Source organism: Luteococcus sediminum, assembly GCF_054783495.1.
Genome location: NZ_BAAGQL010000019.1, coordinates 54,229 through 111,213, shown reverse-complemented (window position 1 = coordinate 111,213; position 56,985 = coordinate 54,229). Strand labels below are relative to the sequence as shown.

46 protein-coding genes and 2 pseudogenes (2 of these 48 cut by a window edge) are annotated in these 56,985 nt (G+C 69.0%); 14 read left to right on the top strand and 34 right to left on the bottom strand.

The window, feature by feature from the left end:
- A protein-coding gene (locus tag ACYVKA_RS11020) for an FUSC family protein (RefSeq protein WP_460705406.1) crosses the window boundary here: on the top strand, positions 1 to 506 show its final stretch. It extends 910 nt beyond the left edge of the window; the window shows 506 of its 1,416 coding nt (coding positions 911-1,416); the start codon falls outside the window, past its left edge; it ends in the stop codon at positions 504 to 506.
- Between the two features lie 79 nt (positions 507 to 585).
- On the opposite strand, the gene ACYVKA_RS11015 is transcribed toward ACYVKA_RS11020, so the two are convergent.
- Together ACYVKA_RS11015 and ACYVKA_RS11010 are read right to left on the bottom strand one after the other, a co-directional pair.
- A complete protein-coding gene (locus tag ACYVKA_RS11015) occupies positions 586 to 1,101 on the bottom strand; it encodes a GNAT family N-acetyltransferase (protein ID WP_460705404.1) in 516 nt (171 codons plus the stop codon).
- Between the two features lie 107 nt (positions 1,102 to 1,208).
- A complete protein-coding gene (locus ACYVKA_RS11010; RefSeq protein WP_460705402.1) occupies positions 1,209 to 2,540 on the bottom strand; it encodes an RNA polymerase sigma factor in 1,332 nt (443 codons plus the stop codon).
- A gap of 206 nt (positions 2,541 to 2,746) precedes the next feature.
- On the opposite strand from ACYVKA_RS11010, the gene ACYVKA_RS11005 reads away from it, so the two are divergent.
- Both ACYVKA_RS11005 and ACYVKA_RS11000 read left to right on the top strand, forming a co-directional pair.
- Entirely contained in the window at positions 2,747 to 4,909 is a 2,163-nt protein-coding gene (locus ACYVKA_RS11005; RefSeq protein WP_460705400.1) for a S9 family peptidase, read from the top strand.
- 169 nt (positions 4,910 to 5,078) lie between these two features.
- Positions 5,079 to 5,999: a sigma-70 family RNA polymerase sigma factor gene (locus ACYVKA_RS11000; protein ID WP_394277375.1), complete on the top strand. Its 921-nt coding sequence runs from the start codon at positions 5,079 to 5,081 to the stop codon at positions 5,997 to 5,999.
- A gap of 70 nt (positions 6,000 to 6,069) precedes the next feature.
- Here ACYVKA_RS11000 and ACYVKA_RS10995 read toward each other — a convergent pair whose 3' ends face one another.
- Positions 6,070 to 6,924, bottom strand: a complete 855-nt coding sequence (locus ACYVKA_RS10995) for an acyl-CoA thioesterase (protein ID WP_460705398.1) — start codon at positions 6,922 to 6,924, stop codon at positions 6,070 to 6,072.
- 27 nt (positions 6,925 to 6,951) lie between these two features.
- Entirely contained in the window at positions 6,952 to 7,935 is a 984-nt protein-coding gene (locus tag ACYVKA_RS10990) for a YeiH family protein (protein WP_460705396.1), read from the bottom strand.
- Between the two features lie 69 nt (positions 7,936 to 8,004).
- Here ACYVKA_RS10990 and ACYVKA_RS10985 point away from each other — a divergent pair, with 69 nt between their 5' ends.
- A complete protein-coding gene (locus ACYVKA_RS10985) occupies positions 8,005 to 8,901 on the top strand; it encodes a LysR family transcriptional regulator (RefSeq protein ID WP_460705394.1) in 897 nt (298 codons plus the stop codon).
- A gap of 18 nt (positions 8,902 to 8,919) precedes the next feature.
- Here the strand turns inward: ACYVKA_RS10985 and hrpA are convergent, their stop codons facing one another.
- The 9 genes and pseudogenes from hrpA to ACYVKA_RS10940 form a co-directional block, all read right to left on the bottom strand.
- The gene (gene hrpA, locus ACYVKA_RS10980; RefSeq protein ID WP_460705393.1) at positions 8,920 to 12,852 is read right to left on the bottom strand and encodes an ATP-dependent RNA helicase HrpA; all 3,933 of its coding nucleotides are present in this window, start codon (positions 12,850 to 12,852) and stop codon (positions 8,920 to 8,922) included.
- A gap of 342 nt (positions 12,853 to 13,194) precedes the next feature.
- Positions 13,195 to 14,181 (bottom strand): annotated as a pseudogene (locus tag ACYVKA_RS10975) (IS481 family transposase).
- A 59-nt stretch (positions 14,182 to 14,240) separates the two neighbouring features.
- Positions 14,241 to 14,882 (bottom strand): annotated as a pseudogene (locus ACYVKA_RS10970) (YbhB/YbcL family Raf kinase inhibitor-like protein).
- 35 nt (positions 14,883 to 14,917) lie between these two features.
- Positions 14,918 to 15,742 (bottom strand): methyltransferase domain-containing protein, encoded by an 825-nt coding sequence (locus tag ACYVKA_RS10965; protein ID WP_460705391.1) that lies wholly within the window; start codon positions 15,740 to 15,742, stop codon positions 14,918 to 14,920.
- A 52-nt stretch (positions 15,743 to 15,794) separates the two neighbouring features.
- The gene (locus ACYVKA_RS10960; protein WP_460705388.1) at positions 15,795 to 16,223 is read right to left on the bottom strand and encodes a MarR family winged helix-turn-helix transcriptional regulator; all 429 of its coding nucleotides are present in this window, start codon (positions 16,221 to 16,223) and stop codon (positions 15,795 to 15,797) included.
- Positions 16,224 to 16,618: 395 nt separating this feature from the next.
- Complete coding sequence (locus ACYVKA_RS10955) at positions 16,619 to 17,668, bottom strand: IS110 family RNA-guided transposase (RefSeq protein WP_460705474.1); 1,050 nt, start codon at positions 17,666 to 17,668, stop codon at positions 16,619 to 16,621.
- A 158-nt stretch (positions 17,669 to 17,826) separates the two neighbouring features.
- Positions 17,827 to 18,711 (bottom strand): universal stress protein, encoded by an 885-nt coding sequence (locus ACYVKA_RS10950; protein WP_460705386.1) that lies wholly within the window; start codon positions 18,709 to 18,711, stop codon positions 17,827 to 17,829.
- A gap of 84 nt (positions 18,712 to 18,795) precedes the next feature.
- Positions 18,796 to 19,194, bottom strand: a complete 399-nt coding sequence (locus ACYVKA_RS10945) for a pyridoxamine 5'-phosphate oxidase family protein (protein ID WP_460705384.1) — start codon at positions 19,192 to 19,194, stop codon at positions 18,796 to 18,798.
- 150 nt (positions 19,195 to 19,344) lie between these two features.
- Entirely contained in the window at positions 19,345 to 20,289 is a 945-nt protein-coding gene (locus ACYVKA_RS10940; RefSeq protein WP_394277393.1) for an AEC family transporter, read from the bottom strand.
- A gap of 117 nt (positions 20,290 to 20,406) precedes the next feature.
- On the opposite strand from ACYVKA_RS10940, the gene ACYVKA_RS10935 reads away from it, so the two are divergent.
- The gene (locus ACYVKA_RS10935; RefSeq protein WP_460705382.1) at positions 20,407 to 20,928 is read left to right on the top strand and encodes a ferritin; all 522 of its coding nucleotides are present in this window, start codon (positions 20,407 to 20,409) and stop codon (positions 20,926 to 20,928) included.
- Positions 20,929 to 21,055: 127 nt separating this feature from the next.
- Here ACYVKA_RS10935 and ACYVKA_RS10930 read toward each other — a convergent pair whose 3' ends face one another.
- From ACYVKA_RS10930 to ACYVKA_RS10920, 3 genes are all read right to left on the bottom strand, one after another.
- Entirely contained in the window at positions 21,056 to 23,956 is a 2,901-nt protein-coding gene (locus ACYVKA_RS10930) for a vitamin B12-dependent ribonucleotide reductase (RefSeq protein ID WP_460705380.1), read from the bottom strand.
- A gap of 78 nt (positions 23,957 to 24,034) precedes the next feature.
- Positions 24,035 to 24,499, bottom strand: a complete 465-nt coding sequence (gene nrdR / locus ACYVKA_RS10925; RefSeq protein ID WP_460705378.1) for a transcriptional regulator NrdR — start codon at positions 24,497 to 24,499, stop codon at positions 24,035 to 24,037.
- Positions 24,500 to 24,746: 247 nt separating this feature from the next.
- The gene (locus tag ACYVKA_RS10920; protein ID WP_460705376.1) at positions 24,747 to 25,169 is read right to left on the bottom strand and encodes a DUF2752 domain-containing protein; all 423 of its coding nucleotides are present in this window, start codon (positions 25,167 to 25,169) and stop codon (positions 24,747 to 24,749) included.
- Between the two features lie 137 nt (positions 25,170 to 25,306).
- Here ACYVKA_RS10920 and ACYVKA_RS10915 point away from each other — a divergent pair, with 137 nt between their 5' ends.
- Entirely contained in the window at positions 25,307 to 25,918 is a 612-nt protein-coding gene (locus ACYVKA_RS10915; protein WP_460705374.1) for an RDD family protein, read from the top strand.
- A gap of 133 nt (positions 25,919 to 26,051) precedes the next feature.
- On the opposite strand, the gene ACYVKA_RS10910 is transcribed toward ACYVKA_RS10915, so the two are convergent.
- On the bottom strand, positions 26,052 to 26,423 hold the full coding sequence (locus tag ACYVKA_RS10910; RefSeq protein ID WP_460705372.1) for a hypothetical protein: 372 nt from the start codon (positions 26,421 to 26,423) through the stop codon (positions 26,052 to 26,054).
- Positions 26,424 to 26,691: 268 nt separating this feature from the next.
- On the opposite strand from ACYVKA_RS10910, the gene lexA reads away from it, so the two are divergent.
- Entirely contained in the window at positions 26,692 to 27,453 is a 762-nt protein-coding gene (lexA, locus tag ACYVKA_RS10905; protein WP_460705370.1) for a transcriptional repressor LexA, read from the top strand.
- 72 nt (positions 27,454 to 27,525) lie between these two features.
- On the opposite strand, the gene ACYVKA_RS10900 is transcribed toward lexA, so the two are convergent.
- From ACYVKA_RS10900 to miaA, 4 genes are all read right to left on the bottom strand, one after another.
- Entirely contained in the window at positions 27,526 to 29,619 is a 2,094-nt protein-coding gene (locus ACYVKA_RS10900; RefSeq protein WP_460705368.1) for an ATP-dependent DNA helicase, read from the bottom strand.
- 38 nt (positions 29,620 to 29,657) lie between these two features.
- Positions 29,658 to 31,151, bottom strand: coding sequence for a GTPase HflX (gene hflX / locus ACYVKA_RS10895; protein ID WP_460705366.1), 1,494 nt, complete (start codon positions 31,149 to 31,151; stop codon positions 29,658 to 29,660).
- Positions 31,152 to 31,217: 66 nt separating this feature from the next.
- Positions 31,218 to 32,045, bottom strand: coding sequence for a diaminopimelate epimerase (dapF, locus tag ACYVKA_RS10890; protein ID WP_460705364.1), 828 nt, complete (start codon positions 32,043 to 32,045; stop codon positions 31,218 to 31,220).
- A gap of 57 nt (positions 32,046 to 32,102) precedes the next feature.
- Positions 32,103 to 33,029, bottom strand: a complete 927-nt coding sequence (gene miaA / locus ACYVKA_RS10885; RefSeq protein ID WP_460705362.1) for a tRNA (adenosine(37)-N6)-dimethylallyltransferase MiaA — start codon at positions 33,027 to 33,029, stop codon at positions 32,103 to 32,105.
- A 192-nt stretch (positions 33,030 to 33,221) separates the two neighbouring features.
- On the opposite strand from miaA, the gene ACYVKA_RS10880 reads away from it, so the two are divergent.
- The gene (locus ACYVKA_RS10880; protein ID WP_460705360.1) at positions 33,222 to 33,437 is read left to right on the top strand and encodes an antitoxin; all 216 of its coding nucleotides are present in this window, start codon (positions 33,222 to 33,224) and stop codon (positions 33,435 to 33,437) included.
- 83 nt (positions 33,438 to 33,520) lie between these two features.
- Here the strand turns inward: ACYVKA_RS10880 and miaB are convergent, their stop codons facing one another.
- The gene (gene miaB / locus ACYVKA_RS10875) at positions 33,521 to 35,017 is read right to left on the bottom strand and encodes a tRNA (N6-isopentenyl adenosine(37)-C2)-methylthiotransferase MiaB (RefSeq protein ID WP_460705358.1); all 1,497 of its coding nucleotides are present in this window, start codon (positions 35,015 to 35,017) and stop codon (positions 33,521 to 33,523) included.
- 84 nt (positions 35,018 to 35,101) lie between these two features.
- On the opposite strand from miaB, the gene ACYVKA_RS10870 reads away from it, so the two are divergent.
- Complete coding sequence (locus ACYVKA_RS10870; protein ID WP_460705356.1) at positions 35,102 to 36,007, top strand: aldose 1-epimerase family protein; 906 nt, start codon at positions 35,102 to 35,104, stop codon at positions 36,005 to 36,007.
- On the top strand, positions 36,000 to 36,794 hold the full coding sequence (locus ACYVKA_RS10865) for an amino acid ABC transporter ATP-binding protein (RefSeq protein WP_460705354.1): 795 nt from the start codon (positions 36,000 to 36,002) through the stop codon (positions 36,792 to 36,794). Before ACYVKA_RS10870 ends, ACYVKA_RS10865 begins: the two co-directional genes overlap by 8 nt.
- 74 nt (positions 36,795 to 36,868) lie before the next feature.
- Here ACYVKA_RS10865 and rny read toward each other — a convergent pair whose 3' ends face one another.
- The 4 genes from rny to ACYVKA_RS10845 form a co-directional block, all read right to left on the bottom strand.
- Positions 36,869 to 38,563, bottom strand: coding sequence for a ribonuclease Y (rny, locus tag ACYVKA_RS10860; RefSeq protein WP_460705352.1), 1,695 nt, complete (start codon positions 38,561 to 38,563; stop codon positions 36,869 to 36,871).
- Positions 38,564 to 38,698: 135 nt separating this feature from the next.
- Complete coding sequence (locus ACYVKA_RS10855) at positions 38,699 to 39,256, bottom strand: regulatory protein RecX (RefSeq protein WP_460705350.1); 558 nt, start codon at positions 39,254 to 39,256, stop codon at positions 38,699 to 38,701.
- A 17-nt stretch (positions 39,257 to 39,273) separates the two neighbouring features.
- Positions 39,274 to 40,335 (bottom strand): recombinase RecA, encoded by a 1,062-nt coding sequence (recA, locus tag ACYVKA_RS10850; RefSeq protein WP_394276715.1) that lies wholly within the window; start codon positions 40,333 to 40,335, stop codon positions 39,274 to 39,276.
- A 285-nt stretch (positions 40,336 to 40,620) separates the two neighbouring features.
- On the bottom strand, positions 40,621 to 40,815 hold the full coding sequence (locus tag ACYVKA_RS10845) for a DUF3046 domain-containing protein (RefSeq protein WP_394276714.1): 195 nt from the start codon (positions 40,813 to 40,815) through the stop codon (positions 40,621 to 40,623).
- Between the two features lie 240 nt (positions 40,816 to 41,055).
- Here ACYVKA_RS10845 and ACYVKA_RS10840 point away from each other — a divergent pair, with 240 nt between their 5' ends.
- The 3 genes from ACYVKA_RS10840 to ACYVKA_RS10830 all read left to right on the top strand — a co-directional run bounded on the left by ACYVKA_RS10840 (position 41,056) and on the right by ACYVKA_RS10830 (position 48,153).
- Complete coding sequence (locus ACYVKA_RS10840; protein WP_460705348.1) at positions 41,056 to 42,603, top strand: amino acid permease; 1,548 nt, start codon at positions 41,056 to 41,058, stop codon at positions 42,601 to 42,603.
- A 64-nt stretch (positions 42,604 to 42,667) separates the two neighbouring features.
- Positions 42,668 to 47,194 (top strand): DEAD/DEAH box helicase, encoded by a 4,527-nt coding sequence (locus ACYVKA_RS10835; RefSeq protein ID WP_460705346.1) that lies wholly within the window; start codon positions 42,668 to 42,670, stop codon positions 47,192 to 47,194.
- Between the two features lie 167 nt (positions 47,195 to 47,361).
- Positions 47,362 to 48,153 (top strand): DeoR/GlpR family DNA-binding transcription regulator, encoded by a 792-nt coding sequence (locus ACYVKA_RS10830; protein ID WP_394276721.1) that lies wholly within the window; start codon positions 47,362 to 47,364, stop codon positions 48,151 to 48,153.
- Between the two features lie 23 nt (positions 48,154 to 48,176).
- On the opposite strand, the gene ACYVKA_RS10825 is transcribed toward ACYVKA_RS10830, so the two are convergent.
- The 6 genes from ACYVKA_RS10825 to ACYVKA_RS10800 all read right to left on the bottom strand — a co-directional run bounded on the left by ACYVKA_RS10825 (position 48,177) and on the right by ACYVKA_RS10800 (position 55,039).
- On the bottom strand, positions 48,177 to 48,443 hold the full coding sequence (locus ACYVKA_RS10825; protein WP_394276711.1) for a helix-turn-helix domain-containing protein: 267 nt from the start codon (positions 48,441 to 48,443) through the stop codon (positions 48,177 to 48,179).
- Between the two features lie 150 nt (positions 48,444 to 48,593).
- Positions 48,594 to 49,115, bottom strand: coding sequence for a CinA family protein (locus ACYVKA_RS10820; RefSeq protein ID WP_460705344.1), 522 nt, complete (start codon positions 49,113 to 49,115; stop codon positions 48,594 to 48,596).
- Positions 49,112 to 49,723, bottom strand: coding sequence for a CDP-diacylglycerol--glycerol-3-phosphate 3-phosphatidyltransferase (gene pgsA, locus ACYVKA_RS10815; RefSeq protein WP_460705342.1), 612 nt, complete (start codon positions 49,721 to 49,723; stop codon positions 49,112 to 49,114). The genes ACYVKA_RS10820 and pgsA overlap by 4 nt, the downstream gene beginning before the upstream one ends.
- 89 nt (positions 49,724 to 49,812) lie before the next feature.
- Positions 49,813 to 51,279 (bottom strand): 30S ribosomal protein S12 methylthiotransferase RimO, encoded by a 1,467-nt coding sequence (gene rimO / locus ACYVKA_RS10810; protein WP_460705340.1) that lies wholly within the window; start codon positions 51,277 to 51,279, stop codon positions 49,813 to 49,815.
- A 59-nt stretch (positions 51,280 to 51,338) separates the two neighbouring features.
- Positions 51,339 to 53,645 carry an FtsK/SpoIIIE family DNA translocase gene (locus ACYVKA_RS10805; protein WP_460705472.1) on the bottom strand — a complete coding sequence of 769 codons (2,307 nt, stop codon included), beginning with the start codon at positions 53,643 to 53,645 and terminating at the stop codon, positions 51,339 to 51,341.
- 380 nt (positions 53,646 to 54,025) lie between these two features.
- Positions 54,026 to 55,039 carry a thiamine-phosphate kinase gene (locus ACYVKA_RS10800; RefSeq protein WP_460705338.1) on the bottom strand — a complete coding sequence of 338 codons (1,014 nt, stop codon included), beginning with the start codon at positions 55,037 to 55,039 and terminating at the stop codon, positions 54,026 to 54,028.
- Between the two features lie 75 nt (positions 55,040 to 55,114).
- Between ACYVKA_RS10800 and ACYVKA_RS10795 the strand changes: the two genes are divergently transcribed.
- Positions 55,115 to 55,348 (top strand): Lrp/AsnC family transcriptional regulator, encoded by a 234-nt coding sequence (locus tag ACYVKA_RS10795; RefSeq protein WP_460705336.1) that lies wholly within the window; start codon positions 55,115 to 55,117, stop codon positions 55,346 to 55,348.
- Between the two features lie 57 nt (positions 55,349 to 55,405).
- Here the strand turns inward: ACYVKA_RS10795 and ACYVKA_RS10790 are convergent, their stop codons facing one another.
- Positions 55,406 to 56,554: a D-alanine--D-alanine ligase family protein gene (locus ACYVKA_RS10790; protein WP_460705334.1), complete on the bottom strand. Its 1,149-nt coding sequence runs from the start codon at positions 56,552 to 56,554 to the stop codon at positions 55,406 to 55,408.
- A 62-nt stretch (positions 56,555 to 56,616) separates the two neighbouring features.
- Positions 56,617 to 56,985, bottom strand: the final stretch of a protein-coding gene (locus tag ACYVKA_RS10785; protein ID WP_460705332.1) for a lysophospholipid acyltransferase family protein. It continues 453 nt past the right edge of the window; the window shows 369 of its 822 coding nt (coding positions 454-822); the start codon falls outside the window, past its right edge; the stop codon is at positions 56,617 to 56,619.

Sequence of the window (56,985 nt, the reverse complement as noted above, 5' to 3'; positions counted from 1 at the left end):
TGGTGCTGCGGCGCTTCGGTGAATGCCTGCAGTCCTTCGCCGCCATGGTGGAGGCGGAGGCCAATGGCAATGAGGAGAAGGCGCACGAGGCCTTCACCAAGAACTACCGGCGTCTTCGCGACGCACGATCCGACCTGTCCCTGCTGATGGACTTCCAGGACCCGGACTCCCCGCAGTGGCTGCTGCGCGGCGGTATCCTGCCGGCGCTGGACCAGGCACTGCAGCAGCTCGACATCGACTCCAGGGTCCGGGTGCGGGAACGCTGGAAGGCCTCGCAACTGGGACGCCGGCTGGAGAAGGGCCAGATCGGTCCTCGGACCAATCCCCTTGACCGGGCCCGCCATGCCCGCATGCTCGCCCGCCAGCTGCGGCGTCCGGCCCCGCCGCCAACCGAGGAGGACTTCCTCGACGACGACCGCGACACCCAGCCGATCCCGGTGGTCACCCCCGAGATACTGGCCGCCGAGCCCAGGCCGAGAAGGCGCCTGCGCAAGCATCGGCGCTGAAAATGCCGCTCTGGCGGCGCATGACACGTTCACATGCCATCCGTGGCCGTATGAGCCGCATTCCCAGCTGATGCCCCGGTTACTCGGCCTCGCGACGCACCAGGCGGAGCTCGTCGATGCCGTACTCGGGGCTCGGACGCACCGCGCCGTCGGCGACGAAGCCATTGCGTTCCAGGAAGCGGACCGCACGGTCGGCACCCTGCGGCACCCACGCATAGCAGGCCATGTCGCCGATGGTCATCTCGAGCAGCCGGCCCGCGGCGCCGCTGCCCTTCACCTCGTCGGCGAGGTGGATGCCGGCCAGCTCCAGGAGTACGGGGCCGTCCAGTTCGCGGCGCGGCACGGCATGGGCGACGCCCACCACGCGGCCGTCGCGCGAGTCCAGCAGCACCCAGAACCAGGTCCCCTCCTGGCTGGCGAGCGCCCACTCGTGCAGGCGAATCTCGACGAAGTCCTCGCTCGTGCGCTCCTGCAGCAGCTCGGCCGGGACCAGCGGGGCCAGTGACTCGCGCCAGGCGGTCTGCTCGGCCGCGACGGCCCCCTGCAGCTCGACGGGGTGCTCGGCGCGCTTGATGCGGTACGGGGTCTTCGGCATGGCCCTGACCCTAGCGAACAGGGCCGCGACCCGGCCCCACCCGGCAAGCCCACAGACGACAGCGGCCCCCTCACGAGGAGGGGGCCCGCCAGTTTGATCAGGATGGATCAGTCGAGGTAGTCGCGCAGCACCTGCGAGCGCGACGGGTGACGCAGCTTGCTCATCGTCTTGCTCTCGATCTGGCGGATGCGCTCACGGGTGACGCCGTAGACCTTGCCGATCTCGTCGAGCGTCTTGGGCTGGCCGTCGGTCAGGCCGAAGCGCATGCTGACCACGCCGGCCTCGCGCTCACTGAGGGTGTCGAGGACGTCGTGCAGCTGCTCCTGCAGCAGCGTGAAGTTCACCGCATCGGCGGGGACGATGGCCTCGGAGTCCTCGATCAGGTCACCGAACTCGCTGTCGCCGTCCTCGCCCAACGGCGTGTGCAGGCTGATCGGTTCGCGGCCGTACTTCTGCACCTCGACGACCTTCTCGGGGGTCATGTCGAGTTCCTTGGCCAGTTCCTCCGGCGTTGGTTCCCGACCGAGGTCCTGCAGCATCTGGCGCTGGACGCGGGCCAGCTTGTTGATGACCTCGACCATGTGCACCGGGATGCGGATGGTGCGGGCCTGGTCGGCCATGGCGCGGGTGATGGCCTGCTTGATCCACCAGGTGGCGTAGGTGGAGAACTTGTAGCCCTTGGAGTAGTCGAACTTCTCCACGGCGCGGATCAGGCCCAGGTTGCCCTCCTGGATCAGGTCCAGGAAGAGCATGCCGCGGCCGGTGTAGCGCTTGGCCAGCGAGACGACCAGTCGCAGGTTGGCCTCGAGCAGGTGGTTCTTGGCGCGCTTGCCATCGGCCGCGATCCACTCGTAGTCCTCGACCTCGGCCGGCTTCAGCTTGGCGCGAGCGTCGTCGTCACCGAGCTGCTCGTCGGCGAACAGCCCAGCCTCGATGCGCTTGGCCAGCTCGACCTCCATCTCGGCATTCAGCAAGGCGACCTTGCCGATCTGCTTCAGGTAGTCCTTGACGGGGTCGGCGGTGGCACCGGCCACCATGACCTGCTGCTCGGGCTCGTCGGTGTCGTCGGCATCGGAGACCACGAAGCCCTTGGACTCCTCGACGAGCTCCTTCTCCTCCTTGGCCGTCTCCTCCGGCTTGAACTCGGTCTCGTCGACGTCATCGAGGGTGCGCTTCTTGCCACCCACGGTCAGCACCACGTCGTCCCCGTCACGCTTGACCTCCACCTCAAGGCTCTCACCGGTCGCGGCGCCCGCAATCGTGACGGTCTCCTCGAGGGCGGCCTTCTTGGTGGCGCGCTTCGCGGTGGTCTTCTTGGCGGCTGTCTTGGCTGTGGTCCGCTTGGCTGTGGTCTTCGCGGCCGTCTTGCGGGCCGGGGCCTTGGCGGCAGGCGTGGCTGCCTCGTCGGCGGGTGCCTTCTTGGAAGAGGTGGGCGTCACAGAGGATCCTCTCGGGAGTCCGGCGTCCGTACCGCATCGGGCGGGTACGGATGTATGGACATGTTCAGGACGGGAGTGCCGACCAGCGCCGACCCCGACCCCATTTCAGGGCGTGCGAGGGCCGGTGAAAGTCAATAGCCTTCCCGCCGCCATTCTGGCACGCCTTCGACCTCCACCCAAACGAGCGTGCCAAGTAGGCTGCGGGCATGCCGACCTCCACTGCAGACTCCACCCACCACACGGAGCCCCAGCCGCCCGTTGCCGCCCGGCACCGCGTGGTGCGCAGCTTCCACGGCGACGAGCTCGTCGATGACTTCGAATGGCTGCGCGAGAAGGACTCCGCCGAGGTCATCGCCCACCTGGAGGCGGAGAACCGCTACACCGAGCAGGTGACTGCCCACCTGGAGGACCTGCGCCAGGAGATCTACGACGACATCTCGGCCCGGACCAAGCAGACCGACCTGGGCGTGCCCGCCCACGTCACGCACACCGTCGACGGCGCATCCCACGGCTGGTGGTACTACATGCGCACCGTCGAGGGTTGCGACTACCCGCTGCACTGCAGGGTCCCCGACGTCGACGGCACCCGCCCCGACCTTTCCGGCGAGGTGCCTGGCGAGCAGGTGCTGCTGGACGGCAATGTCGAGGCCGAGGGGCGTGACTTCTTCTCCGTCGGCGGCTTCTCGGTCTCCCCCGATGGCACCATGCTGGCCTGGAGCGTCGACCACCGCGGCGATGAGCGCTACCAGCTGTACGTGCGCGATCTGTCCACCGGCAGGGACTTCGGCCCCACCCACGAGGACCTGGCCCACGGCGTGTGCTGGGCAGGGAACCGGCACCTGGTCTACTCCCGCGTCGACGATGCCTGGCGTCCCTTCCAGGTGTGGTGCCACGAGCTGCAGACCGATCCCGAGCAGGACCGGCTGCTGTTGCAGGAGGACGACGAACGCTTCTGGCTGGGCGTGGACGAGTCACGGTCACGCGGCCACCTGGTCTTCGGGGCCAGCTCCAAGCTGACCAGTGAGTACTGGTTGCTGGCCGTCGGCGAGCTCGACCAGGCCCCTCGCAGCGTGGCCGGGCGCGCCGAGGGCGTCGACTACCAGGTGGAGGTGGCCGGCGACCGGTTGCTCGTGCTGCACAACCGAGACTTCGTCGACTACGAGCTGGCCACCGCACCGTTGCAGAGCTCCACGGCCGAGGACTGGCGTCCGGTGCTGCCCGGTACTCCCGGCGTGCGGTTGGAGTCGGTTGACGCCCACGCCGCCCATGCCGTGGTCAGTGCCCGGCGCGACGGGCTCAGCGCCGTGGCCGTGCTGCACCGCGAGGGCGAGGACTGGTCGGGGCCGCATTGGGTGGACTTCGATGAGCCCGTCCACGAGGTGGTCGCTCACTCCGAACCCGACTGGAATGCCACGACGGTCCGGTTGCGCTACACCAGCCTGGTGACCCCGCCCAGCGTCCTGGAGCTGGACCTCGCCAACGGCAATCTGGCCGAGCTCAAGCGCACGCAGGTGCTCCCGCACCCGGTGCACGGCCCCCACGATCCCGCCGACTACGTGACCGAGAGGCTGTGGGCCACCGCCGAGGACGGAACCCGGATCCCGATCAGCCTGGTGCGTCGCGCCGACGTGGTGGCCGACGGCACCGCGCCGTGCCTGCTCTACGGCTACGGCTCCTATGAGGTCAGCACCCCCCCGGCCTTCTCGATCAGCCGGCTCAGCCTGCTGCAGCGCGGCATCGTCTACGCCATCGCGCACGTGCGTGGCGGTGGCGAGATGGGGCGTCGCTGGTATGACGAGGGCAGCCAGCTGGCCAAGCCCAACACCTTCACCGATTTCGTCGCCTGCGCCCAGCACCTGGTGGACCAGGGCTGGACCAGCCCCGACCGCCTCGCCGCCCGCGGTGGAAGCGCCGGCGGACTGCTGGTGGGAGCCGTCACCAACCTCGCACCCGAGCTCTTTCGTGCAGTCCATGCCGCTGTGCCCTTCGTCGACCCGCTGACCAGCATCACGATGCCCGAGCTGCCGCTGACCGTGGTGGAGTGGGAGGAGTGGGGCAATCCGATCGACGACGCCAAGGTCTATGCCTGCATGAAGGGCTACAGCCCCTACGAGAACATCGCAAGCGGCCCCTATCCGGCGATCCTGGCCACCACCAGCCTCAACGACACCCGCGTGCTCTACGTCGAACCCGCCAAGTGGGTGGCGAGGCTGCGCGAACGGGTGCAGGCCAGGCCAGGCCACGAGATCTTGTTGCTCACCCAGATGAGCGCCGGCCACGGGGGCGTCAGCGGCAGGTACGGGTCCTGGCGCGAGGAGGCCTTCGAGCTGGCCTGGATCATCGACCAGATCTCCGGCCCGACGCGCTGAACCAGAGCCCCGGTCCCAGGGAGAACCCCGAGACCGGGGCTCTGGCGGGTACGACCACGGTCGCGGCTTGTCCGCTCACAGCATGATTTCCATGCACCGGAGCATTCCGTGGAAACTTTTTGGCCGCTCGTGCGTTGTGCTGGGTGAAGGACGGCGAAAGGTGGTTGGAATGGAATCTCGAGGACGAGTTCGCAGCATCGAGGGAATCGACGGCAAGGACTCCGTCGGTCTCTACCTCGAGTCGATCGCACGCACCCCCCTGCTCACGGCGGAGGACGAGGTGATGCTGGCACGCACCATCGAACTGGGGCTCTATGCCCAGGCCCTGCTCGACGGGACCGAGAAGACGAGGAAGAAGGTCACCACCGAGCAGCTGGAGCTGATGGCCGCCGAGGGCGAGGCCGCGATGCGTCGGTTCGTGCAGGCCAACCTGCGCCTGGTGGTCTCGGTGGCCCGCAAGTTCGGCCGCGCCCAGATGCCCCTGCTCGACCTGGTGCAGGAGGGCAATACCGGCCTGATCCGCGCGGTCGAGAAGTTCGACTACGCCAAGGGTTTCAAGTTCTCCACCTATGCCACCTGGTGGGTGCGCCAGGCGATCAGTCGTGGCATCGCCCAGCAGGGCCGCATCGTGCGCCTTCCGGTCCACGTCGCGGAGCAGGTCAACCAGGTCAATGCGGTGCGCCGCAACCTGGAGCGCCAGCTGGGCCGTGAGCCCGAGGTCCCCGAGATCGCCGAGGAGCTGGGCCTGACCGAGGAGCGCGTGGTGGACCTGATCCGCTACAGCCGTGAGCACGTCAGCCTGGATGCTCCCGTCGAGGAGTCGGGCGACACCTCCCTGGGTGACCTGATCGCCAAGGAAACCGCCCCAGGTCCGGACGAGATGGTACTGGACGCGGAGGACCGCCAGGCGCTCGAGGACATGTTGGAGGGGCTCGACGAGCGCTCCGCCGACGTGGTGCGTCGCCGCTACGGCCTGTCCGACGGCCGACAGGCCAAGCTCGCCGACATCGGCGCCGTCTGGGGCATCACCGCCGAGCGGGTGCGCCAGATCGAGCGCAATGCCCTGGCCCAGCTGCGCGAGGCCGCCTGAGACACCGGCCCAACGGCGACGGCCGCGTTCCCACCACGGGGGCGCGGCCGTCGCCGTCTGTGGGTGCGGCTCACTCGACGACGCGGATCAGGCCTTCCTGGCTGCAGGTGGCCACCAGCTTGCCGCCCTGCAGGATGCGTCCGGTGGAGAAGCCCAGCGCCTTGCTGGCCGACGGGGAGACCTGGTCGTAGAGCATCCACTCATCGGCACGCACGGGACGGTGGAACCACATCGAGTGGTCGATGGAGGCGATCTGCATCTTCGGGCCGCCGAAGACCACCTTGTGTGGCACCACGGAGACGCTCAGCAGCGTCATGTCCGACAGGTAGGCCAGCACGGCCTGGTGCAGCAGCGGGTCCGCGGGCAGGGCGCTGGTGGTGCGGACCCAGACCCGCAGGTGGGCACTGTGCGACTTCGCCTCGATGGCATTCGACATCCCCGAGTCCCCGGCGAAGCGGACCTCCAGGGCCTCCCACTCGTTGAGCATCGGCACGTCGCCGACCATGCGCGACATCACGTCACGCATGGTCGGGCAGTCCTCGGGAGCCGGCACATTGGCCGGCATCGGGTCGGAGTGGTCCAGGCCGGGCTCGTCGATGTGGAAACTGGCATTGAGCGCGAAGATGTTCTCGCCGTTCTGCCGGGCGACGACGCGTCGCACGCTGAGCGATCCGCCGTCGCGGATCTTCTCCACGTCGTAGATGATCGGCTTGTCGGGCCGGCCGCCCTTGAGGAAGTAGGCGTGCAGCGAGTGGCACATCCGCGACGGGTCCACCGTGCGGCCGGCTGCCACCAGCGCCTGGGCGAGCACCTGCCCACCGAAGGTGCGCTGCCAGTCGGTGACGGGTTGCTGGCCGCGGTAGAGGTCGTGCTCGATCTCCTCGAGCTGCAGCAACTGTACGAGTTCTTCGGTGTTCTGTGGCACCAGGCCAGTGTTCCACCGTTGACCGGGTCAGGCCACCAGCTCCACGCCGGCCAAGGCGATGCCGGCCACCCACGCGGTGGTGAGCAGACCCAACAGGAAGGGACGCGGGCCGACCTTGACCAGGCTGGAGACCTTCACCCCCAACCCCAGCGCGAACATCGCCGCCGCGAGCAGTGCCGTCTGCCCGGTCTTGATCGTCGGCAGCCATCCGGCGGGCACGACATGTGTGGAGGCCAGCAGGACCATGGCGACGAAGCCCACGACGAACAGCGGCACGACGGGCGGACGGCTGGCACCCTCCCCTGCGGGACGGGAACGTCGCATCCAGGCGCCGAGCGCCACGGCCACCGGTGCCAGCATCAGCACGCGAGCCAGCTTCACCACGACGGCCACCGTGAGCGCCTCCGGACCCAGCGCGGCACCCGCGGCGACCACCTGAGCCACCTCGTGGATCGAGGCCCCCGCCCACAGACCCGACGGCTGCACGCCCAGCCCGAACAGGCGGGCCAGCAACGGCACGATGGGAATCATGAGCGTGCCGTAGAGCACCACGAGGGCGATCGCCGTGGCCACCTCGTCATCGTCTGCGTCGACGACGCTGTTCACACCGGCGACTGCGGCAGCCCCGCAGATGGAGACGCCCGAGGCGATCAGCAGGCACTGGCTCCGCGCCATGCCCAGGGCCCTGCCCAGCGCGAGACTGCCAGTGATGCCGCCGACCACGACGGTGATGATGACGGCCACCATGCCGAGTCCGAGCTGGGCGATGTCCCCCAGCACCAGTTGCAGGCCCAGCAGCACGATGCCGATGCGCAGCAGGCGCCCGGCACTGCACTCGATGCCGGGCTGGAAGCGCGGCGGTGGCGTCACCAAATTGGTCACGGCCGCGCCCAACAGGATGGCCACCAGCAAGGCACTGAGCGTGGGGACGGCACGGTTGACCAGGACGGCGAGCGCGGCGCCCCCAGCACACAGCAACAGACCGGGCGCGAGTCGGGAAAGTTGGTTCATGCATCAATCCTCGCTAGCCGGACCACCTCACAGAAGACCTCGCTTGCCATGGGGTCATATCATCGACGCATGACCAGATGGCCGGAGCTGGCAGTGCTGGACCTTTTGGCGGCGACGGCCCGCACAGGGAGCCTGACCTCGGCCGCCCGCGAACTGGGCATCGCCCAGCCCAATGCCAGCCGCTCCGTCGCCCGCCTTGAGCGGCGCCTCGGCCTCACCCTGCTGGTGCGTACCCACAGCGGGTCGACACTCAGCGAGGCCGGTCAGCAGCTGGTGGAACTCGGCGCACCCCTGCTGGAGCAGGCCCACACCTTCCTCGATGGTGCGCAGGCGCTGGCGAGCCAGGCCTCCCGCCAGATGGAGTTCGCCGCCAGCCAGACCATCGCCGAGTACCTGGCGCCCGGTTGGCTCGCTCACCTGCACCAGTTGGACCCCCACGCGGGCTGGCACATGCGGGTCACCAATTCCCGCACCGTGATCGCCCAGGTGCTCACCCACCAGGTGCCCGTGGGCTTCATCGAGACCCCAGACCTGCCACACGGCATCACCTCCCGCACCGTGCGCACGGACCGGCTGTGTGTCGTCGTGGCCCCGAACCACCCATGGGCGCGCCGTCGCCGTCCACTGACCCTCCCGGAACTGGCCAGCACCTCGCTGGTCGTGCGGGAGATGGGATCGGGCACCCGGGAGACCTTGGATGCGGCGCTGGCCAGCCCGGACGCCGCCAGTCCGAGGCTGGTGCTGAGCAGCAACCAGGCCGTTCTGGGCGCCTGCGCCGCCGGGGCCGGGCCGGCAGTCCTCAGCGAGCTGGCGGTGCGCGGTGCCGTCGACCAGGGGCGGGTGCGACGGGTGGACCTCGACGAGCCCGACGTGCTGGCCCGTCAGCTGAGGGCGATCTGGATCGGCCGCTTCCCCGAGCCCCTGGCCCGCGAACTCGTGCGGATCGCGGCCGAGAACTCGCGCTGACCGGGCCGGGCCGGCAGCTCAGCCGGCATCGGCCATCGCCTTGCGGATCCGCTTGGGTGAGACGCTGACGGCGGTGCGCAGCTGCTGTGCGAACTGCTGGATGCGGTACTCCTCGATCAGGAAGCCGACCTGCTCCACCGCGGCCGGCAGGCGGCCCGGCGGCTGCTTGGCGCACAGGGCCGCATACTCGGCCTCCAGCTGGTCCACCAGGTCGGCTGACTGCTGGTCGCGACGGGGACTCGCGGCGGCTGCCGCGAGTCGCACGGTAATGCCCTGGACGTACCGGGGCAGGCGCGGATACCAAGGGTCGGGCGTGGCGCTGATGAAATTGGTGAAGACCAGGTTCTCCAGCTGCGCCGTGACGTCCTCACGCACCTGGCCGGCCGGGAAGGAGTCGATCGCCAGCCTGGCGGAGGTCTGCTGGCGAAGCGTCTCGGCGGCGGTGGCCACCACCGTGCGCATCGCATCGGCCTGCTCCTGGCGCACGAACAGCGCCATCTGCTCGTAGCGGGCCTGGTCGCGCACCTGCTCCAACCCGATCCCCTGCTGCGCCGCCCACTGGCGGGCGAGCTCCCCGGCGGCCTTGAGCCGGGCATCTGCCAGCAGCGCCGGGACGCTGGCATAGGGCGAGTTGCCCAGGGCCAGCTTGTCGGCATTGCCCAGGTGGCTCACCACCCACTTGGTCGGGTCGGGCAGGGTGAGCACCAGCAGGCGCCGAAGACCCAGCTCGTGGCTCTGGCGCGCGGCCTCGACGGTGTCGAGCACCACCACCCCGACGCTCGAGCCCTCGTCGCGCAAGGCCGGGTAGCCGACGGCCCTCGTGCCGTTGCGCTCCACGCTGAGCGTCTGGTCGATGCTGCCCATCGTCCAGCTGGTGGCACCGGTGACCGCCTTCTTGGCCGAGGCCCGGGTCAGGGTCTGGCTCACCTTGCGGGCCAGGTCCTGGCGCAGGTCGGCGAAGTTCTTGCTGCGCCTCGTCTCGCGTCCCTTCTCGGTGATCCGGAAGGCCACCTGCAGGTGGTCGGGCACGGCGTCGGGATTCCAGGTGTCCGCATCCACCGTGACGCTGGTGATCTGGCGCAGCGCCCGGCCCAGCTCGTCACAGAAGCGCCTGGTGTGGTCGGGGCCCTCGCCGAACTTCCGGGCCTGCTCCAGCCAGTCCAGCGCTGCCCGGGCATGGTTGGGGGCCGGGACGAAACTGGTGCGCACGCTCTTGGGCAGGGCGCGGATCAGCTCGGTGGCCAGCTCGGCGCGAAGGCCCGGCACCTGCCAGCTGAAGGGCTCGGCCGAGAGCTGGTTGAGCTGCTCCAGCGGGATCTGCACCGAGACGCCGTCATGGCCGGATCCCGGGTCGAAGACGTAGTCGACGGGTAGGGTGATCGTGGCGCCGGTGTTGGTGGGCACGCTCCAGTGGTCGGGAAAGTCGCCCGCGTCCACCTCCTCGGCCTGGGGCGCCAGCAGGTCGTCGAGCTGCATCTCCAGCAGGTGCTTGTTCTCGCTGCGGCGCAGCCACTGGTCCAGGGCGTGCACGCCGGTGACCTCGGCGGGCAGGCGGGCGGCGTAGAAGTCGAAGAGCTGCTGGTCGTCGACGGTGATGTCGCGACGGCGGCTGCGCTGCTCCAGGTCCTCGGCCTGCTCGCGCACCTTCTGGTTGTGGTGGAAGAAGTGGTGGCGCGTGCGCAGCTCGCCCTCCACCAGGGCCTTGCGGATGAAGATCTCGCGCGCCTCGTCGGGGTTGATCCGCTCGTAGCTGACCAGCTTGTCGGCCACGATCGGCACGCCGTACAGCATCACCTTCTCGTAGGCCACCACCGCGCCCGCGCTGGTGGACCAGTGCGGTTCGGAGTGGGTGCGCTTGAGGACGTGGCCGGCCACCTGCTCCACCTGGTCGGCGGTGATCGCCGCGACAGTGCGGGCCCACAGCCGGCTGGTCTCCACCAGCTCGACGGCCATCACCAGGGGCGGCGGGTTCTTGGCCAGGGCGGATCCGGGCTGGATCGCGAAACGGGCACCCCGTGCGCCCAGGTACTCGCGCGGGCCGGGACGGCGCCGCTTGCCATTGCGGTCCTTCTTCGGCTGGTCGGCCTCACGGACATCGGCCAGTCCGACGTGGCCGAGCAGGCCCGAGAGCACCGCGGTGAGCACCGCCTCGTCGGAGGCCTCGGCCTGGTTGCGCTGCAGCCCGATCTCCTTGCTGATCTCGCGCAGCTGGGTGTGCAGGTCCTCCCATTCGCGCACCCGCAGGAAGTTGATGAACTCGTCGCGGCACATCCGACGAAAGGCATTGCCGCTCAGGGCCCGGCGCTGCTGGCGCAGATAGGCCCACAGCCGCAGCATCGCGATGATGTCGCCGCCCGAATCGGGAGCGCCCGCTCCCCCAGCCGACGGGTCGGTGTTGGTGTGGGCCGTGTGGCGCAGCGGTTGCCCGTCGGCATCCCGGCGCGGCTCGGAGGCGGCCTTGGTGGGAACCCCGCTCCAGAAGCGCCGGTGCAGCTGGTCGGCCTGTTCGCGCTTCTCGGCGGGGCGCTCCCGCACGTCGGGGATGGCCAGTCCGGCGACGACCACCTGCACCTCGCGCACGCAGCCCAGTCGTTCGGCCTCCACCAGCATCCGGCCCAGGCGCGGATCGAGGGGGATGCGGGCCAGACGGTGCCCGATACGGGTCAGGCGCGGGTGGGAGTGCTTGCCGGGCTTGAGCGCGCCCAGTTCGTCGAGCAGGCGCAGACCGTCGGTGATCTGGCTGCGGTCGGGGGCCTCGACGAAGGGGAAGGAGCCGATGTCGCCCAGGCCCGCCTCGGCCATCTGCAGGATGACGCTGGCCAGGTTGGTGCGCAGGATCTCCGGCTCGGTGAACTCCGGCCGGGCCAGGTAGTCCTCCTCGCTGTAGAGCCGGATGCAGATGCCTGGCGCCACGCGGCCGCAGCGGCCGGCGCGCTGGTTGGCGCTGGCCTGGCTGACCGGCTCGATGGGCAGCCGCTGCACCTTGGTGCGCGCCGAGTAGCGCGAGATGCGGGCCGTGCCCGGGTCGATGACATAGCGGATGCCGGGAACGGTGATGGAGGTCTCGGCCACATTGGTGGCCAGCACGACGCGCCGCCCGGTGTGTGCGGTGAAGACGCGGTGCTGCTCGGCCGAGGACAGGCGGGCGTAGAGCGGCAGCACCTCGGTCTGGGGCAGCTTGAGTGCGTTGACGGCCTCGGCGGCGTCGCGGATCTCGCGCTCCCCCGACAGGAAGACCAGGATGTCGCCGGTGCCCTCCTTGGCCAGCTCGGTGACCGCCTGCGCGATACCGTCCACCTGGTCCTGGCTGTCGCCGTCGGCGCCGTCGCCCTCCAGCGGACGGTAGCGCATCTCCACCGGATAGGTGCGTCCACTCACCTCGATGACGGGGGCGGGATTGCCTGCACGGTCGCTGAAGTGCTCGGCGAAGCGAGCCGTGTCGATGGTGGCCGAGGTGATGACCACCTTCAGCTCGGGGCGCCGGGGCAGCAGCTGCTTGAGGTAGCCCAGCAGGAAGTCGATGTTGAGGCTGCGCTCGTGGGCCTCGTCGATGATGATCGTGTCGTACTTGTTCAGGTCACGGTCGTGGGTGATCTCGGCCAGCAGCACCCCGTCAGTCATCACCTTGACGCGGGTGTCCTTGGAGGCCTTGCGGGTGAAACGCACCTGGTATCCGACCAGGTCGCCCAGGGCAACGTCGCACTCCTCGGCGATGCGTTCGGCCACGGTCCGGGCGGCGATGCGGCGCGGCTGGGTGTGGGCGATGCGCTCGCGTCCCAGTCGTAGGCAGATCTTGGGAAGCTGGGTGGTCTTGCCCGAGCCGGTCTCGCCGGCGACGACCACCACCTGGTGGCGCTCGATCAGGTCGGCGATCTCGTCGGCGTGCTCCGCGATCGGCAGGGCAGGATCGAAGTCGAGGCGAGCGACGGGTGTGGTGGTGGACTCAGTCATGGCCGTCCCAGCCTAGGCCCCCACACAAGTGGGGGGCCGACTCGACGAGCCGCGGGTCCCGCCTCCAACAGCGGTCACGGCAGGTGGTGCCGCAATGGCGATGGGTCCGGCGGCAGCTGCCGCCGGACCCATCGGGCGTCCCCGGCGCTCAATCGTGGCTCTCCGGGGCTTGCCGGCGGCTCGGGAACTCCCCCGAATCCCCTGCTCGCCATGTCGCCTGGGCCGTCTCCCCACGGCCCAACTGACGACTCAATCCTTGCCCTTCAGAGGGGTCCAAAGCAAGCCAATTCTGAACGGTTGCTGAATTCTTCCCACGTCACGAAGGGTTCGCGGACACCATGCCTAGCTGTACTGCCCGGGGACGTTGGTCAATCGTGAGAACGGCGGCTGGTTGCCGCAGGCGGTGTGGGGTCTGTGGTGGTTGTAGTAGTGGAGCCAGCCGTCGAGCTCCCCGCGGCGTTCGGTCTCGCTCGTGTAGTAGCGGGCGTAGGCCCAGCCGTCGGCGAGGGTGCGGTGGAATCTCTCGATCTTGCCGTTGGTCTACGGCCGGTACGGTCGGGTCCGCTTGTGCCTGATGCCCAAGTCTGCGCAGGTGTCGCGCCACAGGTGGGACCGGTAGGCGCCGCCGTTGTCGGACAGGACCCGCTCGACGGTGACACCGCGGGCGTTGAACCACTCCACGGCCCGGACGAGGACTGCGGTGGCGGTGAGGGCGGTTTCGTCGTCATGGATCTCGGCGTAGGCCACGCGGGAGTGATCGTCGATGACGGTGTGGACGTAGGCCTTGCCCATCAGGGGGTCTCGCCACTTGTTGCGAGGCTTGCCAAGTGTGCCGGCCCGGTTCTTCTCGCCTTGTTGTCGGCCGACGTAGCGCCAGCCCCCGCCGTCGGGGATGTTGCCGAGCTTCTTGACGTCGACGTGCAGCATCGCACCAGGATGGTCGTGCTCGTAGCGTCGGACGGGCTCCCCGGTGGCGCGGTCGACGTGCGACAGCCGGTTCAGGTGCGCGTCGGCCAGGATCCGGTGGACCGTGAATGGCGCGATCCCCGGCCGACACGCGAGTTGCACCGGCCCCTCGCGCAGGCGCAGCCGGAGCTGGATGCAGCGCTTGGTCGTGGCCTGGTTGGTCTTGGTGGGCGAGCGGTGCGGGCGGGAGGAGCGGTCTTGCATGGATTGGCCAACCCGGTAGCGGTCGGCCCAGCGTTTCACGGTGGGCCAGGAGACTTGAAAGCGGGCGGCGACCTCGCTGATCGGCCAGCCCTGGTCGACCACGAGCTGGCCGACGATCACGCGGTGGCGTGGTGTGAGGGCGGCATTGGGGTGTGACATGGGATTGCTCCTGTGGCATGGCAACGGCGCTGGATCCCAGGGATCCAGCGCCGTGCGGTTTAAGGTCGGTCAGCCTCGAGCGGTGGCGATGATGTCGCCCCGGCGAGGGTGTGGGAGCTGATGGTGAATCCGATCATTGCCGGGCTGGCGTTCGCGGCGACGGAGAGCTTGTCAGTGTCCAGTGCCGTGACGGTCAGGTAGTAGTGGTGCGGCTGGTCGCCCTTGTGTGGTGCGGCGCCGAGGTAGCGGGCCATGCCGGCGTCATTTGTTGCCTGGACGCTGCTCTTGGGCAGGGTCGTGGACTTGAGTGCCCCGGCGCCTGCGGGGAGGGTATGCGTGGTGGCTGGGATGTCGTAGACGACCCAGTGCTAGAAGCCCGACCCAGTGGGTGCGTCGGCGTCGTTCATGGTCACGACGTAGCTCTTGGTCTTCGCGGGCCCTGCGGTCCAGCTCAATTGGGGCGACTGGTCCTGGCCGTTCGGGACCCCGAACAGACCCGACAACTGCGGCGTCGCGAACTGCTGCCCGTCATGGACTGAGGTGCTGGTGACCGCCAGGCGTGGAACTGCGGGCAGCTTCGCGTAGGGATTGGTCGTCGCAGCATCCGCAGCGCTCGCCGTGCTGGGGTTCGTGGACTGCGAGGGCGGAGCGCTTGGCGTGGTGCTTGTGCTGCAGGCACTGAGTGTGACCGCGGCGGCCATGACGCACGCCACGGTGATGCTGGTCGTCGCTCTGCTCATCGGTGTGCCTTCTGAGCCACGAGTTCGCCGTGGGGCAGGAAGAACCAGGCGTCCGGATCGGAACCCCACCTGCGCCAGTCGTCGGCGATCTGCTGCAGCGCGGACTGGTCGACTCCGTCGGCGGTCGCGCGCTGGGCGAAGTTTGAGGTCAGCACGCGGTCGGCTAGGGAGTTGCCCCACCAAGTGGCCGCCTCGGGCGTCGCGTAGGTCCAGGTGGACGAGCCGGACATCACCACCTCCAGGTCGGCCGCGTTGGCCCAAGCACGCAGGCGCCGCCCAGCGTCGGGTTCTCCGCCGCCCTGGCGGGCGGTGCGGCAGTAGGTGTCACGCCACTGGCCCAGGCCGGGTAGTTCGGGGAACCATGCCATGGCGCCATAGTCGGCATCCCGGACAGCGATGAAACCGTCCGGTGCGCAGTAGCTCTGCATCGCCTGCAGGGCAGCGACCGGGTCGCTGAGGTGCTGCAGGACCTGGTGGGCGTGAACGACGTCGAACGACCCCGGCTCCACGTGCAGGTCGAAGAGGTCTCCGACGACGAAGGTCGTGGTCTGGTCCCCCCGAGCCTGGGCGGCCTGCTGTGCCGCGGCAATCGCCTCGGTGGAGAAGTCTACTCCCAGCACCGGGGCGCCAACGCGCTCTGCGAGGTCGAGAGTGATCGAGCCAGGCCCGCAGCCCAGATCGAGGATCCGCATGCCAGGGCGGAGGCGGTCCAGGAAGTACGCGCAGCTGTTCTCCGCGGTCCTGGCTGCGTGCGAGGCCAAGACGCTGGGCTGATACCCGTGGCTGTACTGCGCCGGGCCCATGTCTGAGATGGAAGTCATGCCCACAGGCTAGATTTGGGAATCTCGCATAATGAAATACATGTCTCATATATCAAGAAAGCGACTCGGCTGTTCGCTGGATCGCTGCGAGGGCATCGAGCACGCCATCCAGCCTTTCGGGAGGCACCGCACCACGCAGCGCGGCCTCCAAGGCAACCACTCGCTCATCAGCAAGACCAAGGCTGGCGCGGCCACGGTTCGTCAGGGTCAGTACGCGCGACCGTCCTCCATAGGGCGAGCGCTCGATTGCGACGAAACCCCCATCCACAAGTCGTATCACGGTCTGACTCATAGCCTGCTGGCTCACCTCACACGCGACCGCGAGCTGCGTGGCAGTCGCCCTGTCAACTCGGTCCAGCGTGAGCAGGGCGCTGTACTGGGCCTTCGTGAGGCCACTGTCCTGAATGACACGATCCTTCGCCGCCTGACTCGCCTCCGAGGCATGACGAAGACGAGTCAGAAGTCGATCCATCGGGTCCATGATCTGAGACTAAAACAAGGAGTTGTGATAACACAATCGGCGGTTTCAACGGATCAACGTCCCCGGTCAGTACACCTGATATGGGTGCAGGTTTTGTCAATAGGGCAGGACGAGGCGCCACCGGGCTGGATGCCGGGTGGCGCCTCATCTTTTGTTGACCCGAAGTGGTGTTGACGAGGGGTTTCGCGTGTCTGTCGACGGCGATGTCAGTCTGATATTCGCGGGTTAGTTACCGCAGGACGGTGCTTTCGGCTCGGAACGTCACGCGTGTCTAGCGTCGAGCGTCGCCGGCATCGTTGATGACGGCTGCTCATAGGTGTATCGCGGGTCGTCCCGGTCGCTGCGTCGCTCCTGGTCTTCCGGTCTCCGGGCCAAGTTTGTGAGTCCTCGAAGGGCTATTCCTCGAGGACGGCCAGGGACCAGCACCAGCCCGCGAGTTCGCGGGCGATCGCCGCGTTGGCGACGTTGTTGGCCTTCTTGCGCTTCTTGAACTGGATCCAGCGATGGTTCAGCCGTCGGTTGCCCAGGTCACCGCGGGCCCTCGCGGCTGGGGAGGCGAGGTCCCAGCGGTCGCGGATCGTCTTGCCGGGGACGTAGCGGTGTTGGTGGTGCCAGGCGGCCTCGACCAGCAGCCGGCGCGCGTGCCCGTTGCCGGTCTTCGTGATCGGGCCCAGCGAGCGTGACTGACCGGAGGAGTTCTCCGACGGAACCAAACCCAGGTAGGAGCCGATCGAGTTGCCGTTGAACCTGCTCCAGTCACCGATCTCGACCGCCAACCCGAACCCGGTCAACGTCGAGATCCCCCGCAGGCAGCCAAGCCGTCGAATCGTGTCGGTCCAGGGACTGTCGGCGGCCATGGTCTCGATGCGTTCATCGAGACGATCACGGCGCGCCGTGATCGTGACAACACTGTCGTAGGCCTCATCGAACGCGGCCTGGACCAACGGCAAGTCGAACCGTTGCCGTCGCAACCAGGCATCATGGGCGCCGACCCACGCCTGCCCGCCGGAGTAGACGATCCCATGGCGCAGCAGCAGTTTCGACAAGCGGTGTCTGGCGCGCATCAGATCCGAACGGCAGTCCTCGCGGGCCCTGACGAGGTCGCGGGCCGCTTCGGTGAGCTCGTCCGGGACCGTCACCGCAGTGAACGCGTCCAGCCGCAGCAGGGTCGAGAGGTGTTCCGCGTCGATCGCGTCGGTCTTCACCCTCGATCCCGAAGGTCGTTGCAGTTTTGATGGGGCCGCGACGACCGTTCGGATATCGTTGCCCTGCAGGGTTCGAGCCAGGCCGTAACCCGTCGGGCCGGCTTCGTAGATCGCCGCCGAGGGTCCGGGCAGGGTCTTGATCCAGGCCGTCACTTCTGCGGGGTCGGGGCAGAGTCGGGCTTTGAAGATTTCTCCGGTCTGGGTGTCCATCGCATGCGCCACCACGCTGCGGGCATGCACGTCCAGGCCAACACTCGTACGCTCGGTAAACAACCGGGGCCTCCCACGTATGTCGGAAAGGCCAGACAGGCCGCCCCTGTCCGGCAACCCACGAATCGTTGCGCGGCGAGGCCCCGGCCTACCAGAGCCTCACCCCGAAACGGGGTCACCCATACCGTCTAGCGGACCAGGGCGACGGGAGCCTGGGCGTGCGCGAGCACGGCCCGCATCACACCCCCCAGGTGGATGCCCAACAGCTTCGGCTTCTGCACCCCCAGCACGAGCAGGTCCACCTGCGAGGAGACGTCGACCAGGACGTCGACCGGCGATCCGTGGACGACCGTCAGCTCCACCTCGACCGAGGGATGTGCCTCGCGCAGAGGCGCGAGGATCCGTTCGATCTCCCGGCGGGCGACCTCGCGCACCTGCTGGTCCTCGCTCCCGGCCGCGCCGGGGAGGACGTGCACCACCTCGAGCAGGGCGCCGCGCTGGCCCGCCTCGCGAAAGGCCCACTCGAGGGTGGCTGGCGAGTGGCTCTGGGCGTCGACGGCCACCGCGACGCGCTGGAGTCCTCCGGTGGGCTGCGGGGTCGCGGCCTGCGAGACCACCACCAGGGGGCAGTGGGAGGCATCGGCCAGTGCGACGCTCGTGGAGCCGATGAACATCCGCTCCAGGCCGCTGACCGAACGCCGGCCCACCACCATCAGGGCGGCCTGCTCGCTCATCCGGCTCAGGACTGCGGCAGCATTGCCGAGCACCACCTCGCTGTCGATCCGCTCCCGCGGCAGTCCCAGCTCGACGGCCGCCTCCATGGCGGTCCCATTGGCCTGGGCGCCTGCCTCCTCGAGGGCACGCGGGTCGTAGACGACGCCCCAGGCGCCGGCCAGCACGGCATCGTCGACGGCGTGCACCAGGTGCAGCGCGCCGTCCATCACCAGCGCGGCGCGCGCGCCGTAGCGCACGGCCCGCAACCCGTCCTCGGAGCCGTCGACCCCGACCAGGATGCGTGGCACGCCCGTCCGGGCGGAGTCCTTGTCACTGGATGGGTAGCCTGCGGTGCTCATCGCTCATCCTTTCTCAACGCCCCATCCGGGCTGAGGGGGCACTTCCATCCTCGCACCGGACGCCCACCGGCGGCCGGTGCGGGCTCAGGGCCGCGAGACGGCCCGGCCCTGTACCTGGTCGATGCTGATCGCCCGCACCACGTCGCGGTCGCCCGGCACATAGGGCAGGGGGGCCAGGAACTCGGGCGAGAGCAGTTCCTCCGAGACGTCGACCAGGCGCCCACGCACCAGTACGCTCCAGCCATTGGCTGCCTCCTGGTCCACGTGGTCCACCTCGAAGGCCACGTCGATGCCTTCCGGCAGCTCGGCCAGCTGGGTGTGTGCAGCGGTGCGGACGACCACCAGGTTGCCGTCCTGGGTGTAGGCCAGCGGCAGCACCGTGATGCCGTCGGGCCCGATGAAGCCCAACCGCCCCACGTGTGCCTCGCCCAGCAGCGTGCGGCACTCGTCCTGGTCGAGAACCTCGAAATGTCCCTCGAACATCGAAACTCCTTCGTCGGCGGCCCGGGCAGGGCCGTTCGCTCCCGAGCCTAGCGAAGCCGATCCTTGTACAGGTGGGACACCCGCCGTGTGGTCGGGCCATTGATTCCAAGCATCACGATCACCAGGCATCAGGATCACCAGGCACCAGGATCAGCCGAGCACCAGGGCCATCACCATGATGCTGGGAATCGAGCCGATGGAGGTGATGAAGACCACGTCACGGGCCAGCACCACCGACTGCTGGTAGCGCACCGCGTGGTTGAAGATGTTCTGCGCGGTGGGCAGTCCCGCCAGCACCACCACGGCCAGGGTCGTCGTCCGGTCCAGCCCGGCCAGCTGCGCCAGGAGCAGGGCCAGCGCCGGCTGCAGCAACAGCTTCATGACGCTCAACACGACGGTCTCGGTGAACAGCGGTCCCCTGCCGGGCAGCGGCCCCAGGCGTAGCGAGACCCCGAAGGCCACCAGCATGGTGGGCACGGCCAGCCCGCCCAGCATCTCGAGCGGCTGTCGTGCCAGGGCGGGAATTGTCCAGCCCAGCAGGTTGATCGCCAGGCCGGCAAGGACGCCCACGGTCATCGGGTTGCGCAACGGCAGGGTGAGGTTGCGGCGGCGCGAGGAGGCCTTGCCGTCGCGGCGCGCGGCGTCCACGTCGAGCAAGGCCAGGCCGAGCGGTTGCAGCACCGCCACCTGCACCAGCAACAGCGGCGCGATCCAGGTGATGTCGTGCAGGACGTAGGCGGCGATCGGCAGGCCCATGTTGCCGGCATTGACGTAGCAGGAGCAGAAGACCGCGATCACCCGGTGGCCCAGGCCGTGGCGCTGGCCGTCGGCTCCCCGCAACCAGGACAGCTCCAGCAGCAGGCACAGCAGGCCGGTCAGGACGGTGGCCACGATGCTGACGGCCAGGTTGCGGGCGAAGATGCGGCCCAGGTCGGCGGTGGACATCATCGTCACCATCAGCGCCGGGGAACCCGCGTAGAAGCTGAGCTTGCTCAGCACCAGCTGCGAGGAGTTGTCCAGGATGCGCCAGTGGGCCATCACCCAGCCGACCGCCACCACCGCCCAGATGGTGATGAAGCCGACCAGGACGCCCATGGACCACAGCCTAGGGCTTGCCCTCTGTGACGGGGGTGGCGTCCCGGATGGCCGTGGCGCTTCGCTGTTGGGCGAAAGACTCTTCCTGGAGGGGGAAAGGGTGCTTCTCTGGGTTCCATGAAGATGTCCAAGGAGCTCGAAGCCCAGTTCAACGCCCAGATCACCCACGAGTTCGAGGCCTCGACCGTCTACCGCCAGCTGGCGATCGAGGTCGACGCCCAGGACCTGCCCGGCATGGCCACTTGGCTGCGCCACCAGGCCGACGAGGAGATCGTCCACGCCAACAAGTTCATCGACCACCTGCTCGACCGGGACAACCACCCCGAGATCGGCACCGTGCCCGCGCCCAACGTCGAGAAGGGCCTCAGCGCCCTGGACGCCTTCAAGGCGGCTCTGGAGCATGAGCAGAAGGTCTCGGAGTCGATCCGCGCGCTCTATCGGGCCGCCGAGGAGGCCGGCGACCTGGACTCGCGTCCCCTGCTCAACTGGTTCCTCAGCGAGCAGATCGAGGAGGAGTCGACCGTCAGTGAGATCATGGGCCGCATCGAGCTCACCGGTCACGACGGCCCCGGCCTGCTGCGCCTCGACGAGGACCTCGCGCAGCGCCCGGTGGCCACCACCGAGCCCAGCGAGGGCTGATCAAGCCGGCCCCATAGGGACATGGGGCCCAGACGAAACCGAGGGCGACCCCCAGCAGGTGCTGGGGGTCGCCCTCGTCATGTCTGCCGCCGGGTGGGTCCGCTGCCGGACCCACCCGCGGGCAGGATCAGCTGCAGCCGCTGGTGGAACCGCAGCCCTCGCACACATAGCAGGAGCCGCTCGGGCGCATCTTGGTGCCGCAGGTCATGCACAGCGGCGCGTCGATGGCGTGCCCGGTCAGGCCCTCCATCATCTCCGTGGTGGTGTGGGCGCTGCCCACGGTCTCCTGCTCCACCTTCGGGCTGGCCTGGATCAGCGAGGGCTGGTTGGCGCCCCGCTCGTCGAAGCGCAGGTCGTCGGCGGCATCATTCTTCAGCGACTCGGACTCGGGCATCTCGGCCTCCTCCTCCTCGCTCAGGTAGGAGCCGGTCTCCACATAGCGGGCGCGCTCTGCGGAGGTGTAGATGCCCAGCTCGCTGCGCTCGTCGAAGCTCAGGTAGTCCAGCGCCAGGCGACGGAAGATGTAGTCCATGATCGACTGGGCGATGCGGATGTCCGGGTCGTCGGTCATGCCGGCCGGCTCGAACTTCTGGTTGGTGAACTTCTGCACATAGGTCTCCAGCGGCACCCCGTACTGCAGGGCGATGGAGATCGCGATCGAGAAGGCATCCATCACGCCGGCCAGGGTGGAGCCCTGCTTGCCGAGCTTGAGGAAGACCTCGCCCAGCTCGCCGTTCTCGTACTGGCTGGAGGTCATGTAGCCCTCGGCGCCGGCCACGGTGAAGCTGGTGGTGCGGCCCATGCGGCTCTTGGGCAGGCGGCGGCGACGCGGACGGTACTCGATGCGCACCTCGGGCTCGGCAGCGGCGGGCGCGGCGGCCTGCTTGGCCTCGGCATCCTTGCTGCCGGCGTCCTTCTTGCCGTCGCTGAGCGGCTGGCCCACCTTGCAGTTGTCGCGGTAGACGGCCAGCGCCTTCAGCCCGAGCTTCCAGCCCTGCATGTAGACGTCGGCGATCTCCTCGACCGTGGCACTCTCGGGCAGGTTGACCGTCTTGGAGATGGCACCCGACAGGAAGGGCTGCACGGCAGCCATCATGCGCACGTGACCCATGGGCGCGATGGCGCGGGCACCCATGGCGCAGTCGAAGACTTCGTAGTGCTCCTGCTTCAGGCCGGGGGCGTCGATGACGTGGCCGTGGTCTGCGATGAAGGAGACGATGGCCTCCGCCTCGTCGGCTGCGTAGCCCAGGTTCTTCAGGGCACGCGGCACGGTCTGGTTGACGATCTGCATGGAGCCGCCGCCGACCAGCTTCTTGAACTTGACCAGGCTGAAGTCAGGCTCCACGCCGGTGGTGTCGCAGTCCATCATGAAGCCGATGGTGCCGGTGGGGGCCAGCACCGAGGCCTGGGCATTGCGGTAGCCGTTGGTGGCGCCCAGGGCGACGACCTGCTCCCACTCCTTGCCCGCGGCCTCGGCCACGACGCTGTCATTGGTGTGCATCGGGCTCAGCGCCTCGGAGGCGGCCTGGTGCTGGCGCATCACGTTCTGGTGCGCCTCGGCGTTTTCGGCGTAGCCGGCATAGGGGCCGACGACGGCGGCGAGCTCGGCGCTGCGACGGTAGGAGGTGCCGGTCATCAGCGAGGTGATGGCGGCGGCCAGCTTGCGGCCACCCTCGGAGTCGTAGCCCAGGCCCAGCGCCATCAGCAGGGCGCCCAGGTTGGCGTAACCGATGCCGAGCTGGCGGAAGTTGCGGGTGGTCTCGCCGATCGACTCGGTCGGGAAGTCGGCGAAGCAGATGCTGATGTCCATCGCGGTGATGATCAACTCGACGGCCTTGGTGAAGCGCTCGGCGTCGAAGACGTCGTCGGCGCCCAGGAACTTGAGCAGGTTGAGGCTGGCCAGGTTGCAGGAGGAGTTGTCCAGGCTCATGTACTCGCTGCACGGGTTCGACGCGGTGATCGGGCCGGTGACCGGGTTGGTGTGCCAGGCATTGATCGTGTCGTTGTACTGGATGCCGGGGTCGGCGCACTCCCAGGCGGCCTTGGCCATCTTCTGGAAGAGCTCGCGGGCGTTGACCTCCTCGATGACGCGACCGTCGCTGCGGGCGGTCAGGGCGAAGAGGCCGTCGTTCTCGACGGCGGTCATGAAGTCGTCGCTGACGCGCACCGAGTTGTTGGCGTTCTGGTACTGGACGCTGGTGATGTCCTTGCCGCCCAGGTCCATGTCGAAGCCGGCATCGCGCAGGGCGCGGATCTTGTCCTCCTCGCGCGCCTTGGTCTCGATGAACTCCTCGATGTCGGGGTGGTCGACGTCGAGCACGACCATCTTGGCGGCGCGACGGGTGGCGCCACCGGACTTGATGGTGCCGGCCGAGGCGTCGGCGCCGCGCATGAAGGAGACCGGGCCCGAGGCGGTGCCGCCGGAGCTCAGCAGCTCCTTGCTGGAACGGATGCGGGACAGGTTGAGGCCGGCGCCGGAGCCGCCCTTGAAGATGAAGCCCTCCTCCTTGTACCAGTTCAGAATGGAGTCCATCGAGTCGTCGACGCTCAGGATGAAGCAGGCGCTGACCTGCTGCGGGCTCGAGGTGCCGACGTTGAACCAGACGGGCGAGTTGAAGCTGAAGTACTGGTGCAGCAGCATCCAGCACAGCTCCTCCTCGAAGACCTGCGCGTCCTTCTCGGTGGCGAAGTAGCCGTGCTCCAGGCCTGCCTTGGAGTAGGTCTTCACGACGCGGTCGATGAGCTGCTTCAGGCCGGTCTCGCGCTGCTCGGTGCCCAGGGCGCCACGGAAGTACTTGGTGGTGACGATGGTGGAGGCGTTGAGGCTCCAGAAGTCGGGGAACTCGACGCCGTTCTGCTCGAAGACGGTCTCGCCGGTCTTCCAGTTGGTCTGCACGACGTCGCGCTTCTCCCAGCTCACCTCGTCATAGGGGTGGGTGCCCTCGGTGGAGAAGACGCGCTCGATGGTCAGGCCGGTGGCCTTCTTGTTGGCCGGCTGGCGACGCGCCGTCCTGCTGGTGTCGGTCATGCTCTTCCTTCTCCTTGGGGGTTTTGTTCCATGTGGCGGCTGGCCGATGCGACGGCCAGCGGGGTTCTTGGGTGGTGTTCAGGCCGGGTCGGGCGCTGGAGCGGAGCTGCGCAGGCGCGCGATCTCGGCCTCGAAGTCCTCGACTCCCTGGTAGTGCTGGTAGACGCTGGCGAAGCGCAGGTAGGCCACCTGGTCGAGTTCGCGCAGCGGCTCGAGGATGGCCACGCCCACCTCGTCGGTGGGGATCTCGCCCTGCCCGCTGGCGCGCAGGGTCTCCTCGACGCGCTGGCCCAGGCGGGCGAGGTCGGCCTCGCTGACCGGGCGACCCTTGCAGGCCTTGCGGACGCCGTTGACCACCTTCTCGCGGTTGAACGGCTCGCTGACCCCGGACTTCTTCAGCACCGAGAGCTGGACCTGTTCGATCGTGGTGAAGCGTCGCTCGCAGGCGGGGCACTGGCGGCGCCTGCGGATGCTGCAGCCGTCGTCGGCGGCCCGGGAGTCGAGCACGCGTGAATCGCCGTTGCGGCAGAAGGGGCAGTGCATGGCCGGGCCTCCGTTCGGGTCAGGGCACGCCGCACCGAGGGCAGCCAGGAGCCCTGCCCATGGGCATGCGTGAGGGGTCGATTGTGGAAGGACATGTGGACACGGTGTGGACAAGTTGTCCCTTGAACCACAATCTGTGGGTCTGACCACCATCCGCAACCACTAGATATGGACAACCGTAGGTCTCCGGCTGCCGAGAATCAAACTGGACACGCCGCCATCCTCATGCCTGTCCGGGGTGGGCGAATCAGCCCAGATTGCGGACCACGGTGAAGACCAGCAGGGGCGCCGCGGACCACAGCAGTACCCGGTCGAGGGTGATCGGGGCCCACCGGCGCAATGGCCTGGGGGCGGGGCCGCCGAGGGCCTCGATCGTCCAGGCGGCCACGCAGACGGCCAGCAGCAGCCCCGCCAGGATGGCGACCGGATTGGACGCCCAGGCGTGGCCGAATTCGCCGTGCAGCAGGTGGATCCCCGCGGTGGTGGCGCCACAGACCGGGCACAGCAGACCAGTGGCGGCACGCAGGGGACACGGCAACCCGCGACCCCAGACCGCGACCAGGAGGCCTTGGGCCAGGCAGAAGCCACCCAGTGCGGCGGTACGCCGCAGGGCATCGCGGGCATCGAAGACACGATCAGTCTCCACCGGCGACACCCAGTCATGACTCATGCCCACCATCCTCCCCTACTGAAGATTGACCAGACTCGCGCCACTGGCCACCGTTGGACCGGTCGAGCACCTAGCATCGTCTGCGACAGAGTCCTGGAACTTCCCCGGACCCCCGGACCCGACGAGTGGAGAAGACCGTGACCAACCCACCCACCAACCCCTGGCAGCAAGGCCAGCCGGAGATGAATCCCCCGGCCGATTCCCTGGGCCAGCCTGCCGCCGACCCCTACGGCCAGCCCGCGGCCAATGCCTACGGCCAGCCCGCAGCCGATCCCTACGGCCAGGCCTACCCGGCCTACGGCCAGCCGGCAGGCCGTACGGCCAACCTCGCCGGATGGTTCAAGCGCGTCGGCAGCCACGTCATCGACTGGCTTCCCTACACAATCCTGAACCGGATCGCTGACCCCATGGTTGGTGGGTACGACCCGATGACCCAGACGGATCGGGTTGGCACCAACCCGACCCTCGGATGGCTCCTGATGGTGCTGGGCTTGGTCTGGTTCCTCTACAACATGGTCTACCGCGACGGCAAGACCGGCCACTCCATCGGTCGTCAACTGCTGGGCACCAAGCTAGTCAGCGAGGCCGACGGCCAGCCAATCGGCATGGGCAAGGCGCTGCTGCGACAGATCTGCCACATCCTCGACACGATCGTCTGCCTCCTGGGTTACCTGTGGCCGCTGTGGGACGCCAAGAAGCAGACCTTCGCCGACAAGATCATGAAGACGGTCGTCATCGACGAGCGCTGACCCGGCTCGGCGACGTCGTCGCTGCACCACCACACGAGGGCCCCGGCAGTTGTTGGGCCCTCGTCGCGTCCTGTCGCCACTCGAGCCCACGGGCCGCCGTCGGCGACGCCCACGGGGGAGCCCATGACTGGACTCAGCGGGACAGTTCGACCAGCACCGGCGAGGGCTGGGCGGAGGGTTCGAGCGGGGCATTGCTGACCGACAGGAAGCTACTGAACCCCACGGCCACGGTCGCCACGGCCAGGACCGCCAGTACTGCCACGATGCAGAAGATGCCGCGGTCGGTCAGCTGCACGGCACTGGCGGCGCCACGCTCCCCAGAACCCACCAGCTCGAGCTGCACCGGTCCGGCCAGGAGTTCGGGCCCCGAGGGCTGCACCGGCCGCCCCACCGGCATGGCCGGCTGCAGGGGCCTGGCCACCGGCCCACGCAGGCGCCCCTGTGCGCGACGACGAATCGTTGCCGGGGTGACGGCGGGGATCCTCGCGACGAAGGTTGCACTCATGACTACTCCTCAGGTCTGGACAAACCCTGCCGCGAGCCATCCGCCCGTCGAACAGGTGTTCGATGCTTGAACACTAGCCCGGTCACCCGGCCTCAATCAAACGATTGTTCGAATGGGGCCGAAAGCTTCAGGTTTCGCGCTCGTGACCGAGTCAAACAGTCCCCCCTGACAGTTTTCGCCGGACACCTCCCACCCCCGCCGTACGAGGCCGCGTGGACCCCTCGAACAGATGTTTGATTGGGACTGTCGCGAGCACTAGTCTTGTGCCATGGCACGTGGAACGAAGGGCAAGTCAGAGGCACGGCGACCCGTCGGACGCCCCAGCGACGAGGAGGTTCGCAGGGAGCTCTCGCGCGGTCGCACGATGGTGGAGCCCAGCGTCGACGGCATGAGTCCACGCCAGCGCCGCGTGCTCGAGGTGATCCGCGAGAGTCTGGAGACCCGCGGCTACCCGCCCAGCATGCGCGAGATCGGCGAGCACGCGGGCCTGGCCAGCTCGTCCAGCGTCTCGCACCAGCTCAAGCAGTTGGAGTCGCTGGGCTACATCCGCCGGATCCCGGGCCAGCCGCGCGCCATGGAGGTGCACCTGCCCCCGTCCATGCTCCCCACCGAGGCCGAGGCCAACGACCCCACCGACGTGGGCGACAGCTTCCCCACCGCCGTCAACGTCCCAATGGTGGGACGCATCGCCGCCGGTGGGCCGATCCTGGCCGAGGAGCGCGTCGAGGAGGTTTTCCCCCTGCCCCGCCAGCTGGTGGGCGAGGGCACGACCTTTCTGCTCGAGGTGCACGGCGACTCGATGATCGACGCCGCCATCTGCGACGGCGACTGGGTTGCGGTCCGGCAGCAGGACGATGCCGACAATGGCGACATCGTCGCGGCGCTGCTCGACGACGAGGCGACCGTCAAGACCCTCAAGAAGACGCCTGGCCAGGTCTGGCTGATGCCACACAACGAGCAGTACTCCCCCATCGACGGCAACCACGCGAGGATCCTCGGCAAGGTCGTCGCGGTGCTGCGTCGCGTCTGAGGCGCGCCCTCCGCGCCCATGAAGAAGGGGCCACCCACGGCGCGTGGGCGGCCCCCTCGACATGCTCGAGGACTATCCCTCCTGCAGACGCCGCAGCGCTCCGACGGCCACCTCGCGCTCGGCTGTCATCCAGAAGTCGGGCATCGAGGCCCGCAGGAAGCCGCCATAGCGTGCCGTCACCAGCCGGGGGTCCAGCACCGCCACCACGCCCCGGTCGGTGACGCGACGCACCAGGCGCCCGGCACCCTGGGCCATCAGCAGACCGGCATGGGTGGCCGCCACCGACATGAAGCCATTGCCGCCGGCCTGCGTCACCGCCTCCTGACGGGCCAGCACCAGCGGGTCGTCGGGGCGCGGGAAGGGGATCTTGTCGATGATCACCAGCTGGCAGGTCTCTCCCGGCACGTCGATCCCCTGCCACAACGAGACCGTGCCGAACAGGCTCACCTCCGGGTCGACGGCGAACTGGCGGGTGAGCTCCGACAACTGGGCATCGCCCTGGCACAGGACGGTCATCTTCGGCAGCTGCTGGCGCACGTGCTTGGCGGCGGCCTCCGCGGCGCGCTGGGAGCTGAACAGCCCCAGGGTCCTGCCACCCGCCGCCCAGACCAGCTCGGCGACCTCCTCGAGCACCTCCGGAGCCGTCCCGTCACGCCGGGGCCGCGGCAGGTTCCGGGGCACGTAGAGGATGCCCTGCTTGCGGTAGTCGAAGGGGGTGCCGACGTCGAACCCGCGCCAGGCCAGCGCATTGTCCGGGTCATGCTGGTCACCCACCAACCGGTCGGCCTTGCGCAGCCCGATCTGGCCCGCCACCTGGGTGAAGTCGCCGCCGATCTTGAGCGTCGCCGAAGTGAGGATGGTCGTCCTCTCCCCCAGGACCTTCTCGCGCATCAGCCCGGCCACGCTCAGCGGCGCCACCTGTGCCTGACGGCCGAAGCGTTCCCGCTCGCTGACCCAGACCACGTCATTGCTGGACAGGTCCGCCATCCGCTCTGCAATGTCGAAGACCTCCTTGGCGGCCGCGGCCGCCTGCTGTTGCTCCGGGTCGACGTCCTTGCGGTTCTTGTCGGCAGCCTTGCCTCCCAGGCCGCTGACCACCCGGCGGGCCACGTCGCGGATGGACTCGAAGGCGGTCACCGCCGCACCCACGGGCTGGGAGATGCGGGCCAGGTCGGTCTCGTCCAGAGCCACCCGCAGGATGTCGGCCGACTCCAGGAACTCCAGGCCCAGGTCGTCGCTGAGCCAGGGCAGCACCCGCTTGGCGACCCGCTCAACCAGCTGGGGGCTGAGCTCAGCCGAGGCGGCTCCGGTGACCCTGCCCACCAGTTCGTGCGCCTCGTCGATGATCACGACCTCGTGCTCCGGCAGCGCGGTGCCTCCATGCATGGCATCGATCGCCAACAGCGCATGGTTGGTGACCACCAGCTGCGATGCCCGGGCCTTCTCGCGGGAGGACTCGACGAAGCACTCCGAGCCGTAGGGGCACCGGTTGACGCCCAGGCACTCGCGCACCGGCATCGAGACCAGGCCCCAGGAGCGGGGGCTGTGGGCGGGGGCGTCGTCGCGGTCGGCGAGCTGGCGGTCCTTGAGCTGCTGTTCGGCCCACTCGCGCAGCATGATCACCTCGGCGCCCAGCACCGAGTCGGCATCGGCGCTGGACTTGCGAAGCCCGTCGGCGAGCTCGGCGCCGCCCAGCAGCGTGTCCTGCTCGTCGGCGATGCCATCGCGCGTCTTGAGCAGGCAGGCATAGTTCGTGCGGCCCTTGAGGATGGCATGGCTGGGTTCGCGCCCGGTCACCTCGCGGACCGCTTTGAGGGCATTGGGGATGTCGGAAGTGGCCAGCTGCGCCTGCAGGGCCAGGGTGGCGGTCGCGATCACGATCCGCTGGCGGGTGGACTGCACGTGCAGCAAGGCCGGGGCGAGGTAGCCCAGCGACTTGCCGGTGCCAGTGCCTGCCTGCACCAGCAGGTGTTCGCCGGTGTCGATCGCCGCCTCGATGGCCTCGGCCATCTGCTGCTGGCCGGGCCGCGGGGTCCCGCCGATCGCGGACACCGCAGCCTGCAGCACCTCGGCCGAGCTCACCTGGCTGGTGCTCGTCTTGGACGCGGCAACTTCCTGCTCCGGCTGGGCCGAGGCGGACTCGTTCTTCTTCTCGGCAGACGGCATCGGGCCAGCCTACCTGCGGACCGGGCCCGCCGTGCGGGTCACGACGGGTCCTGCACCTCGAAGGCCTTGAGCTCTCCGGCCAGGTCCGGATGCACCCGGGCCACGACGCGGGTGCCCTCGCCGGTGTGCTCGACGGTGACCAGCTGGCCGTGCTTGTGGATGCGGTCCACCAGGTCGCCACGACCATAGGGGATCAGCGCGTCGACGGAGACCTCCGGGCTGGGCAGTCGGCTCTCGGCCACGGCCCGCAGCTCCTCGATGCCCTCCCCCGTCCGGGCGGAGACGAAGACGGCATCGGGATACTGGGTGCGCAGCACCTGCAGGCTGTCGTCATCGGCCGCATCGACCTTGTTGATCACCAGCTGTTCGGGGACATTGCCGGCGCCGATCTCGTTGAGCACCGTGCGCACTGCGTGCACCTGGCCCACCGGGTCGGGGTCGGACCCGTCCACGACGTGCAGCAAAAGGTCCGCCTGCGCCGACTCCTCCAGCGTGGATTTGAAGGCCTCCACCAGGTCGTGGGGCAGGTGGCGCACGAAACCGACAGTGTCGGTGAGGGTGTAGACGCGCCCGTCGGGCGTGGTGTGACGACGGGTCGTCGGGTCCAGCGTGGCGAACAGGGCATTCTCCACCAGCACACCGGCGTCGGTGATCCGGTTGAGGATCGACGACTTGCCAGCATTGGTGTAGCCCACGATCGCGATCGAGGGAATGCGGTTGCGACGACGATCGGCACGCTTGTTCTCACGGGTCGCGTTGAGGTCCCGCATCCGCTTGCGCAGGATCGCCACCCGGGTGTTGATGCGGCGACGGTCGGTCTCGATCTTCGTCTCACCGGGGCCACGGCCACCGATACCGGCACCGCCGGCGGCCTGGCCACCGGCCTGGCGCGACAGGTTGCCACCCCAGCCACGAAGCCGCTGGCGCAGGTACTGCAGCTGGGCCAGCTCCACCTGGGTCTTGCCCTCGACGCTCTTGGCGTGCTGGGCGAAGATGTCGAGGATCAGGGCCGTGCGGTCGATCACCTTGACCTTGACCCGGTCCTCGAGGTTGCGCAGCTGCGCCGGTTGCAGCTCGCCGTCGCAGATGACGGTGTCGGCGCCGGTGGCCACCACCACCTCGCGCAGCTCGTCCACCTTGCCGCGGCCGATGTAGGTGGCCGGGTCCGGCGACTTGCGCCGCTGCACCAGGCCCTCCAGAACCTGGGAGCCCGCGGTCTCGGCCAGCAGCTTCAGCTCGGTCATGGCATTCTCGGCGTCCGCCTCGCTGCCGGTGGTCCACACGCTGATGAGCACCACGCGTTCCAGCTGGAGGTCGCGGTACTCGACCTCGCTGATGTCGGCCACCTGCGTGGACATGCCGGCAACTCGCTTGAGGGACAGTCGTTCGGCCAAATCGAGCTGGAGGCCGTCATGGTCCCCTGCGTCGTACTCTTCTGGGTCGCGGCCGTCGGCGTCGAGGTCGCCGGCGCCCAGGTCGTCGTACAGGTCATCGAAGTCGTCGTCATTGCGACGGGAGTCAGGTCGAGTCATCGTTGTCCCAGCTTGTCACCTGCAAGCAAGCCCGGCCAGCCATTTTCGCCCACGGCGGGGCGGTCCTCAGTCGGGCATCACGACCTCACCGCGGCCGACCACCACCGCTGGCCCGGTCAGGTAGGCCTGGCTGCCGTCCAGCTCGACCACGAGGCGACCGCCCGAGACGTCCACGACCACCTCGCCGCCACCGAGCCCGGCGCGACGGGCATGGGCCGCCGCCGCGGCAACCGTGCCGGTGCCACAGCTCATGGTCTCCCCCGCCCCGCGCTCGTGGACGCGCATGGCGATGTGGTGCTCGTCGATGACGTGCACGAACTCGATGTTGGTGCCCTCGGGGAAGGCCTGCGCGGGTTCCCAGACGGGTTCATGGGTCAGGTCCAGTGCCGACAGCTCGTCCGCACCGTCGACGAAGCAGACCGCATGGGGGTTGCCGACATCCACGGTGGTGGCCTCCCAGCGACCCTCCCCCCTGCTGACCTGCACCGGCTCGTCGCCCAGCCGTACCTCGCCCAGCAGGGTGCGGATCGTCCCGTCGTGCTGCGGCCAGGCACGGCGCAGACCGGCGCGGGTCATCACCTCGATCTCGCGACCGGAGACCAGGCCCTCCTCCAGCAGGTAACGCACGAAGACGCGCAGACCGTTGCCGCACATCTCGGCGATGGACCCGTCGGCATTGCGGTAGTCCATGAACCAGCGCTCCGGCTCGTCCTCGTGGTCCTCGATGGACGAGGCCATGGTCACGCGCAGCAGGCCATCGCCGCCGATGCCGGCACGCCGGTCGCACAGGAATCGGACGTCATCGTCGTCCAGGCGCACCATGCCGTGACGATCGGTGACGATCACGAAGTCGTTCTGCGTGCCGTGCCCCTTGGCGAACTTCCAGGTCCTCATGGGCGTAGGTTACGCGCCCGCCCGAGGACCAGACCAGATCCGGACCCCCTGCGAGGCTCAGCCCAGCGCCTGGCAGACATCGTCCACGATCCGTTCAGGACTGGACGGATCGCCCGCCGGCAACCAGACCACCCGCGGGTCACGCCGGAACCACCCCAGCTGCTTGCGGGCGAAGCGACGGGTTCCCACCTTGGTCATCTCGCGGGCGGTGTGCTCGTCCACCTCGCCGTCCAGGTGGGCCAGCACCTGCCGGTAGCCCAGTGCCCGGCTGGCCGTCAGGCCCTCGCGCAGGCCCTGTTCCTCCAGCCGTCGCACCTCCTCGACCAGCCCGTCGGACCACATCTGGTCGACGCGCTCGTTGATCCGCCGGTCCATCACTTCCCGGTCGATCTCCAGGCCGTACTGGAGCACGCGCTCGAGGGCATAGGTCCACTGCGGCAGCCTCGGGCGCAGCTCGCCGGTGAGTTCGAGCACCTCCAGGGCCCGCACGATGCGTCGTCCGTTGCCGGGGTCCATCGACGCGGCAGCCTCGGGGGCGCGCTGGGCGAGCTCGGCGTGCAGGGCGTACGGCCCGACCTCGGCCAGGCGCGCCTCGTGGCGGGCCCTCACCTGCGGGTCGGAGCCGGGGAAGTCGAAGTCGTCGACGATCGCGTGCACGTACAGGGCCGAACCGCCGACGAGCACCGGGACGATCCCTTCGGCACGCAGGCGCGCGATCACCTCACGGGCCAGGGCCTGGATGTCGGCGACGGTGGAGGTCTGCGTCACGTCGAGGATGTCGACCAGGTGGTGCGGGACAGCGGCCAGCTCCGCGACGGTTGGCTTGGCCGTCCCGATGTCCATGCCGCGGTAGACCAGCATCGAGTCCGCGTTGACGATCTCGCTGGGGTGACCCCGCCGCGTGAGCTGCTGGGCCACCCGGATCGCCAGGCTGGACTTGCCGGAGGCGGTGGGACCGTTGAGGACGACCAGGGGTGGGAGCACGCAGCCATTGTGCCAGCGCGGTGTCGGCCCGTTCGCGCGCCAGCTGCGACGCCGGCGGCGAAGTGGTTGCGCCCTCAGCGCAGCACCCGAGCCGATCCTTGACCCGGCCCAGCGCGGGAAGGAAGTGCGGGGCCCTACCGAAAGACCACGGCTCGCTGGTCTTCCCGTTGAGACAGATCGGAAGGAATGACCATGGGCCTCTTCGACAAGGCCAAGGACGCGCTGCAGGGCAACGGCGAGGGCACCACCGCCGACAAGGCCCGCGACCTCGCGAACCAGCACGAGGCCAAGATCGACCAGGGCATCGAGCAGGCCGGCGACCAGCTGGACTCGCGCACCGGCGACAAGCACGCCGCTCACGTGGACAAGGGCCAGCAGTTCCTCCAGGACAAGACCGGCAATCTCTGAGCCTGACCACCTCCCCGCACGGGACGACCGGGGGCGGACACCATCGGTGTCCGCCCCCGGTCGTGTCCGGGCGTCTGGGCCCGTCAGCTCGCGGGCGCGCCAATCGTCGGCATGCCCAGGCTGACCCCGGCTGGTGCCGGCGGTGCCTCGTGGCGGGCCTGCCAAGCGTCCCCACCGCGCGTGCGGCGCAGCTGGGTGATCCCGGCATCGGCATTGAGGTGGTGCGGCGCTGCATGGGTGATGACCGTGGTCGCCACATCGCCCGGGCGGGGCCGCAGCGCCGGGTCGGCGGGGACGGTGACGTGCACCAGGCGGTTGTCGCGGGCCCGCCCGGACATCCGGTTGGTCTCGGCATCCTTCTTGCCCTCCCCCACGGCGAACATGACCTCCACCTCGGCGCCCTCCAGCTTCTGGTTCTCCTCCCAGGCCAGCCGGTTGACCAGTTCCAGCAGGCGCTCGTAACGATCCTGCACGACGGCCTTGGGCACCTGGTTGTCCATCACGCCGGCGGGCGTGCCGGGACGGATCGAGTACTGGAAGGTGAAGGCGGCGCTGAAGCGCGACTGCTCCACCACGCGCAGCGTCTCCTGGAAGTCCTCCTCCGTCTCACCGGGGAAGCCGACGATGATGTCGGTGGTGATCGCCGCGCGCGGGATCTTGGTGCGCACCTCGTCGAGGATCCGCAGGAAGCGCTCGCTGCGGTAGCTACGCCGCATCTCGCGCAGCACCTTGTCCGAGCCCGACTGCAGGGGCATGTGCAGGCTCGGCATCACATTGGGGGTCTCGGCCATCGCGTCGATGACGTCGCTGGTGAAGCTGGCCGGGTGCGGGCTGGTGAAGCGCACCCGTTCCAGGCCCTCGACCTGGCCGCAGGCCCGCAGCAGCTTCGCGAAGGCGCCCCGATCGCCGAACTCCACGCCGTAGGTGTTGACGTTCTGGCCCAGCAGGGTCACCTCCTGCACGCCCTCGTCGACCAGCGCCTGGACCTCGGCGAGGATGTCGCCCGGGCGACGGTCCGTCTCCTTGCCGCGCAGCTGGGGCACGATGCAGAAGGTGCAGGTGTTGTTGCAGCCCACGCTGATGCTCACCCAGGCCGAGTAGGGCGACTCGCGGCGCGTGGGCAGGTTCGACGGGAAGTTCTCCAGCGCCTCGGCGATCTCCACCTGGCTGGCCTGCTCCACCCGGGACCGCTCCAGCAGCACCGGCAGCTTGCCGACATTGTGGGTGCCGAAGACCACGTCGACCCAGGGCGCCTTCCCGACAACCACGTCGCGGTCCTTCTGCGCCATGCAGCCACCCACGGCGATCTGCATGCCGGGCCGGGTGCGCTTGACCGCGGCCATGTGGCCCAGGGTGCCGTAGAGCCGGTTGTCGGCATTCTCGCGCACCGCGCAGGTGTTGAAGACCACCACGTCCGCGCCGCCCTCCTCGGAGACGTCGCGGTCACTGCGCACCAGCCCAGCACCCTCCAGCAGGCCGGAGATGCGCTCCGAGTCGTGGACATTCATCTGGCAGCCGTAGGTGATCACCTGGTAGGTGCGGGGTGCTGCGGGCGCGCTGGTGGCAATGGATGCAAACATGGTGGGACAACTCTAGATTGCGTGGGTGGCCCGCGGTGAATCGTGCCTCGCAGGCGAGCGGCCGCAGGTCCTAGGGTGGGGCCCATGATCTCGCCCACCGGCACCCAGCACACCCTCGTCCACGGCACCCAGCAAGCGGTGGTCACCGAGCTCGGTGCGGCCCTTCGCAGCTACACCGTCGACGGCCGCGACGTCGTGCTGCCCTTCGAAGTAGAGAACTCCCCGATCGGCTGCCAGGGCCAGCACCTGATGCCCTGGCCCAACCGCATCCGCGACGGCCGCTGGGTCCACGACGGCATCCAGCTGCAGCTCCCACTCAGCGAGCCCGAGCGCAACAATGCGATCCACGGCCTGGTCTGCTGGGTGCCCTGGACGACCGTCGAGCAGTCCGACGAACACCTCGTGCAGCGCTACCTGCTGCATCCGCAGCCCGGCTGGCCCGGCGTGGTGGAACTCCAGCTGGAACACCGGCTCTCGGACGACGGGCTCACCGTCACCGTGCGCGCCAGCAATGTGGGCCCCCAGGCCGTGCCCTTCGGCTACGGGGCCCACCCCTACCTGCTGGCCCCCGACGGGACGCTGGCCGACTGCACCATCCAGGTGCCCTTCTCGACAGTGCTGGGCGTCGACGAACGCCTGCTGCCCACCGAGACCCGCCCCGTCGACCAGACCGTCGTCGACCTGCGAAAGCCCAAGCTGCTGGCCGGGGTGGGACTGGACACCGCCTTCACCGGAGCCGAGCGCGTCGAGGGACGTTGGGACATCTGCCTGCAGGGAAGCGAACACCGCACGCTGCTGTGGGGTGACGAGTCGATGCGCTGGGCCCAGCTCTACACCCCCGGCGACGGCCGCAGCCTGGCCGTCGAGCCGATGACCTGTGGGCCCGACGCCTTCAACCCGGGCCCCACCCACGAGGACCTGGTGGTGCTGGAACCTGGCGAGGACTTCGTCGGACAGTGGGGCCTGCTGCAGGAGGACGCCGATGCCTGAGGTGAGGAGGACGGAAGCCGATGTGCCGGCCGGCGTCACGCCCGGTGATGACGTGGTGGTCAGCCTGCGCGGCGTGACCAAGAGCTTCGACGGGCACGAGGTGTTGCGCGGCATCGACCTGGACGTGCGCCGAGGCGAGGTCCTGGTGGTCCTGGGACGGTCGGGCTCCGGCAAGTCCACCTTGGTGCGCACCATCAATGCTCTCGAGCGGATCGACGGCGGCACCATCACCGTCGACGGCTCACCGATCCCCGCAGGCGGAGCGGAGCTCGCCGAGCTGCGCTCCCGGGTCGCCATGGTCTTCCAGTCCTACAACCTGTTCCCGACGATGACGGCCTTGGAGAACGTGGTTCTCGGGCCGGTGGAAGTGCTGGGCCTGGATGCGCAGTCCGCCCGTGAGCGGGGCCTGCGCCTGCTGGCCAAGGTGGGCCTGTCCGAACATGCGGACCGCGTGCCGGGCCAAATGTCGGGTGGCCAGCAGCAGCGTGTGGCGATCGCGCGGGCGCTGGCGATGGAGCCTCGTCTGGTGCTCTTCGACGAGCCGACCAGCGCGCTCGACCCGGAGATGGTCACCGAGGTGCTGGAGGCGATGCTGCAGCTGGCTTCCGAGGGCCTGACCATGGTGGTGGTGACCCATGAGATGTCCTTCGCGCGGCGTGCCGCCGACCGGGTGGTGATGCTGGCCGACGGGACCATCGTGGAGCAGGGACCGCCCGAAGACTTCTTCGACCATCCCCGCACCCAGCGCGCACGCGACTTCCTGGCCGGTCTGGGCGCGGACCGCTGACTGCGGGGAGCCCCGGCCCCATTCCCTCGGCACGAGCTCCTGGCGGCGAAGCCGGTCTGGAGGAATGACAGCGCTCAGTGGGCTATCTCGGTGGCGCGGGATTCGCGCACCACGGTGACCCGGATCTGGCCCGGGTAGGTGAGCTCCTCCTGCACCTCGTGGGCGATCTGGCGCGCCAGCTGGTGCGCCGAGGCGTCGTCGACCACCTCGGGCAGCACCATCACGCGGACCTCGCGTCCGGCCTGCATGGCGAAGACGCGCTCGACTCCGTCGTGCGAGGCCGCGATCTGCTCCAACCGGTCGAGACGCTTGACGTAGGCCTCCAGGGACTCACGGCGGGCGCCGGGACGCGAGCCGGAGATGGCATCACAGGCCTGGGTGAGCACGGCCTCGACGGTGGTGGGCTCCACCTCGTTGTGGTGGGCGGCAATGGCGTGCACGATCTCGGGTGACTCGCCATGGCGGCGCGCCAGCTCGGCTCCGACCATGGCATGGGTTCCCTCCACCTCGTGGCTCAGCGCCTTGCCGATGTCGTGCAGGAAGGCGGCGCGGGTGCAGGTGGCGACGTCCAGGCCCAGCTCGGCTGCCATCATGCCGGCCAGGTGACCGCACTCGACCAGGTGGCGCAGCACGTTCTGGCCGTAGCTGGTGCGATAGCGCAGGGCTCCGATGGTGGGCAGCAGGGCGGGGTCGATGTCGGAGATCCCCACTTCGGCCAGTGCATCCTCGGCGGCGCGCAGGATGCGCTCGTGGATGCGTTCGGTGCTGCGCTCGTGCACCTCTTCGATGCGTGCCGGGTGGATCCGGCCGTCGGCGACCAGTTCCGCTAGCGTGAGGCGTGCCGTCTCCCGGCGCACCGGATCGAAGCAGCTGAGCAGCACCGAACCGGGCGTGTCGTCGATCATCACGTTGACGCCGGTGACCTGCTCGAAGTGACGGATGTTGCGGCCCTCACGGCCGATGATGCGCCCCTTCATCTCGTCGCTGGGAAGGTCGAGGGTGCTCACCACCGATTCGGAGGTCTGCTCGGAGGCCAGGCGCTGGATGGCGGTGACGATGATGCCGCGGGCGCGGGAGTCGGCCTGCTGGCGGGCCTCCCGTTCGATGTCTCGCGCCAATGTGGTCGCCTCCAGCCGGGCCTCGTGCTCGGCCTGGGCAATGACCTCCGCGCGGGCCTGGACCTGGTCGAGACCGGCGACGCGCTGCAGCTCCTCGGCGGCTCGTTCCCGGTCGGCCTGTACTTGCTCCTGCGACTCGGCGATCTCGTCCAGTCGGGCCTGGATGTCGTGCGACTCGGCCAGCGCGCGGTCCTCGCGCTCCCCCAGTCGCTGCTCGCGGGTCTCCAAGGTGGAGCGGAGCTGGCGCAGGTCGGCTTGCTCGAGACGGATTCGCTCCCCCTCCAGCTCGGTGCGCTGCTGCACCTCGGCCAGGCGCCGCTCGAGCTCGGAGCGTCGTGACTCGGCCGAGGCAGCACTGCTGGCGGCCTGGTCCGTGCGATCGCGCAGCTCGCTCCTGTCCCGGTCCGCCTGCTGGCGCGCCTTGGCAAGTTCCTGGCGTTCCTGCTCGTCGCGCTGGCGCTGGTCGGCCACTTCCTGCTCACGGCTTGCCAGTTCGGCCTCGCGACGATCCAGCGCGGCTTCGCGCCGATGGGCCACGTCCTCCTCGAGGCGTGCCTGTTCCCGGCCGACGCGCCGGGTCTGGACGAGTGCTGCTGCCAATCCACTCGCCAGCAGCCCCATCACACCCAGAGCAACCCAGAGCCAGACCATCGTTCCTCCTCCTCGTGGGAGGCGGTCGCGAGGGGGTGGGGTCCGACAGCTCGACGAAGTGGCCTCCACTTCTCCTTCGAGGCTAGTTGTCGGCCCGACCACGGGCAAGACGATCGACCGTCGGCGGCCAGCCCGTCACCACTGGCCGGTCTCGTAGGGGCCCCGGTCGGAATCCATCACCTCTCGGAGCACCTGACTGACCACGCTGGAGGAATAGCCCTTGCGTGCCAGTGCACCCGCCATCCTGCGGTAGGCCACCTCGCGTGGCAGCGAGTGGACCGAGCGCCACTTCTTGCGCGCCAGCTCGGTGGCCAGGGCCACCTCGCTGTCGTGGTCGATCTCGTCCAAGGTCGGGTCGATGAGGTTTCGGTCGACACCCTTGGTCTGGAGCTCACGCCGCACGGCCATCTTCGACAGTTTGCGGCTGGAACGACGGGCTCGGGTCCACTGCCGGGCGAAGCTCTCGTCGTTGACCAGGCCCACTTCCTCGAAGCGATCCAGCAGCTCGTCCCGCACGTCCTCGGGCACGCCCTTGGCATCGAGTTTGCCCGCCAGCTCCTGACGGGAGTGGTCGCGCATGGTGAGGATGCGCAGCGCGATCTCGCGCGCCACCTCCATCGGGTCGGCGTCAGGACCAGCGGCCTGCGCGGGAGCTTCCCGCGCAGGCCGTCGTCCGAACCCTTGGTGACTCATCCGGGGCTACGTCCGCCTCAGAAGGCGACTTCGCCGGTCACCGGATCGATACCCTCGGGCACCTCGTCGGTCTTCTCCTCGGGCTGCTCCCCCATGCCCAGGGCAGCGAGGATCTTGGCCTCGATCTCGTCCGCCACCTCCGGGTTCTTCTTGAGGAAGTTGCGGGCATTCTCCTTGCCCTGGCCCAACTGGTCGGTGCCATAGGTGAACCACGCACCGGCCTTGCGGATCACACCCTTGTCGACACCCATGTCGATCAGACTTCCCTCCCGGCTGATCCCCTGGCCGTAGAGGATGTCGAACTCGGCCTGCTTGAAGGGAGGGGCCACCTTGTTCTTGACGATCTTGACGCGGGTGCGGTTGCCGACGGGCTCCGTGCCGTCCTTCAGGGTCTCGATGCGGCGGACGTCCAGACGCACCGAGGAGTAGAACTTCAGCGCCTTGCCGCCGGTGGTGGTCTCGGGCGAACCGAACATCACGCCGATCTTCTCGCGCAACTGGTTGATGAAGATTGCGGTGGTTCCGGCCTGGCTGAGGGCACCGGTCATCTTGCGCAGCGCCTGGCTCATCAGTCGGGCCTGGAGACCGACGTGACTGTCACCCATCTCGCCCTCAATCTCGGCGCGGGGGGTCAGGGCGGCCACGGAGTCGATGACGATCAGGTCGAGGGCTCCCGAACGGACCAGCATGTCGGCGATCTCGAGGGCCTGCTCACCATTGTCGGGCTGGCTGACCAGCAGGGCATCGGTGTCGACACCGAGCTTCTCGGCGTAGTCGGGATCGAGCGCGTGCTCGGCGTCGATGAAGGCGCAGATGCCACCCGCCTTCTGGGCATTGGCCACGGCGTGCAGAGCGACGGTCGTCTTGCCGCTGGACTCAGGACCGTAGATCTCGACGATGCGGCCGCGGGGCAGCCCGCCAATGCCGAGTGCGATGTCCAGCGAGACCGAACCGGTGGGGATGAAGGCGATCGGGACGCGGGTCTCGTCACCCAGACGCATCACACTCCCCTTGCCGTGCTGCTTCTCGATCTGGGCCAATGCGGCCTCGAGAGCCTTCGTGCGGTCTGCAACAGCCATGACGGCCTTCCTTCCTGGTCCGGGCACCTGCCCGGTCGAAATGGGGTGTCCTGCATTCACCGAGGACTCTAGGAATCGGCTCTGACAATTTTTCACGTCGGTGCCGCCGCTGTGGACAACCTGCCATGTGGACAAGCCCTCAGCGCTCTTGCCTGCGTCTGATCGGTAGGACGCGCCCAGCCTAGAACAATTGTTCGATTGCAACAATGTGGCGCGCTGCCGCCCCCTCAGGCCAGCCACCCCCTGCTGGGGCGCCGCTCCCCGGGACGGGGCCGCGGCCCTGGCTCAGCGAGCGCTGGGCGGAAGCTCCAGCATTGCCCACACGGCTCGCCAGATGGCCTGAGCCGGCACTCCCTGAGCTAGAGCCTCACGGACGGTGCACCCGTCCAACTCTGCCAGCACCACCATCTCCGCCCAGTACTCGACGGTGCCCTCAGGAAGCCACTGCGCCATGCGCCGCCACAGTTCGGTCTCACTCATTGCAGGATCCCGTCATGACGATCAGGCTACCCGGCGCCCCCGGTGGGCCCACCGGCGTGAGATCTGCAACATTTGCCTCGTCATCCCGTGAATCGACCGCTTGGATGGCTAGCCTGAAAGAAGACCTACCGGTGGTCCTTCGTGCCAGCATGCGTCAGAGCCGACGAGTGGACGGGTGCGGAGGATCCCCCTACCCATGACGGAAGGTACTCACAGATGCAACCCAATGACGGGGATGCCATGGCAACCCAGAAGACCAGGACCGAGTCTCCGGACACGTCCGGGGCCACCGTCCTTGACGGGGACGAGCACGAGCTCAAGCGTGAACTCAAGAACCGCCACCTGCAGCTGATCGCGATCGGCGGAGCCATCGGCACCGGCCTGTTCCTCGGCGCCGGACGCACGATCCACCTCGCTGGCCCCTCGATCCTGCTGGTCTACCTGGTGATCGGCTTCTTCCTCTACTTCGTGATGCGAGCCATGGGCGAGCTGCTGCTGTCCAACCTCGCCTACAAGTCCTTCGCGGACTTCGCCACCGACCTCGTGGGCCCCTGGGCCGGTTTCTACGTCGGCTGGACCTATTGGATGTGCTGGGTGGTGATCGGCATCGCCGACACCGTGGCCATCTGCGGCTACCTGGCCGTCTGGTTCCCGGACCTGCCCAAGTGGATCCCGGCCCTCATCGTCGTGATCACCCTGACTGCGCTCAACATGGTGGCCGTCAAGCTCTTCGGCGAGCTGGAGTTCTGGTTCGCGATGATCAAGATCATCACCATCGTGGCCCTGGTGCTGGTGGGTGGCTACCTGGCCATCACGCACTTCCAGCCCCCGATGGCCGGCACCCCGGCTGCCTCCTTCACCCACCTGTGGGATCGCGGCGGCTTCTTCCCGCGCGGCCTGATGGGCTTCTTGGCAGGCTTCCAGATCGCCATCTTCTCCTTCCAGGGCATCGAGATGGCGGGCACCGCCGCGGCCGAGACCGCCGACCCGATGCACAACCTGCCCAAGGCCATCAACTCCATTCCGGCCCGAATCCTGATCTTCTACATCGGCGCGCTGTCGGTGATCATGGCCGTCATGCCGTGGGACCTGATCGACCCCGACAAGAGCCCCTTCGTGGAGATGTTCGGCTTCATCGGCGTGGGCCTCGCCTTCCACATCATCAACTTCGTGGTGCTCACCTCGGCAGCCTCGTCCGCCAACTCCGGTGTCTTCTCGACCTCGCGCATCATGTATGGCCTGGCGCGCGAGCGCAATGCCCCAGGACGCTTCGCACACCTGAACCACCGCCACATCCCCTTCCGGGCACTCCTGCTGACCGCGGCCTGCATCTCGCCGGCCATCGTCCTGGTCATGCTGTCCGACACCGTGATGGATGCCTTCGCCCTGGTCGCCGGCGTCTCCTCGGTGCTCTACATCTCCGTCTGGGGCTTCATCCTGGTGTGCTACCTCGCCTACCTGAAGAGGCACCCCGAGCGCCACGCCGAGTCCATCTACCCGATGCCCGCCGGGCGCGTGATGTGCTGGGCCGGCCTGGCCTTCTTCGCCGCCATGCTCGTCGTGCTGGCACTGGATCCCGGTTCCCGCTTGGCACTGGCCGCAGCACCGGTCTGGATCATCCTGATGGCCGTGCTCTACCGGGCCATGGCGCAGGCGCGCACCGAGGTGCAGCCGATGGACTTCGACGCGGAGCGTGAAGCCGCGATGGAGCGTGTCCGCCTGCACGTGATCGACCACCATGCCGAGGAGGCCGCGCTCAAGAACGCCAAGCAGGCGCGCAAGCGCTGACCCACCAAGGCCGACCATCCCTGTGGGTGGCGGAGGCAGGAAACTGTCAGGACCACCGGTCACAATGGCTCACATGAACCAGCGTGCCGATGACTCCCTGGCGGGCTTCGCCCCCGCCACCCGCTCGTGGTTCTCGCAGGTCTTCGCGGATCCCACACCGGCACAGGTCGCCGCCTGGCAGGCGATCGGGAGCCGCCAGCACGCCCTCGTAGTGGCTCCCACCGGTTCTGGCAAGACTCTGGCGGCCTTCCTCCACTGCCTGGACCGACTGGCCACACAAGCCCGCCCCGGCAAGGTCCGGGTGCTCTACGTCTCGCCACTCAAGGCACTGGCCGTGGACATCGAGCGCAACCTGAGGGCGCCATTGCGGGGCATCCAGCTGGCCGCCGAACAGCTCGGGGAAGCGGCACCGCAGGTGCGGGTGGCCGTGCGCTCCGGCGACACGCCCGCCAAGGACCGGCGCCGCCTGCAGACCGATCCCCCCGACATCTTGATCACAACGCCCGAGTCACTCTTCCTGATGCTGTCCAGCCAGGTGGCCGAAACCCTCGACGAGGTCGAGACCATCATCGTCGACGAGGTCCACGCCCTGGCGGGCACCAAGCGCGGCGTGCACCTGGCGCTCAGCATGGAGCGGCTGGATGCCATGAGCGCCAGGGGCGGCGCCCAGCGCATCGGGCTCTCGGCCACCGTGACGCCACCAGAAAGGGTGGCGGCCTTCCTCGGCGGTGACCGGCCGGTCACCGTCGTGGCACCGCCATCGGCCAAACAGTGGAAGCTCGACGTCGAGGTCCCCCTGGAGGACATGACCGACCTGTCCAGCCCGCCGGGACGCGACGTCCATCCTGGGGAGGACGCGCCGGCCAATGCGTCGATCTGGCCCTTTCTGGAACATCGCATTCTCGAACTGGTGGACGCCCACCGCTCGACCATCTGTTTCGTCAACTCACGACGGGTGGCCGAACGGCTCACCTCCCACCTCAACGACCTGCACACCGAACGCCTCGAGGCCGGCAACCCGGAACCTTCTGCCGCCCCCGCCCAGGTGATGGCCCAATCGGGCGCCACCCGCGGCAATGACGGCACCCGGGCACCCGTGGTGGCCCGCGCCCACCACGGGTCGGTGAGCAAGGAACGCCGTGCCGAGATCGAGGCCCAGCTCAAGTCCGGCACCCTGCCGTGCGTGGTCGCCACCAGCTCGTTGGAACTGGGCATCGACATGGGCGCGGTCGACCTCGTGATCCAGGTCTCCTCTCCCCCATCCGTCGCCAGCGGCCTGCAACGCATCGGCCGCGCCGGACACCAGGTGGGGGCCACGAGTCACGGCGTTGTGCTCCCGACGCATCGCAACGACCTGCTCGAGGCCGCGGTCGTGGCCAGGCGGATGATGGACAACCAGATCGAGTCCGTCCCTCGGCTGCGCAATCCGCTGGACGTGCTGGCCCAGCACCTGGTGAGCATGTGCGTGGACCAGACCTGGCCGGTCGCCGACGCCCTTGCCCTGGTACGTCGTTGCGATGCCTACCGTGAGCTGCCCGAGGCGGTCTGGGAATCGGTGCTCGACATGCTCAGTGGTCGCTATCCCAGTGAGGACTTCGCCGAGTTCAAGCCCCGACTGGTCTGGGACAGGGTGGCACAGACCCTGACCGGACGCCCTGGTGCCCGTCGGCTGGTGGTGACCTCCGGCGGCACGATCCCCGACCGGGGCCTCTTCGGTGTCTTCCTGGTCGGTACCGGGAGCGCCTCGGGCAAGCGTGAACCGGGCCGGCGGGTCGGGGAGCTGGACGAGGAGATGGTCTACGAGTCCCGGGTGGGGGACGTGTTCACCCTGGGGACCACCTCGTGGCGGATCGAGGAGATCACCCCCAACCAGGTACTGGTCACCTCCGCCGCCGGCCTGGCGGGACGGCTGCCCTTCTGGACCAGTGACCAGCCGAGCCGTCCGGTCGAGGTGGGCCGCGCGATCGGTGAGGCGATGGCCGAGATCACCGCCAGCGGCGACCACACGCTCCGGCTCCCGGCCGGGCTGGACCTGCAGGACTCGGCCAGGGCCAACCTGGCCGGCCTGGTGGCCGAGCAGGTCGCCGCCACCAGCGTGGTGCCCTCCAGCGAGGTGCTGATGGTGGAGCGCTTCCGCGACGAGCTGGGCGACTGGCGGGTGTGCATCCACAGCAGTCTGGGGCGGCGCGTGCTGCAGCCGCTGTCGCTGGTGGTGGAGGCGCGTGCCCGCGAGGTCTTCGGCGAAGAGGTGCACGCCGTGGCCGGCAACGACGGGATCGTGCTGCACGTCCCTGATGTCGGCGACCAGTCCCCCGGCGCGGAGCTGCTGATGGCCGACCCGGACGAGGTCCGCGACCTGGTGACCCAGGAGCTCTACGGTTCAGCCCTGTTCGCCTCCCGCTTCCGGGAGTGCGCAGCGCGCGCCCTGCTGCTGCCCCGCCGTACGCCGGGGCGTCGAACGCCCCTGTGGCAGCAGCGGATGCGTTCGGCCCAGCTGCTGCAGGTAGCAGGCCAGTACCGCGACTTCCCGATCGTGCTGGAGGCGATGCGGGAGTGCCTGGAGGACGTCTTCGACCTGCCCCAGCTGGAGGAGCTGCTGCGCCAGGTCACAGCACGGAGGGTGCGCGTGGTGGAGGTGGAGACCCAGGAGGCCTCCCCGATGGCGCGCAGCATGATGTTCGGCTACACCGGCGAGTTCATCTACGACGGCGACCAGCCCCTGGCTGAGCGACGACTCGCTGCGCTCAGCCTCGACCCGGCCCTGCTCGCCCAGCTGCTCGGCCAGGAGTCGGGGCAGATGGTGCTCGACCCGCAGGTGGTGGCCGAGCTGGAGGCGGAGCTCCAGCACCTGGTCGAGGACCGACGGGCGGGCTCGGCGGAGCAGTTCTGGGACATGCTGCGCCACATCGGCCCGCTGGGGTTCGACGAGTGCCGCGAGCGCAGTGACCAGGACCCGACGACGTGGCTGACGGAGCTGGAGGCGGCGGGACGCGTGGGGCGGGCACGGGTTGCCGGTGTGGAGCGGGTCGCCGTCACCGACGACTTCGCCCTCTTGCGCGACGGGCTCGGGATTCCCGTCCCGGCCGGGCTGGCCGTCCCCTCCTCGGTGGCCGACCCGACCTCGGCGATCGACCGCCTGGTGCAACGCTGGTGCCGCACTCACGTGGTGGTGCGCGCTGAGGACATCGCCACGCGCCTGGGCATTGGGACTGCGCAGGTGGCAGCCCGGCTGGATGCGGCCGTGGCCCGACAGGAGGTGCTCACGGGAGATTTCGACGGCGGCGCGGGTGCCCAGTACATGGCTTCCCAGGTGATGCGCACGGTGCGTCGCCGCACGCTGGCGGCCTTGCGGCATGCCGTGGAGGCCGTCGAGCCGGAGGGATTCGCACACTTCTTGGCGCAATGGCACGAGGTCACCGCCCCACCCACCGGGATGGATGGCCTGGTGCAGGCGGTCGAGCTGTTGGCGGGCTATCCGATCCCGTCCTCGATGCTGGAGACCCTCGTGCTGCCCTCACGGGTCGCCGGCTACCAGCCTGCGATGCTCGAGGAGCTGCTCTCGACCGGTGAGGTGGTCTGGACGGGCCACGGCGCGCTCGGGGCCAAGGACGGATGGGTCCAGCTCTGGCCGGGCGATGCCGTCCTGCCCGCCCTGCGCGAGGACGGCGCCGAGCTTTGCGACTTGTCCCAGCGCATCCTCGCGCATCTTCGAGGGGGCGGCGCGTGGCGGGTGGAGGACCTCGACTTCGGCGAATCGGCCTCGGCAGTGACCGAGGCACTGTGGGACCTGGTCTGGGCGGGACTGGTCACCTGTGACAGCTTCCTGCCGCTGCGCGCTGCCAGTGCCCGCGGGGTCCTCAAGCACAAGGTCGCAGCACGCCCCACCCGGCGCTCGGCACTGCGGCAACTCCGTCCGGTCAGCTCGCCGTCACTGCCCGGGCGCTGGAGCGCGGTGCGTGCCAGCCAGGACGGTGTCGAGGCGGACCTGGGACGGATGGCGCTGCAGCTGGGTCGCTATGGCGTGCTCACGCGCGGCAGTGTGCTCAGCGAGGAGATGGGCATGAACTTCAGCCAGGCCTATCGGTTGATGGCCCAGCTGGAGGAGACCGGAGCGGTGCGCCGCGGCTACTTCGTGGAAGGCCTGGGTGCCGCGCAGTTCGCACTGCCAGGGGTCGTCGACCGGCTGCGCGAGGTGGGGGCCTCGGAAGCGACCGAGACGCGCGCCGCCACCGCACCCGTCGTGCTGGCGGCGTGTGACCCGGCCAATCCCTATGGGGCATCACTGCCCTGGCCCGACAGCGAGGGTCATCGGCCGACCAGGCGGGCGGGCGCCCTGGTGGTCCTGCACGCGGGTCGTCCGGTTCTCTTCCTGGAACGGGGAGTGCGCACCCTGGTGACCTTCGGCGCGCCCGAACAGGACCTGTCGTGTGCCCTGGAGGCCCTGGTCGCCACGGCACGTTCCCGTTCACTGCCCACCATGACCATCGAGAAGGTCAACGGCACCCCGGCCCTGACCGACGCCCGCATGGGAGCACTGCTGCAGGCAGCGGGCATGGCGATGACCCCCCAAGGCTATCGCCTGCGGCTCTGACCCGGGGTGGCCGGGGGCACAAGCCTGGCTGCAACCGTCCAGGAACCGGCCCGGACTAGGATCTGGAATGAGCACTTGCGCAGTCACTGCGCTCAGCCGCTCACCAGTGACCTCCAGGAGGCGACATGAACGCCGACATCGCCCATTCGGCCAAGCGCTCCGAGCGCATGGCCGCGATCCTCGCGGCGCTCGCAGAGCGTGGCCAGCTGCAGTTGCGCGAACTGGCGGAGATGTTCGACGCGTCGGCCGCCACCATCCGCAGGGACGTGAGCCAGTTGGCGGACCAGGGCTTGCTGATTCGCAGCCACGGTGCGGTGCGTAGCCTCGGACACACCACCGAACTTCCGGTGAGCCTGCGCGACGGCCGCAATCGTGACTCGAAGCAGGCGATCGCGCGCTGCGTGGCCTCCATGCTGCCCGCCGGGCGGCATGCGATCGCCCTCACCGGGGGCACGACGACCACGGAGGTGCTGCGCGCACTGCACCCTCGCGAGGACCTCACGATCATCACCAACTCGGTGGGGCTGGCACTGGAGGCCGCAGGCCAAGGACGTTCCCGGGTCCTGGTGGCGGGGGGCGTGCTGCGCCCCAATTCGCTGGAGCTGGTCGGCGGGCTCGCCGAGGCCACCTTCCGCCAGGTCAACGTCGGCACCGCCATCGTCGGCTCGGACGGGGTGAGCGTCACCGGCGGACTGACCACCCACGACGAGGTGGAGGCACACACGAACCACACCATGATCGCTCGCGCCCAGCGAGTGATCGCGGTGGCCGACGGCTCCAAGGTGGGACGGATCCTGCTCGCCAGGCTGGCAGGCCTGGACGAGATCGACGTTCTGGTCACCGATTCCCACGCTGATGCCGCCGAGATCGGTCTCATCCGCGCCCAGGGCATCGAGGTACACCAAGTGGAGGCCGCCAGCAGCGGGGCCCTGGGTGGGTGGGCGGCCGCCGGGAGCTGAATCGACCCGGCGAGGCCGCTGCCTCAGGCGGCGACGGTCACGCGCTGCCCCTCGGCCAGGGCGAGCTTGTTGCTGACGGTGGCCAGCACCGAGGACATCGGGACCTCGAGCGCCTTGCAGATCGAGGCCAGCAGTTCGCTGGAGGCCTCCTTCTGGCCGCGCTCGACCTCAGACAGGTAGCCAAGGCTCACCCGCGCCGCCATGGACACCTCGCGCAGCGTCCTGCCTTGGGCGAATCGCTGTTCACGCAACGTTTCACCGATAACTTCGCGCAGGAGTACAGGCTTCACGGGACCCCAACTTTCTGTCTTCTCCGACGCGGTTGTCGAAGAGGTCTGCACCATCTCAACGAACTTGTTGCCCCAATCGCTCCCCTGACGGGGCGGGGTTCAGCTGATGTTCAGCCCAACGAGGTCTTTCTCACCTCGAAGGGGGAATCATCATGCGGGATCCTGCGTGCTCCTGGCATCTCCCAGGTGGGCAGCCAGCAGTTCCAGCGCCGCTCTTCCAGTATTCCATCTGATCGCCGATCGGCCACCATCGAAATGGTGAAATCTGGTGGTCATTGCGTCGCCCACTCCCGCCAGCGCGATCCAGACGGCACCGACCGCCTGGCCATCCTGCGGGGACGGACCGGCCACCCCGGTGCAGGAGACGGCGAGGTCAACACCGAGGGCCCGCCGGGCGCCGCGCGCCATCTGCACCGCAGTCTCCTCGTTGACCACCCCGTGGGCTGCGACGCCCTCGGCATCCACGCCGGCCAGGGCCACCTTGAGCCCACTCGCGTAGGTGACCAGTCCCCCACGAACGACTCGGCTGGCTCCGGGCACCTCGGTGAGCGTCGCCGCCAGGGCGCCGCCGGTCAGGGATTCGCAGGTGCCCAGGGTCAGTCCCCGAGCGGCCAACTGTTCCACGACTGCGCCTGCGACGGGGACCAGGTCGGGCCAGACGACGTGGCTCACGGACGTCCCGGATGTCCCTCGGCGGCCCAGCGGGCCAGGGCCTCGCGGCGCAGCTTGGCGGCCTCGCGCAGGTAGTCCAGGCCGGTGAGCACGGTGAGCACGAAGGCGGCAGCCATCAGGAACCAGGCGATCCACTGCACCCACAGGGGCAGCATGGGCAGCCACATCAGGTAGAGCACGAGGGCAAGCGCCTGCACGAAGGTCTTGGCCTTTCCACCCCGGTTGGCCGCCATCACGCCGTACTTCATGATGGCCCAGCGCAGGATGGTGATACCCCACTCGCGGACCAGGATGATGATGGTCACCCACCACTGCAGTTCCCCCAGGATGCTCAGACCGATGAATGCCATGCCGGTCAGCGCCTTGTCGGCGATGGGATCCCACAGCTTGCCGAAGTTGGTCACCAGGTCGTACTTGCGGGCGATCTTGCCGTCGACGAAGTCGGTGGCGATGGCGAAGCAGAAGACCGCGGTGGTCCACAACCGCCAGTCCCACTCGTGGGGATGGCTCAACAGCATCCACGCGAAGACCGGGACCAGCGCCATGCGCACCCCGGTGAGGACATTGGGGACATTCCACTGGCTCGGGGTCGCGGTCTTCTCGCTCATGATCCTCCTGTGCGCACGGGGTGGGGCCAGCACGGCGACAGCGGCCGGCGTGGGTGCTACAGATGCAGCCTAGTGCTGCGAGGCAAGATTCAGCCCTCGACGGCGGCGATCAGGTCCACGCCTTCGCTGTCGACCACCACCGCCTGCACCAGGTCGCCCGCACGGGCGGTGCTGTCGACCAGCAGGGTGGTGCCGTCGACCTCCGGGCCCTGGTGGCGGGCACGCCCGAGGACCTCGGGCTCGCCGTCGGTCTCCACCGACTCCACGAGCACCTCCACCCGCTCCCCCATCCGGTCCTCGGCGCGCTGGTCGCACAGCTCGGCGGCAAGGTCTGCCAGCTCACTGCGTCGGGCCTCCACCTCGTCGGGGTCGACGTGGGCGTCGAGCCCGGCGGCCTCGGTCCCTTCCTCGTCGGAATAGCCGAAGACCCCGACGACATCGAGGCGCGCCTCGGACAGGAAGTCCTTGAGCACCTGGACGTCGTGCTCGGTCTCGCCGGGGAAGCCGGCGATCACGTTCGAGCGGATTCCCGCGGTGGGGGCTGCGGCACGCACCTGCTCGATCAGGCCGAGGAAGCTGTCCGGGTCACCGAAACGGCGCATCCGGCGCAGCAACGGCGCGGAGGCGTGCTGGAAGCTGATGTCGAAATAGGGAACCACCTTGTCGGTGCTGGTCATGGCGCGCACCAGTTCGGGCCGCAGCTCGGCGGGCTGGAGGTAGCTGACCCGAATCCAGTCCAGGCCGTCGACCTTCGACAGGTCACCGAGCAGCTTTTCCAGGCTGCGCAGGTCCCCCAGGTCCTTGCCGTAGCTGGAGGTGTTCTCGCTGACCAGGAAGACCTCCTTGACTCCCTGCTCGGCAAGCCAGCGTGCCTCGGCCAGCACCTCGTCGGCCGGGCGGGACAGGTAGGAGCCCCGGAAGGCCGGGATGGCGCAGAAGGCACAGCGACGGTCACAGCCCGAGGCGAGCTTCAGCGGGGCGCTGGGGCTGTGACCCAGGCGCCGGCGCAGCACGCGGGGGCCGGAGGCCGGGGCGATGCCCTCGGGCAGGTCGGTGTGGTGGCCGGGCACCGAGACCTGGGCGGCGGCCTCGTGGCGCGAGACAGGGGTCAGCGGCAGCAGGGTGCGACGGTCGCGAGGCACGTGCGCCTGGTGCTGTTCACCGTGCAGGATGCGGTTGAGCTTGTCGGCCACATCGGCGTAGTCGTCGAAGCCGAGCACGGCATCGGCCTCCGGCATGGAGGTGGCCAGCTCGTTGCCATAGCGCTCGGCCATGCACCCGACCGCCACAACGGCCTGGGCGGAGCCGGACGCCTTGAGGTCCGCGGCGGCCAGCAGCGTGTCGACGGAGTCCTTCTTGGCCTGCTCGACGAAGCCACAGGTGTTCACCATCACGGCCTGGGCATCCTCGGGGCTGTCGACCAGGCGGAATCCGCCCTCCTCCAGGCGAGCCGCGAGCTCCTCCGAGTCGACCTCGTTGCGGGCGCATCCGAGGGTCACGAGGTGGACGGTGGTCAGGTCGTCGGCGCGCGGGGCGCCATGGGTGCTCTGTGTCATGGTGCAGCCATTATCCCCGCCCGGGCGGCTGGGCGCAGAATCCCGGCCCGGGCAGGGTCTCAGCCGGCTGCGAGGTTCGCCAGCACGTCCTCGAGGTCGTCGGGCTGGACGAGCACCTCGCGGGGCTTCGAGCCCTCGGAGGGCCCGACGACGCCGCGCGTCTCGAGGATGTCCATCAGGCGTCCGGCCTTGGCGAAGCCGACGCGCAGCTTGCGCTGCAGCATCGAGGTGGAGCCCAGCTGCAGCTCCACCACCAGGCGGGCCGCGTCCAGGACCAGCTCCAGGTCGTCGCCGATGTCCTCGGCCACCTTCTTGCTCGACTCGCCACCGGCGGTGACGTCCTCGCGGTACTGCGGCTTGAGCTGTTCGGTGACGTGGGTGACCACCTCGCGGATCTCCGCCTCGGTCACCCACGAGCCCTGCACGCGCACCGGCTTGCCGGCACCCATCGGCAGGAAGAGACCGTCGCCCTGACCGACGAGCTTCTCGGCACCGGGCTGGTCGAGGATGACGCGGGAGTCGGTCATCGAGCTGGTGGCGAAGGCCAGACGGGAGGGCACATTGGCCTTGATCAGGCCGGTGACCACGTCGGTGGACGGGCGCTGGGTGGCGAGCACCAGGTGGATGCCGGCGGCACGCGCCAACTGGGTGATGCGCACGATGGAGTCCTCGACATCGCGCGGGGCCACCATCATCAGGTCCGCCAGCTCGTCGACGACCACCAGCAGGTAGGGATAGGGCACCAGGACGCGCTCGCTGCCCTCGGGCAGCGTCACCTGACCGGCGCGGACGGCCTTGTTGAAGTCGTCGACGTGGCGGAAGCCGAAGGCGGCAAGGTCGTCGTAGCGCTGGTCCATCTCCTTGACCACCCACTGCAGCGCCTCAGCGGCCTTCTTGGGACTGGTGATGATGGGCGTGACCAGGTGAGGGATGCCCTCGTAGTGGTTGAGCTCCACCCGCTTGGGGTCGACCAGCAACATGCGGACCTCGTCGGGCGTGGCGCGCATCATCACCGAGGTGATCAGGGAGTTGACGAAGGAGGACTTGCCCGAGCCGGTGGCGCCGGCGACCAGCAGGTGCGGCATCTTGGCCATGTTGGCGATCACGAAGCCGCCCTCGACGTCCTTGCCCAGGCCGACCACCATCGGGTGGTGGTCATTGCGCGCCTTGTTGGAGCGCAGCACGTCGCCGAGGCTGACGACCTCCTTGTCGAGGTTGGGGATCTCGATGCCGATGGCGCTCTTGCCGGGGATCGGCGAGAGGATGCGCACGTCCGGCGAGGCCACCGCATAGGCGATGTTCTTGCTCAGCGCCGTGACCTTCTCCACCTTGACGGCATTGCCGAGCTCCACCTCGTAGCGGGTGACGGTCGGGCCACGGGTGTAGCCGGTCACCTGGGCGTCGATCTCGAACTGGTCGAGCACCTCGGTCAGCCGGGTCACCACCTGGTCGGAGGCCTCGGAGCGGGCCTTGGGGACCGAGCCGGGCTTGAGGGTGCTGGCATCGGGCAGGGTGTACTGCACGTCACCGGACAGGGTGAGCTGTTCGACGCGCTGTGGGATCGGCGAATGGTTGGGGGCCTCGAGCGGGGTGCCCACCTGCAGGTCGGGGGCCGCAGTCGCGCCGTCCTTGGCGGCACCCTTGGCGGCAAGGTCGGCCCGGGTGGCACCACCGGGAGCCGCGGAGCCTGCCTCGGTGTCCTCGTCGAGCCGTTCGTCCACGGGCCTGCCAGCGGTGACGGGCTGCTTGCGGCGACGGCGACCGGACTCCTGCTGCTCGACCTGCTCGACGTCGAAGACCTCGGTCTCGCGCTCGTCGCGGGGGGCCTCGATCTCGCCCTTGATCAGGGGGCTGTCATAGGCCTGGTCGACGCCGTACTCGATGCTGGCGCGCGTGCGCTGGGCGCGGTGCTCGGCGGCATTGTGACGGGCCTGCTGGACCCGGTCGGCGATCTCGTAGAGGGGGATGCCGATGATGACGACGATCCCGAAGAACATCAGGGCCACCAGCAGCGGGACCGCTCCCCAGACCGTCAGCAGGTCGGCCAGCAGGCTGGAGGAGATGTAGCCAAGGATCCCGCCGGCCTCGCGCATCTGTTCCGGCTCGCTCGGCCTTGGCAGTCCGTGGGCGATGTTGAGCAGCCCCAGCAGCCCCAGCAGGAAGCAGGTCCAGCCGACCAGCTGGCGTCCGCCGCTGCCATTGCGCTGGGGATGACGCAGGGTGCGCCAGGCCATGGCGAAGGCCAGCAGGGGCACGGCGAAGCTGAGCCCGCCGAAGATCGTGCTGACCCCGACGCCAATGGCCTCGCCCACCACTCCCGGCAGCAGGAACCAGAAGCGTGCGGCGACCACGAGGCCCAGCAGCATGAGGAAGAGACCGGCGGAGTCGCGGCGGTCCTGCAGCTCGGGGGCGTCCGAGGCCCCGCTGACGCTTCGGGCCACGTCGCCGGTGAGCCGGGCGGTGCTGCGCCACAGCGCAGCGAGCCCCCGGACCAGCGGATTCGGGCGCAGCTCGGCCACCGGACGCGGTGCCCTGGAGGAACCGGACCGGGAGTTCTTCTTGCTTCCTGCAGACCGCGAACCAGAGGACGCCTTGCCGCGCTGGGCGGCGCTGGACCTGGCGTTGGCTCCGGACCGCGGTGGGGAAGACGCGCGGGTCGCCATGCGGCCAGCCTAATCCATCGATTCTGGCAGCTCCGGTGTCCACGCCGCCGGGATTGCCAGCAGGCCCCGCGCGGATGGCTTGGTCAGGAGGTGAAGTGGTCCCATCCCCGGGGCCCTGCCCACTGCTGGGAGTCGACCAGCACGGTCGGGGCCTCCTCCGGCGCGCACTCGCGGATCCGTCCGAGTTCCAGCCAACCCTCGGGTACCTGGCCCGGATCGAAGCAGGCTGCCAGGGCGTGGTCCTCTCCCCCACCCAGGACCAGTTCGAGGGGATCCTTGCCGGTGGCTGCGGCGACGGCCCGCACCGGGTCGTCGACGGGCAGCCGCGCAGTGTCGAGGTCGATCACCACCTGGCTCGCCTCGGCGACGTGGCCCAGGTCGGCCAGCAGGCCGTCGGAGACGTCGAGCATGGCGCTGGCCCCGGCCTCGGCGGCCTTTCGGCCCGCGCCGTAGGGCACCTGCGGCACCCGCTGGGCGTCGACGGCCGCGCGCGGGGACCGAAATCCCCGGCCCAGCACCGCCAGGCCGGCCGCGGCCCAGCCCAGCCGTCCGCGCACGGCCACCACCTGGCCAGGACGGGCACCGTTGCGCAGCACCGGCTGACGGCCCTGGGTCTCGCCGGTCACGGTGACGCAGACGGTGATGTCGCGGGCGCGGGTGGTGTCGCCACCCACGATGGTGATGCCGGCCCGCGCCGCCTCCTCGCGCACACCGGTGGAGAACTCCCGGAGCCAGGCCAGCGGGGTGTCGGCGGGCATCCCGAGGGCCACCACCATGGCCACCGGCGTGGCCCCCATCGCCTCGAGGTCGGCGACGTTGGCCGCCACTGCCTTGCGGCCGACCTGCTCGGCGGTGCTCCACTCGGTGCGGAAGTGGACCCCCTCGACCAGCAGGTCGGTGCTGGTGACGGCCGAACCGTTGACCAGGTGGACCGCTGCGTCATCGCCGGGCCCCACCGAGACGGCCGGGGCACTGGGCAGGTCCCGGGTGACCTGGTCGATCAGCGAGAACTCGGAGAGCTCCGAGACGGTCCGTGGCTGTGGCGTCCCGGGATTCGTCGAGCCGGGGCCGGGCCTTCCTGCGGTGGTAGCGTCCATGCCCGACACGCTACCGAAGGCCGTGGTCCGACCGTCACGCGTCACTTCTTCCCACCAAGCGATACAGGAGTCCCCATGGTCCGCGCCTATGTTCTGGTCCAGACGCAGATCGGCAAGATCCCCCAGGTGGCCGCCGCGCTGCGGGAGATGCCGGTGACCGTGCAGTGCGACGACGTCGCCGGCCCCTATGACGTGGTGGTGCAGGTGGAGGTGCCCACCATCGAGGACCTGGGACGGCTGGTGGCCGAGCAGGTGCAGCACATCGAGGGGATCACGCGCACGGTCACCTGTCCCGTGGTGACCTACTGACCCCGGACAGGCCCACATCGGACTGCGGGCTGCACCCTCGCCGGGGCCGCGGTGCTGTCAGCGAAGCCCGAGGGGGCGCTCCAAGGCCAGCTGGATCAGCTCGTCGATCAGGGTCGGGTAGTCCATTCCGGCGGCAGCCCACATCACCGGGAACATCGAGCTGGGCGTGAAGCCGGGCATGGTGTTGATCTCGTTGAGGATCACCTGCCCCCCGGGTGTCACGAAGGAGTCGACGCGGGCCAGTCCCTCGCACCCGGCCGCCTCGAAGGCTGCCCTTGCCACCTCGCGGACCCGCTCGCGCACCTCCGCCGGCAGGTCGGCCGGCGAACTCAGTGTGACGGCCGCCTCGTCGAGGTACTTGGCGTCGAAGTCGTAGAAGGCGTGGTCGTCGGCGACCACGACGATCTCGCCGGTCTCGGAAACCCGTGGCTCGTCGGTGCCGTGGCCCTCCAGCACTCCGCACTCGATCTCGCGGCCCTCGATGCCCTGCTCGACGATCACCTTCAGGTCGTACTCACGAGCGGACTCGATCGCCTCGCGCAGGCCACCGGGCGTGGTGACCCGGGTGATCCCGAAGGAGGAACCCCCCCGACACGGCTTGACGAAGACCGGGAAGGACAGCCCGCAGACGCGCTCGAGTACCGCCTTGGGGTCGCGGCACCACTGGCGGTCGGTGACGACCTCATAGGGCCCCACCGTCAGGCCGGCGCCCTCGAAGACGACCTTCATGTAGTGCTTGTCCATCATCACCGCGCTGGCCAGCACGCCACAGCCGACATAGCGCAGGTCGGCCAGCTCGAACAGCCCCTGCAGGGTGCCGTCCTCGCCGAAGGGGCCGTGCACCAAGGGGAGGACGACGTCCACCTCGCCCAGTTCCCTCGGTACCTCGGCGGGCTCCAGCACCTGCATGGTCTGGTCACCGGCGCGCAGCGGGACGATCACCTGGGAGCTGCCGGCGCTCACCTCCGGCTTCTGGGTCGCGGTCAGGCGCAGCGGGGCCGGGTCGTCGTCCACCAGCACCCACTGACCCTGCCGGGTGATGCCGATGGGCAGCACGTCATAGCGGCTGCGGTCGATGGCACCCAGCACGCTGGCGGCCGTGGAACAGCTCACCGGATGCTCCTCGGAGCGTCCCCCGAAGACGACGGCCACGCGGATGCGTCGCTGCTCGCTGGGGTTCGTGCTGGTCTGCGGCTGGTCGTGCATCGGGGCTTCTTCCTGGTCGTGCTGGTCCCGCGAACGGGTCTGTCCGGGCTCGGGCGACGGCCTCACAGGACGCCGGGCTGCACCGGGGGCTGCTCGTCGGGGTCGGCGAGCGAGGTGGACCCCTTGGGCACCCGCTGCTTCTTGCGGATGTCGTAGCGGTCCTCGGGGGCCTGTTCCTGGCGCAGTTCCGCGGTCAGCCGTGTGATGGCCTCCATCATCCGCTCGTTGGCAACCCGCACGGCTTGGTGCCGATCGGGGGCGTCGTAGAGGTCAGAGAGGTCGAGCAGGTCACCGGCCTTGGCGAGCAAGGGCTTGCGGGGAAGGACACGGGGATGGGTGAGCTTCTTGCCCGGCATGAAGTGGTTGGCTCCCCACTGTCCCACCGGCAGCACCGGGCAGCGGGTCTCCAGCGCCAGGCGGGCCGCACCGGT

What these genes read in the sequence shown, in the direction of transcription:
- ACYVKA_RS10900 (WP_460705368.1), bottom strand. Translation starts at nt 29,619, where the DNA reads ATGCCGTCTGCCGAGAAGAAGAACGAGTCCGCCTCGGCCCAGCCGGAG.
- ACYVKA_RS10965 (WP_460705391.1), bottom strand. Translation starts at nt 15,742, where the DNA reads ATGACTTCCATCTCAGACATGGGCCCGGCGCAGTACAGCCACGGGTAT.
- ACYVKA_RS10790 (WP_460705334.1), bottom strand. Translation starts at nt 56,554, where the DNA reads ATGCACGACCAGCCGCAGACCAGCACGAACCCCAGCGAGCAGCGACGC.
- ACYVKA_RS10870 (WP_460705356.1), top strand. Translation starts at nt 35,102, where the DNA reads ATGATCTCGCCCACCGGCACCCAGCACACCCTCGTCCACGGCACCCAG.
- hrpA (WP_460705393.1), bottom strand. Translation starts at nt 12,852, where the DNA reads ATGACTGAGTCCACCACCACACCCGTCGCTCGCCTCGACTTCGATCCT.
- ACYVKA_RS10865 (WP_460705354.1), top strand. Translation starts at nt 36,000, where the DNA reads ATGCCTGAGGTGAGGAGGACGGAAGCCGATGTGCCGGCCGGCGTCACG.
- ACYVKA_RS11015 (WP_460705404.1), bottom strand. Translation starts at nt 1,101, where the DNA reads ATGCCGAAGACCCCGTACCGCATCAAGCGCGCCGAGCACCCCGTCGAG.
- ACYVKA_RS10800 (WP_460705338.1), bottom strand. Translation starts at nt 55,039, where the DNA reads ATGGACGCTACCACCGCAGGAAGGCCCGGCCCCGGCTCGACGAATCCC.
- rny (WP_460705352.1), bottom strand. Translation starts at nt 38,563, where the DNA reads ATGGTCTGGCTCTGGGTTGCTCTGGGTGTGATGGGGCTGCTGGCGAGT.
- ACYVKA_RS10910 (WP_460705372.1), bottom strand. Translation starts at nt 26,423, where the DNA reads ATGAGTGCAACCTTCGTCGCGAGGATCCCCGCCGTCACCCCGGCAACG.
- ACYVKA_RS10840 (WP_460705348.1), top strand. Translation starts at nt 41,056, where the DNA reads ATGGCAACCCAGAAGACCAGGACCGAGTCTCCGGACACGTCCGGGGCC.
- ACYVKA_RS10940 (WP_394277393.1), bottom strand. Translation starts at nt 20,289, where the DNA reads ATGGGCGTCCTGGTCGGCTTCATCACCATCTGGGCGGTGGTGGCGGTC.
- ACYVKA_RS10945 (WP_460705384.1), bottom strand. Translation starts at nt 19,194, where the DNA reads ATGTTCGAGGGACATTTCGAGGTTCTCGACCAGGACGAGTGCCGCACG.
- ACYVKA_RS11005 (WP_460705400.1), top strand. Translation starts at nt 2,747, where the DNA reads ATGCCGACCTCCACTGCAGACTCCACCCACCACACGGAGCCCCAGCCG.
- ACYVKA_RS10855 (WP_460705350.1), bottom strand. Translation starts at nt 39,256, where the DNA reads ATGAGTCACCAAGGGTTCGGACGACGGCCTGCGCGGGAAGCTCCCGCG.
- miaB (WP_460705358.1), bottom strand. Translation starts at nt 35,017, where the DNA reads ATGTTTGCATCCATTGCCACCAGCGCGCCCGCAGCACCCCGCACCTAC.
- ACYVKA_RS10920 (WP_460705376.1), bottom strand. Translation starts at nt 25,169, where the DNA reads ATGAGTCATGACTGGGTGTCGCCGGTGGAGACTGATCGTGTCTTCGAT.
- ACYVKA_RS10960 (WP_460705388.1), bottom strand. Translation starts at nt 16,223, where the DNA reads ATGGACCCGATGGATCGACTTCTGACTCGTCTTCGTCATGCCTCGGAG.
- ACYVKA_RS10830 (WP_394276721.1), top strand. Translation starts at nt 47,362, where the DNA reads ATGGCCGCGATCCTCGCGGCGCTCGCAGAGCGTGGCCAGCTGCAGTTG.
- recA (WP_394276715.1), bottom strand. Translation starts at nt 40,335, where the DNA reads ATGGCTGTTGCAGACCGCACGAAGGCTCTCGAGGCCGCATTGGCCCAG.
- ACYVKA_RS10935 (WP_460705382.1), top strand. Translation starts at nt 20,407, where the DNA reads ATGAAGATGTCCAAGGAGCTCGAAGCCCAGTTCAACGCCCAGATCACC.
- ACYVKA_RS10985 (WP_460705394.1), top strand. Translation starts at nt 8,005, where the DNA reads ATGACCAGATGGCCGGAGCTGGCAGTGCTGGACCTTTTGGCGGCGACG.
- ACYVKA_RS10930 (WP_460705380.1), bottom strand. Translation starts at nt 23,956, where the DNA reads ATGACCGACACCAGCAGGACGGCGCGTCGCCAGCCGGCCAACAAGAAG.
- nrdR (WP_460705378.1), bottom strand. Translation starts at nt 24,499, where the DNA reads ATGCACTGCCCCTTCTGCCGCAACGGCGATTCACGCGTGCTCGACTCC.
- dapF (WP_460705364.1), bottom strand. Translation starts at nt 32,045, where the DNA reads ATGAGGACCTGGAAGTTCGCCAAGGGGCACGGCACGCAGAACGACTTC.
- rimO (WP_460705340.1), bottom strand. Translation starts at nt 51,279, where the DNA reads ATGACACAGAGCACCCATGGCGCCCCGCGCGCCGACGACCTGACCACC.
- pgsA (WP_460705342.1), bottom strand. Translation starts at nt 49,723, where the DNA reads ATGAGCGAGAAGACCGCGACCCCGAGCCAGTGGAATGTCCCCAATGTC.
- ACYVKA_RS10880 (WP_460705360.1), top strand. Translation starts at nt 33,222, where the DNA reads ATGGGCCTCTTCGACAAGGCCAAGGACGCGCTGCAGGGCAACGGCGAG.
- hflX (WP_460705366.1), bottom strand. Translation starts at nt 31,151, where the DNA reads ATGACTCGACCTGACTCCCGTCGCAATGACGACGACTTCGATGACCTG.
- lexA (WP_460705370.1), top strand. Translation starts at nt 26,692, where the DNA reads ATGGCACGTGGAACGAAGGGCAAGTCAGAGGCACGGCGACCCGTCGGA.
- ACYVKA_RS10835 (WP_460705346.1), top strand. Translation starts at nt 42,668, where the DNA reads ATGGCTCACATGAACCAGCGTGCCGATGACTCCCTGGCGGGCTTCGCC.
- ACYVKA_RS11000 (WP_394277375.1), top strand. Translation starts at nt 5,079, where the DNA reads ATGGAATCTCGAGGACGAGTTCGCAGCATCGAGGGAATCGACGGCAAG.
- ACYVKA_RS10950 (WP_460705386.1), bottom strand. Translation starts at nt 18,711, where the DNA reads ATGAGCACCGCAGGCTACCCATCCAGTGACAAGGACTCCGCCCGGACG.
- ACYVKA_RS10990 (WP_460705396.1), bottom strand. Translation starts at nt 7,935, where the DNA reads ATGAACCAACTTTCCCGACTCGCGCCCGGTCTGTTGCTGTGTGCTGGG.
- ACYVKA_RS10795 (WP_460705336.1), top strand. Translation starts at nt 55,115, where the DNA reads ATGGTCCGCGCCTATGTTCTGGTCCAGACGCAGATCGGCAAGATCCCC.
- ACYVKA_RS10805 (WP_460705472.1), bottom strand. Translation starts at nt 53,645, where the DNA reads ATGCTGCTGGGCCTCGTGGTCGCCGCACGCTTCTGGTTCCTGCTGCCG.
- ACYVKA_RS10845 (WP_394276714.1), bottom strand. Translation starts at nt 40,815, where the DNA reads ATGAGTGAGACCGAACTGTGGCGGCGCATGGCGCAGTGGCTTCCTGAG.